Origin of the sequence: Enhygromyxa salina (assembly GCF_002994635.1) — a bacterium.
Taxonomy (GTDB): Bacteria; Myxococcota_A; Polyangia; order Nannocystales; family Nannocystaceae; genus Plesiocystis; species Plesiocystis salina_B.
On the sequence record NZ_PVNL01000057.1, the window covers coordinates 57,672 to 115,342 of the forward strand.

At 69.9% G+C, this 57,671-nt stretch carries 50 protein-coding genes and 1 tRNA gene (2 of these 51 cut by a window edge); 28 read left to right on the forward strand and 23 right to left on the reverse strand.

What is annotated here, in order from left to right; translation table 11 throughout:
* A protein-coding gene (locus ENSA7_RS14810) for a tetratricopeptide repeat protein (RefSeq protein ID WP_146157702.1) crosses the window boundary here: on the reverse strand, positions 1–1,685 show its start. 6,082 nt of this gene lie to the left of the window's left edge; only the first 1,685 of its 7,767 coding nucleotides appear in the window; the start codon lies at positions 1,683–1,685; its stop codon lies beyond the left edge, outside the window.
* A 233-nt stretch (positions 1,686–1,918) separates the two neighbouring features.
* On the opposite strand from ENSA7_RS14810, the gene ENSA7_RS14815 reads away from it, so the two are divergent.
* From ENSA7_RS14815 to ENSA7_RS43665, 7 genes are all read left to right on the forward strand, one after another.
* Complete coding sequence (locus ENSA7_RS14815) at positions 1,919–2,971, forward strand: hypothetical protein (RefSeq protein WP_146157703.1); 1,053 nt, start codon at positions 1,919–1,921, stop codon at positions 2,969–2,971.
* A gap of 27 nt (positions 2,972–2,998) precedes the next feature.
* Positions 2,999–5,611, forward strand: a complete 2,613-nt coding sequence (locus ENSA7_RS14820; RefSeq protein ID WP_106089935.1) for a [protein-PII] uridylyltransferase family protein — start codon at positions 2,999–3,001, stop codon at positions 5,609–5,611.
* Between the two features lie 68 nt (positions 5,612–5,679).
* A complete protein-coding gene (locus ENSA7_RS14825; protein ID WP_106089936.1) occupies positions 5,680–6,906 on the forward strand; it encodes a tetratricopeptide repeat protein in 1,227 nt (408 codons plus the stop codon).
* 248 nt (positions 6,907–7,154) lie between these two features.
* Entirely contained in the window at positions 7,155–8,630 is a 1,476-nt protein-coding gene (guaB, locus tag ENSA7_RS14830; protein WP_106089937.1) for an IMP dehydrogenase, read from the forward strand.
* On the forward strand, positions 8,627–10,246 hold the full coding sequence (guaA, locus tag ENSA7_RS14835; protein ID WP_106089938.1) for a glutamine-hydrolyzing GMP synthase: 1,620 nt from the start codon (positions 8,627–8,629) through the stop codon (positions 10,244–10,246). The genes guaB and guaA overlap by 4 nt, the downstream gene beginning before the upstream one ends.
* Before the next feature lie 8 nt (positions 10,247–10,254).
* Entirely contained in the window at positions 10,255–11,433 is a 1,179-nt protein-coding gene (gene ruvB, locus ENSA7_RS14840) for a Holliday junction branch migration DNA helicase RuvB (RefSeq protein WP_106089939.1), read from the forward strand.
* A 47-nt stretch (positions 11,434–11,480) separates the two neighbouring features.
* Positions 11,481–12,266, forward strand: a complete 786-nt coding sequence (locus ENSA7_RS43665) for a hypothetical protein (protein WP_181233751.1) — start codon at positions 11,481–11,483, stop codon at positions 12,264–12,266.
* Here ENSA7_RS43665 and dapF read toward each other — a convergent pair.
* The 9 genes from dapF to ENSA7_RS14895 form a co-directional block, all read right to left on the reverse strand.
* Positions 12,215–13,090, reverse strand: coding sequence for a diaminopimelate epimerase (gene dapF / locus ENSA7_RS14850; RefSeq protein ID WP_106089940.1), 876 nt, complete (start codon positions 13,088–13,090; stop codon positions 12,215–12,217). The genes ENSA7_RS43665 and dapF overlap by 52 nt on opposite strands.
* 32 nt (positions 13,091–13,122) lie before the next feature.
* Entirely contained in the window at positions 13,123–14,103 is a 981-nt protein-coding gene (locus ENSA7_RS14855; RefSeq protein WP_181233752.1) for an AAA-type ATPase lid domain-containing protein, read from the reverse strand.
* Positions 14,104–14,427: 324 nt separating this feature from the next.
* A complete protein-coding gene (secG, locus tag ENSA7_RS14860; RefSeq protein WP_106089942.1) occupies positions 14,428–15,084 on the reverse strand; it encodes a preprotein translocase subunit SecG in 657 nt (218 codons plus the stop codon).
* Positions 15,081–15,881, reverse strand: coding sequence for a triose-phosphate isomerase (gene tpiA, locus ENSA7_RS14865; protein ID WP_106089943.1), 801 nt, complete (start codon positions 15,879–15,881; stop codon positions 15,081–15,083). Before tpiA ends, secG begins: the two co-directional genes overlap by 4 nt.
* Before the next feature lie 20 nt (positions 15,882–15,901).
* Positions 15,902–17,104, reverse strand: coding sequence for a phosphoglycerate kinase (locus ENSA7_RS14870; protein WP_181233775.1), 1,203 nt, complete (start codon positions 17,102–17,104; stop codon positions 15,902–15,904).
* A gap of 142 nt (positions 17,105–17,246) precedes the next feature.
* Positions 17,247–17,429 carry a hypothetical protein gene (locus ENSA7_RS14875; protein WP_106089945.1) on the reverse strand — a complete coding sequence of 61 codons (183 nt, stop codon included), beginning with the start codon at positions 17,427–17,429 and terminating at the stop codon, positions 17,247–17,249.
* A gap of 259 nt (positions 17,430–17,688) precedes the next feature.
* Entirely contained in the window at positions 17,689–18,048 is a 360-nt protein-coding gene (locus ENSA7_RS14880; RefSeq protein WP_106089946.1) for a PilZ domain-containing protein, read from the reverse strand.
* A gap of 12 nt (positions 18,049–18,060) precedes the next feature.
* Positions 18,061–18,828 carry a hypothetical protein gene (locus ENSA7_RS14885; RefSeq protein WP_181233753.1) on the reverse strand — a complete coding sequence of 256 codons (768 nt, stop codon included), beginning with the start codon at positions 18,826–18,828 and terminating at the stop codon, positions 18,061–18,063.
* Positions 18,825–19,700 (reverse strand): hypothetical protein, encoded by an 876-nt coding sequence (locus tag ENSA7_RS14895; protein ID WP_146157704.1) that lies wholly within the window; start codon positions 19,698–19,700, stop codon positions 18,825–18,827. Before ENSA7_RS14895 ends, ENSA7_RS14885 begins: the two co-directional genes overlap by 4 nt.
* A gap of 114 nt (positions 19,701–19,814) precedes the next feature.
* Here ENSA7_RS14895 and ENSA7_RS14900 point away from each other — a divergent pair, with 114 nt between their 5' ends.
* Positions 19,815–20,735 (forward strand): ComEC/Rec2 family competence protein, encoded by a 921-nt coding sequence (locus ENSA7_RS14900; protein ID WP_106089950.1) that lies wholly within the window; start codon positions 19,815–19,817, stop codon positions 20,733–20,735.
* Here ENSA7_RS14900 and ENSA7_RS14905 read toward each other — a convergent pair.
* Entirely contained in the window at positions 20,728–21,270 is a 543-nt protein-coding gene (locus ENSA7_RS14905) for a DUF6484 domain-containing protein (RefSeq protein ID WP_280524007.1), read from the reverse strand. The genes ENSA7_RS14900 and ENSA7_RS14905 overlap by 8 nt on opposite strands.
* 111 nt (positions 21,271–21,381) lie before the next feature.
* On the opposite strand from ENSA7_RS14905, the gene ENSA7_RS14910 reads away from it, so the two are divergent.
* The 5 genes from ENSA7_RS14910 to ENSA7_RS14930 are packed head-to-tail and all read left to right on the forward strand — an operon-like array spanning position 21,382 to position 26,652.
* Complete coding sequence (locus ENSA7_RS14910; RefSeq protein ID WP_146157705.1) at positions 21,382–22,032, forward strand: hypothetical protein; 651 nt, start codon at positions 21,382–21,384, stop codon at positions 22,030–22,032.
* A 51-nt stretch (positions 22,033–22,083) separates the two neighbouring features.
* A complete protein-coding gene (locus ENSA7_RS14915) occupies positions 22,084–22,893 on the forward strand; it encodes an MlaE family ABC transporter permease (RefSeq protein ID WP_106089953.1) in 810 nt (269 codons plus the stop codon).
* Positions 22,890–23,780: an ABC transporter ATP-binding protein gene (locus tag ENSA7_RS14920; protein WP_106089954.1), complete on the forward strand. Its 891-nt coding sequence runs from the start codon at positions 22,890–22,892 to the stop codon at positions 23,778–23,780. The genes ENSA7_RS14915 and ENSA7_RS14920 overlap by 4 nt, the downstream gene beginning before the upstream one ends.
* Before the next feature lie 16 nt (positions 23,781–23,796).
* The gene (locus ENSA7_RS14925) at positions 23,797–25,227 is read left to right on the forward strand and encodes an MlaD family protein (RefSeq protein ID WP_106089955.1); all 1,431 of its coding nucleotides are present in this window, start codon (positions 23,797–23,799) and stop codon (positions 25,225–25,227) included.
* A 24-nt stretch (positions 25,228–25,251) separates the two neighbouring features.
* Complete coding sequence (locus tag ENSA7_RS14930; RefSeq protein ID WP_146157706.1) at positions 25,252–26,652, forward strand: MlaD family protein; 1,401 nt, start codon at positions 25,252–25,254, stop codon at positions 26,650–26,652.
* An 18-nt stretch (positions 26,653–26,670) separates the two neighbouring features.
* Here the strand turns inward: ENSA7_RS14930 and ENSA7_RS14935 are convergent, their stop codons facing one another.
* The 4 genes from ENSA7_RS14935 to ENSA7_RS14950 form a co-directional block, all read right to left on the reverse strand.
* The gene (locus tag ENSA7_RS14935; RefSeq protein ID WP_219907966.1) at positions 26,671–28,371 is read right to left on the reverse strand and encodes a TIGR02996 domain-containing protein; all 1,701 of its coding nucleotides are present in this window, start codon (positions 28,369–28,371) and stop codon (positions 26,671–26,673) included.
* Complete coding sequence (locus tag ENSA7_RS14940; protein ID WP_106089957.1) at positions 28,371–29,900, reverse strand: GTP-binding protein; 1,530 nt, start codon at positions 29,898–29,900, stop codon at positions 28,371–28,373. Before ENSA7_RS14940 ends, ENSA7_RS14935 begins: the two co-directional genes overlap by 1 nt.
* Positions 29,901–30,017: 117 nt before the next feature.
* Positions 30,018–31,259: a sulfotransferase family protein gene (locus ENSA7_RS14945; RefSeq protein ID WP_106089958.1), complete on the reverse strand. Its 1,242-nt coding sequence runs from the start codon at positions 31,257–31,259 to the stop codon at positions 30,018–30,020.
* A gap of 65 nt (positions 31,260–31,324) precedes the next feature.
* Entirely contained in the window at positions 31,325–31,798 is a 474-nt protein-coding gene (locus ENSA7_RS14950; protein ID WP_106089959.1) for a hypothetical protein, read from the reverse strand.
* 107 nt (positions 31,799–31,905) lie between these two features.
* Here ENSA7_RS14950 and ENSA7_RS14955 point away from each other — a divergent pair, with 107 nt between their 5' ends.
* Positions 31,906–32,466: a hypothetical protein gene (locus ENSA7_RS14955; protein WP_146157707.1), complete on the forward strand. Its 561-nt coding sequence runs from the start codon at positions 31,906–31,908 to the stop codon at positions 32,464–32,466.
* Positions 32,467–32,652: 186 nt separating this feature from the next.
* Positions 32,653–32,726 (forward strand) — tRNA-Met (locus ENSA7_RS14960).
* 41 nt (positions 32,727–32,767) lie between these two features.
* Here ENSA7_RS14960 and ENSA7_RS14965 read toward each other — a convergent pair.
* From ENSA7_RS14965 to ENSA7_RS14975, 3 genes are all read right to left on the reverse strand, one after another.
* Positions 32,768–33,790, reverse strand: coding sequence for a hypothetical protein (locus tag ENSA7_RS14965; RefSeq protein WP_106089961.1), 1,023 nt, complete (start codon positions 33,788–33,790; stop codon positions 32,768–32,770).
* A gap of 24 nt (positions 33,791–33,814) precedes the next feature.
* Positions 33,815–35,464, reverse strand: coding sequence for a cation:proton antiporter (locus tag ENSA7_RS14970; RefSeq protein ID WP_106089962.1), 1,650 nt, complete (start codon positions 35,462–35,464; stop codon positions 33,815–33,817).
* A 66-nt stretch (positions 35,465–35,530) separates the two neighbouring features.
* Positions 35,531–38,014: a glycosyltransferase family 39 protein gene (locus ENSA7_RS14975; protein ID WP_146157708.1), complete on the reverse strand. Its 2,484-nt coding sequence runs from the start codon at positions 38,012–38,014 to the stop codon at positions 35,531–35,533.
* A gap of 105 nt (positions 38,015–38,119) precedes the next feature.
* Here ENSA7_RS14975 and ENSA7_RS14980 point away from each other — a divergent pair, with 105 nt between their 5' ends.
* A complete protein-coding gene (locus ENSA7_RS14980; protein ID WP_181233754.1) occupies positions 38,120–39,211 on the forward strand; it encodes an agmatine deiminase family protein in 1,092 nt (363 codons plus the stop codon).
* Here the strand turns inward: ENSA7_RS14980 and ENSA7_RS14985 are convergent.
* From ENSA7_RS14985 to ENSA7_RS14995, 3 genes are all read right to left on the reverse strand, one after another.
* Positions 39,178–39,846 (reverse strand): esterase/lipase family protein, encoded by a 669-nt coding sequence (locus ENSA7_RS14985; RefSeq protein ID WP_146157709.1) that lies wholly within the window; start codon positions 39,844–39,846, stop codon positions 39,178–39,180. The genes ENSA7_RS14980 and ENSA7_RS14985 overlap by 34 nt on opposite strands.
* A gap of 7 nt (positions 39,847–39,853) precedes the next feature.
* Positions 39,854–40,852 (reverse strand): prolipoprotein diacylglyceryl transferase, encoded by a 999-nt coding sequence (locus tag ENSA7_RS14990; protein ID WP_106089966.1) that lies wholly within the window; start codon positions 40,850–40,852, stop codon positions 39,854–39,856.
* Between the two features lie 143 nt (positions 40,853–40,995).
* Positions 40,996–41,364 carry a TraR/DksA family transcriptional regulator gene (locus ENSA7_RS14995; protein WP_106089967.1) on the reverse strand — a complete coding sequence of 123 codons (369 nt, stop codon included), beginning with the start codon at positions 41,362–41,364 and terminating at the stop codon, positions 40,996–40,998.
* Positions 41,365–41,809: 445 nt separating this feature from the next.
* On the opposite strand from ENSA7_RS14995, the gene ENSA7_RS15000 reads away from it, so the two are divergent.
* The 8 genes from ENSA7_RS15000 to ENSA7_RS15035 all read left to right on the forward strand — a co-directional run bounded on the left by ENSA7_RS15000 (position 41,810) and on the right by ENSA7_RS15035 (position 49,007).
* Complete coding sequence (locus ENSA7_RS15000) at positions 41,810–42,019, forward strand: TIGR04563 family protein (protein WP_106089968.1); 210 nt, start codon at positions 41,810–41,812, stop codon at positions 42,017–42,019.
* Positions 42,020–42,140: 121 nt separating this feature from the next.
* Entirely contained in the window at positions 42,141–43,049 is a 909-nt protein-coding gene (locus ENSA7_RS15005) for an alpha/beta fold hydrolase (RefSeq protein WP_146157710.1), read from the forward strand.
* Positions 43,050–43,205: 156 nt separating this feature from the next.
* Entirely contained in the window at positions 43,206–44,384 is a 1,179-nt protein-coding gene (locus ENSA7_RS15010; protein ID WP_106090111.1) for a thiolase family protein, read from the forward strand.
* Between the two features lie 15 nt (positions 44,385–44,399).
* Positions 44,400–45,260, forward strand: a complete 861-nt coding sequence (locus ENSA7_RS15015) for a 3-hydroxybutyryl-CoA dehydrogenase (RefSeq protein ID WP_106089970.1) — start codon at positions 44,400–44,402, stop codon at positions 45,258–45,260.
* Between the two features lie 5 nt (positions 45,261–45,265).
* The gene (locus ENSA7_RS15020) at positions 45,266–46,063 is read left to right on the forward strand and encodes an enoyl-CoA hydratase/isomerase family protein (protein WP_106089971.1); all 798 of its coding nucleotides are present in this window, start codon (positions 45,266–45,268) and stop codon (positions 46,061–46,063) included.
* Positions 46,064–46,114: 51 nt separating this feature from the next.
* On the forward strand, positions 46,115–47,266 hold the full coding sequence (locus ENSA7_RS15025; protein ID WP_106089972.1) for an acyl-CoA dehydrogenase: 1,152 nt from the start codon (positions 46,115–46,117) through the stop codon (positions 47,264–47,266).
* A gap of 32 nt (positions 47,267–47,298) precedes the next feature.
* Entirely contained in the window at positions 47,299–47,844 is a 546-nt protein-coding gene (locus tag ENSA7_RS15030) for a hypothetical protein (protein WP_146157711.1), read from the forward strand.
* An 11-nt stretch (positions 47,845–47,855) separates the two neighbouring features.
* Entirely contained in the window at positions 47,856–49,007 is a 1,152-nt protein-coding gene (locus ENSA7_RS15035) for an acyl-CoA dehydrogenase family protein (protein ID WP_106089974.1), read from the forward strand.
* Between the two features lie 82 nt (positions 49,008–49,089).
* On the opposite strand, the gene ENSA7_RS15040 is transcribed toward ENSA7_RS15035, so the two are convergent.
* Together ENSA7_RS15040 and ENSA7_RS15045 are read right to left on the reverse strand one after the other, a co-directional pair.
* Entirely contained in the window at positions 49,090–50,586 is a 1,497-nt protein-coding gene (locus tag ENSA7_RS15040; RefSeq protein ID WP_106089975.1) for a hypothetical protein, read from the reverse strand.
* Between the two features lie 12 nt (positions 50,587–50,598).
* Positions 50,599–50,979, reverse strand: a complete 381-nt coding sequence (locus ENSA7_RS15045; RefSeq protein ID WP_106089976.1) for a hypothetical protein — start codon at positions 50,977–50,979, stop codon at positions 50,599–50,601.
* Positions 50,980–51,278: 299 nt separating this feature from the next.
* Between ENSA7_RS15045 and ENSA7_RS15050 the strand changes: the two genes are divergently transcribed.
* The 4 genes in view from ENSA7_RS15050 to ENSA7_RS15065 are tightly spaced (at most 42 nt apart) and all read left to right on the forward strand, a layout consistent with a single transcriptional unit that may run on beyond the window.
* The gene (locus tag ENSA7_RS15050) at positions 51,279–51,788 is read left to right on the forward strand and encodes an RNA polymerase sigma factor (protein WP_106089977.1); all 510 of its coding nucleotides are present in this window, start codon (positions 51,279–51,281) and stop codon (positions 51,786–51,788) included.
* Positions 51,785–52,666: a hypothetical protein gene (locus ENSA7_RS15055; protein ID WP_106089978.1), complete on the forward strand. Its 882-nt coding sequence runs from the start codon at positions 51,785–51,787 to the stop codon at positions 52,664–52,666. The genes ENSA7_RS15050 and ENSA7_RS15055 overlap by 4 nt, the downstream gene beginning before the upstream one ends.
* On the forward strand, positions 52,663–54,798 hold the full coding sequence (locus tag ENSA7_RS15060) for a caspase family protein (protein ID WP_181233755.1): 2,136 nt from the start codon (positions 52,663–52,665) through the stop codon (positions 54,796–54,798). Before ENSA7_RS15055 ends, ENSA7_RS15060 begins: the two co-directional genes overlap by 4 nt.
* Positions 54,799–54,840: 42 nt before the next feature.
* On the forward strand, positions 54,841–57,671 hold the 5' portion of the coding sequence (locus tag ENSA7_RS15065; RefSeq protein WP_146157712.1) for an AAA family ATPase. 1,183 nt of this gene lie beyond the right edge of the window; 2,831 of the gene's 4,014 nt are visible here — the first part of the coding sequence; it begins with the start codon at positions 54,841–54,843; its stop codon lies off the right edge, out of view.

The window sequence follows — 57,671 nt, forward strand, 5'->3', positions numbered from 1 at the left end:
GGCTCGTCGCCAAAGCTCTCGCGGACGGCCAGCCAGGTGTTGGTGGCGTCGGCGTCACGGGCGAGCCGATCCTCGAGGATCCGCGCGGCCCGGATCAGATCGGCGCGGCGCTGCTGGTCGAGCACGGGCGCGGCGGCCCGCTTCTCGAGCGCCTCGACCAGCTGCTCCCACCGCTCGTTGGTCTCGAGCAGCTCGACGAGCGCGTCGCGGGCCTCGAGATCATCGGGGTCGACCTCGAGCCGACGGTTCCAGTTGGCGAGGGCCCGATCAGCCTGATCGAGTCGCTCGGCCAGACGCGCGGCCTCACCCAAGATGGTCTTGCGCACGGCCGAGACCCGCTCGAGCCGGGCGAGGGTCTCGAGCACGTCGAGCCGACGGATGTCCTCACCAGAGCCGGCGAGCAGCTCCGCCAACCCGTGGGCAGCGGCCAGCGCCGCGCCCTGCTCGGGCTCTTCGGACTCGAGCACGCGCGAGTACAGGTCCGCCGCGGTGTCCTTGTCGTCGAGCAGATCGCGGTAGGCGTGGGCGGCCTCGATCAGCAGCGTGGTTCGCTGGCTGCCCTCGCTGGCCTCGGCGGCGGCGACGAGCGAGGCCGCGTGGAGATCGTGCTGACCCGAGCGCTCGGCCAGCTGGCGCAGCTGCTTGCGGGCGTCGGCGTCACCGGGATCGATCGTGAGCAGCGCGCCGTAGTGCTGCATCGCGCGGGCGTCGTCACCCGCGATGCCCAGGCGGCTGCCGAGCTCGCGGTACAGCGCCGCTCGCTCCTCGTCATTGACGAAGTTGAGCGCCCGCTCGAGCACCCGGATCACGTCCTCGGGCCGCTCGGCGGCGTCGTAGTTCTTGCGCAGCAGCGACAGCGCCCGGCGGCGCAGCGGCAGCCCGGCGCTGGCGTGCTCGAGCAGGCGCTCGAGCTGCGAGCAGGCCTCCGTGTGGCCGGCGCTCTCCTCGAGCAGGGCCTCGAGCTCGTCGAGGGCCTGCTGCGGATCGTTGAGCTTGTCGAGATAGCAGGCGGCGATCTCGACCCGCAGCTCCCGGGCCTCGAGCGACGACAGCTGCGGCAGCCGCCCACGCCACAGCTCGATCAGATCACTCCATCGCTCTTGCCGCTCGAGCAGGCGGGCCAGCGAGGCCTCGAGCTTGGTGTTGCCGCGGTCGAGCTCGAGCTGCTTGACCATGTAGTCGGCCGCCCGCTCTTGTTGATCCGCGAAGTCCTTGGCGACGTGGGCCGCGTCGTCGAGCAGCCGCTTGCGCGTGGCCTTGTCGGTGGTGACCCCGAGCGTGCGGTCGTAGACGCTCAACAATTGATCCCACTGCTCGGCCGCCGTCAGCGTGACCGTGAGCCGGTCGAACGCCCAGGTCGCCTCGGGGTCACGCGTGATGATGCTGGTCAGCAGCTCGGTGATGACCTCGGGCTCCTCGCCAAACCACTCTTCGTGGAAGTTGACGGCTCGCTCGGCGAGCGGACCCGTGATGTCGCGGTCGAGCCCACGGCCGAGCAGATCTCGGTACAAGCTGGCGACGTCTTCGGGTCGCTGCAGGCTCTCGGCTAGCTCTTCGAGGTGGTCCCACGCATCGTCGCTGTCGGGGGCGTTTTCAGCGGCGCGCATTGCTGCTGCAAAGGACTGCTCGGTCTTCGACGTCATGCTGGCAAACTCCGTTCCACCCGGCCCGGCAGGGGCCGTCATGGAGCGAAAGTGTATCAGGGGCGGGCTCGGCACCGATCGTGAATTCGCGGTGAAACTCCGCTTGGCTGCGGTTTTCCCACTGCTAGCGCGGGCAGGTAGTCATGAGTCCCACATCTGCGAGGTGATCCAATGGACGGTGTGTCGCCGATCGCGGCTGGGTCGCATCCGGCCGGACGAGGTGGTCGGGTCGCTCGCGATTTAGGCCGTCGCCCTCGGCTGGTACTCTACGCCCGGTGCGAACGCCCGGACTCTCGGCCCTGCTGGGGTGTGCCCTCGCGTGCTCAGGGCCCCCCAGCGCCCGCGAGCCCGAGCCCGAGCCTACCCAGCGAGTGGTGGACCCGGCAAAGGTCGTGCCCAGCCCCGCGCCCGAGCCGGCGACGGCTGGCGACCAGGCCGTGGACCCGCTCCTGGCCCTTGCGCGCGGCCAGATCCGTGGCGGGCGGGCGCCTGCGGAGCTTCGCCGCGAGCTGCTCGAGTCTGGCGATCCCGATCACCGTCACGCCGGTCGGCTGCTGCAGGCGATCGCCGACGAGAAGCCCGAACCGGTGCTGACGCGTGCGCGCGGACTCGCCCAGGTCGAGCTGGCCGAGCCGATCGAGCCGGGCGAGCCGATTGAGCGACCCGCAACGGTCGAGCCCCCGATCGAGCCGACTCCGGCGAGCCCACCCGCTCGTGAACCCACGGCCGTGGCGGAGCCACCCAGCCCGGCCCCCAGCGAGATCACCGCCGCGCCCGGGCCCGACGACGAGTCTTGGGATCCCCCGCCCAAGCTGTCGAGCCTGCCCGCCGACGGGCCCGTCCGGGCGTGGTTCGACGCGGGCGTGACCGAGCTCGAGCCCGAGCCGGCCGCGGTGATCGGCGAGCCCGAGCTCTCGCAGGCCCGGCTGTTCGGTCCCGAGCTGTTGCTGCTGCGCGAGCGCCCGCCCGTGGTCGCAGCCCCGATGACCGACGCCGACGAAGGCCCGCGCCTGGTGATCCTCACCAGCATGGCGATCCGGGTCGACCCGTCCGGCGACGCGATCACGCTCGAGCTGAGCGGCGCCGGGCCGGCCGCGCTGGCGTTCACGCCCTGCAGCTCGACGCACGTACGCGTGAGGATCTTGAACGCTGGCGCCGTGCCCGGGTTCCTCGCGGCTCGCCCGACGCGGCCCGAGCTCGAGGTCGTGGAGGTCGCCCGGCGCGACACGATCATCGAGGTGGAGATCGAGTTTGCGCGCGGCTGGACCTTGATCGGCGCCGCGCGCCTGGCCAACGGCGCGAGCGTCCGGTTCGAGCGTGAGCGCTGATCCGAATGTCGCTATAGACTCCGGGCGATGAGCGTCGCCAGTGAGCATGAGCCCGTCGCGCCGTTGCGCGAGGCGTTGGCCTCGGCCCGCCAGTCGCTGCGCGTCGCGGTCACCGACGGCGAGCCGGGTGGGGCGCTGCTGCATCGCTACAGCGAGCGGATGCTCGAGCTGCTCACGCCCGGGGCCGCGCAGGCGGTCGGGCGGGCCGGCACGGAGTTCGGCAAGCTGGCGATCGTCGTGATTGGTGGGCTCGCCCGCGGCGAGCACTGCCCCCACAGCGACCTCGATCTCACGGTGGTGTGCACCGAGCCTGGTCACGAGGGCGATGAGGCGTTCGGCGGGTGGATCCGCGATCTCACCCATCCGCTGTGGGACGCGGGCCTGCGGCCATGTATGACCGTGCAGAGCCCCGACGCCTGGCTGGCCGCCGCCGCCGAGGATCTGAGCTTGTGCACGGCGCTGCTCGACATGCGCTTCGTCGCCGGCGATCGCGAGCTGGTCGACGAGCTGGCCAGCGAGGCCCACCGTCGGTTCTTTGGGGCCCAGCGCGCGGCGTTCTTGCAGCGCTTGCTCGACGAGATGGAGGTCCGCAAGCGTCGCTACGGCGCGACCGTCTACCAGGTCGAGCCGGACCTCAAGTTTGGTCCCGGCGGCACCCGTGACCTCTCGATCTTCGAGTGGGCGCTTATGGCTCGGCGCAACCACCCCGAGCCTTGGGACCCGACCACGGTCATCAAGGCGATCCGGGCGAGCGGGGTCCCGCGGCGGGTCGCGCGGCTGCTCGGGGAGGCCCGCGACACCATGCTGCGGCTGCGCGCGGCCCTGCACCTGGTCGCGGGGCGGACCCAGGATCGCCTGAACTTCCAGTACCAGGAGGGGATCCCAGCCATGCTGGGCTTTCCCGACCTCGCCGAGCGCCCGGCCGACGCCGAGCTGGTCGCCGCGATCGAGACCTGCATGCAGGACTACTACCGCAGCGCCCGCGACGTGCTGCGCTACGGCAGTCGGGTGTTCTCTCGCTGTCAGCCCCCGCGCGCCGTCGCCCAGCTCGACGCGCGGATCGACGAGCGCTTCCACATCGTCGATCGCCGGTTGCTGCACTACGGCAAGGACCCGTTCGCCGACACACCCGTGCTCGGGCTCGAGGCCCTCGCGATCGCCCGTGATCACAACATTGGCCTGTCTGGACCCACGCTCGACGCGATCGTCGAGGCCGCGATCGCGATCTCCGAGGGCGACACCCGCCTGGCCGACGATCCCGAGGCCCAGCAGCGGTTCTTGGATCTGCTCGTCGATCCCAGCGATGTCGGCAGCCCGACGCCGGTCGAGCTGTGTCACGAGGTCGGCCTGCTCGAGCGCGTGATCCCAGAGTTCGCGCCCTCGCGCGGGCGGATGCAGCACGAGGGCTTCCACGTCTACACGGTCGATCAGCACAGCATCTACGCCGTCGAATTCCTCAAGGCGATCGCCCGCGGCGATCACCGCAAGGACTTCACGATGGCGACGGCCGTGCACCTCGGGATCACCGATCCGCGTCCGCTGTATCTGTCGACCTTGCTGCACGACGTCGGCAAGGCGCTCGGCGATCAGTTCGGGGAGGGCGCCCGGATCGCCGGGCTCGCGGCGGTTCGGGCCGGGCTCGGGCCCGAGGTCGCGGGCCGCTGCGAATTCCTGGTCGCCGAGCACCAGACCATGCCGATGCTCAGCCAAAAGCGCGACCTGACCGACGAGCTGCTGGTCCGCGACTTCGCCGAGACCGTCGGTGATCGCCGGACCCTCGACGAGCTATACCTGGTCAGCCTGGCCGACATGGCCAACGTCTCGCCCGAGTACCTGACCAGCTGGAAGCTGACCCTGCTCGACGAGCTGTACCTGCGCACCGCGGCCGAGTTCGCCAAGCAGGGCCGGCGCGAGACCTCGGCCCGGCGGCCGCGACCGGATGAGCCCGAGGGCCTGCCGCCGCGCTACTACAGCCTGTTCGATCAGCACCTGCGTCGCCACCATCGGCGCCTGCTCGACGAGCTGCGCAGCAGCGACCTGACCACGCTGGTCGACGTCGCCGAGGGCTCGGGGGCGATGCGCGTGACGGTGGTGACCCACGATCACCGCGGCCTGCTCGCGACCTTGACGGCTGGGTTCGCGGATCTCGGGCTCGAGGTCGTGGCCGCCGACGTGTTCTCGGTCCCGTTCGAGCCCCGGATCGCGCTCGACGTGTTTCGCGTGGTCTCGCGGGATCCCGGCCACCAGCGCCCGCTCGAGGCCGAGCTGGCGGCGACGATCCAGACCCACCTGAGCGAGCGGCTGGCCCGAGCGCCGACCGGCGACTCGCTGCGCGAGGCCCTGCCGCCGCTGCCCAACCGGGCCCGCGGTCGCCAGCGCGGCGCCTCGACCAAGGTTCGGTTCTCCGAAGACCCGGCCGCCACGCGGACGATCGTCGACGTCGAGACGATCGAGAACCCAGGCGTCGCCGCTCGCATCTCTCGGGCCTTCGCGGCGCTCGGGCTCGACATCGAGATCGCCCGGATCAACACGGAGATGCGCCGGGTCGACGCCGTGTTCTACGTCAGCAAGCTCGACGAGCAGCAGCGCACCGAGCTGGCCAAGGCGATCCGGGCCAACTTACGCACGCGTCGGCGCTGACGGCCAACCCCCAGCGGCGTCGAGGGTCCGCGACGGGCGCGGGGGTCCGTGGTAGATCCGAGCTCGCCATGTCGATCGAGTCCTCTCGTGTCCCGTCGTGCGCTCGCTGGGTCTCCAACAAGCTGATGCTGGTGCTCGCGCTCGGCCTGTCCGCGCCGCTCGGCTGCGACGGCCCCACCAACAATCCCGACGAGATCGACGACGGGCTCGGCCAGGGCGAGCTCACCGCGGCGGGCCCCGGTGGGATCGGCGGCATCACGGCGGGCATGGCCGAGGCTGATCCCGAGGTCGTCGAGGCCGAGGCGCTGCTGGCCAAGGGCGAGGCCACGCAGGCGCTCGCGCGGATCGACGCGGCGATCGCCAGCAACCCCAGCAACGCGCGCTTTTACTTCGTTCGCGGCAACGCGCTGACCTACCTCGATCGCGAGGCCGAGGCCGAGGCCGCCTACGCCAAGGCGATCGAGCTCGACGCGGATGACCCGCTGCCCCACGCCGCGCTCGGTCAGCTGATCGCGTTTCGTGACGGAGCCAGCCGCGAGGACAAGCAGCGCGCCGTCGAGCAGTTTCAGGTCGCGCTGAAGCTCGATCCCAAGCTGGCGACGGCTCACCAGTCGCTGGGGGTCGTGCTGATCGCCCTCGACCAGCATCAGCTGGCGGTCGAGGCGCTGGAGAACGCCGATCGCCTGGCGGGCAGCGCCGAGACGGCGTACTTGCTCGCGCAGGTCCACGGCGAGCTCGGCAACCTGCAGCAGGCGATCGGCTACGCCAAGAGCGCGGTCGAGTACGAGCCGGAGGTCAGCGGTGTCGATCTGCGCCTGCTCTACGCCCGGCTGCTGCTCTCGAACGGCCAGGGCGACGACGCCGCCCGCGAGTTCGAGCGGGTCGCCACGCTGGTCCCCGACGCGCCGCCGCTGCGCCTGGAGGTCGCGCGAGGGTTGCTCGAGCTCGGTCGGCCGGACGCCGCCATGGTCCACATGCAGTGGCTGATCGAGACCATCCCCGAGGAGATCCCGGTGATCGTGAATCACGGCCGGATCCTCGTCGCGCAGGGCAAGCCCAAGGACGCGATCGCACGGTTCGACGCGGCCCTGGCGATCCAGTCGGACTCGCGCGCGGCGCTGACTTACAAGATCGAGGCCCAGGTGGCCGCCAAGCGGTGCAAGGACGCCCGCGCGACCTTCGACGCGCTGACCAAGGCGCTGGACTGGACGCCGGCCGACGTGAAGGCCGCCAAGCCAGACACCCTGCCGCGCGCCCTGCTCAAGGCCCAGGGCTATCTAGCTGGCTGCAAATAACCGCGAAGTGCGAGACCGGCTGTGTGGGTCACTGCTGTGGGTAACCGCTGAGCCCCCTTCCAGGGGGCCAATCATGCCCCCGCGCACAGACAGCCCGTTGGGAGCGAGCGAAGCGAGTGACCGCGAAGTGCGACACCGGTTGTGGGGGTCACTACGGGGGGTCACTGCCAGCCTATTGCATCCGCGGGGCGGGCCCGATACACCCCCCGGAATCAGTCGCTGCGCACCCGCGCAGCCGAGGCCCCCCCATGCCGAGCAGCCCCGAGATCCGCGATGCCCTGACCTTCGATGACGTGCTGCTCGAGCCGGGCTACAGCGAGGTGCTGCCGCGGGACGTCGACGTGAGCACCCAGCTGACCCGGGGCATCTCGCTCAAGTCCCCGCTGTTGTCGGCGGCGATGGACACGGTGACCGAGGCCGACACCGCGATCGTGATGGCGCGGATGGGCGGGATCGGGATCGTCCACAAGAACCTGACGATCGAGCAGCAAGCCCGCGAGGTCCGCAAGGTCAAGAAGTCCGAGTCGGGGATGGTCGCCGACCCGCTCACGATCAAGCCCGACGCGACCCTGCGCGAGGCCCTGCGGCTGATGGAGCAGCACGGGTTCTCGGGCCTCCCGGTGGTCGAGAACCCCGGCACGGCCAGCAAGCCGCTGGGGATCCTGACCAGCCGCGACGTCCGGTTCGAGACCAACCTCGATCGGGCCGTGGCCGACGTCATGACCAAGGCCGTGATCACGGTCCCGCAGGGGATCTCGCCGAGCAAGGCCCGCCTGATCCTGCACCAGCACCGGATCGAAAAGCTCCTGGTGGTCGATCCGAGCGGCAACTTGCTGGGGCTGATCACCGTCAAGGACATCCTCAAGTCCGACAGCTACCCGTCGGCCAACAAGGACTCGGACGGCCGCCTGCGGGTCGGCGCGGCGGTCGGGACCTCGGCCGACACGATGGAGCGGGTCGCGGCGCTCGAGGCCCAGGGCGTCGACGTGATCGTGATCGACACCGCCCACGGCCACAGCCGCGGGGTCCTCGACGTGGTCAAGGCGGTCCGGGCGGAGTACCCGGACTTGCAGCTGATCGCGGGTAACATCGCGACCGCGGCGGCCTTCACCGCGCTGGTCGAGGCCGGCGTCGACGGGGTCAAGGTCGGGATCGGGCCCGGCTCGATCTGCACCACGCGGGTGGTCGCGGGCGTCGGCGTCCCACAGGTCAGCGCGATCATGGACGTCGCCCACGTCTCCAAGCTGACCGACGTGCCGATCATCGCCGACGGCGGCGTCAAGTACTCGGGCGACGTGGTCAAGGCGCTCGCCGCTGGCGCGGACTCGGTCATGATCGGCAGCTTGCTGGCCGGCACCGACGAGGCCCCCGGCGAGCTGGTGCTCTACCAGGGCCGCTCCTACAAGGTCTATCGGGGCATGGGCTCGATCGGCGCGATGAAGGCCGGCTCCAAAGATCGCTACTTTCAATCCGCCGTCGACGAGGATCGCAAGCTGGTCCCCGAGGGCATCGAGGGCCGGGTCCCGTACCGCGGGCGCCTGACCGACAGCCTTTATCAGCTGCTGGGTGGCCTGCGCTCGGGCATGGGCTACGTCGGCGCCGCGACGATCGCCGAGCTGGCCAGCAAGGCCGTGTTTCGTCGGATCACCAGCCAGGGCCTGCGCGAGAGCCATGTCCACGACGTGATCATCACCAAAGAAGCCCCCAACTACCGGATGGAATGATGATCAAACACGAGACCCTGCTGGTCCTGGACTTCGGTTCGCAGGTCACCCAACTGATCGCTCGCCGGGTCCGCGAGCTCGGCGTGTTCGCCGAGATCCTGCCCTACGACGCGCCGCTCGAGCTGCTGCGCAGCCACGCGCCCAAGGGCATCATCTTGTCCGGTGGGCCGTCGTCGATCTACGACGAGGGCGCGCCGCGGCTGGCGCCCGAGGTGCTCGACTGGTGCCTCGGCGGCGAGCGCCCGGTCCTGGGCATCTGCTACGGGATGTTCGTCATGGTCGACGGGCTCGGCGGCAAGGTCCGGCCCGCGACCGAGCGCGAGTTCGGCCACGCGATGATCACCGTCGATCAGGCCAAGGGCCCGATGGCCGAGATCGCCAGCGACGGCCCCACGCAGGTCGGCCACCAGGAGCCAGTGTGGATGTCCCACGGCGACGAGGTCGAGTCGCTGCCGCCGGGCTTCGAGACGGTGGCCCACTCGCGCAGCTGCGCCCACGCGGCGATCTACTCGGGATCCAAGGCGGGCTCCGAGACCCGCGCGACGGGGGCCGCGTCCGGGGGCATGTGGGGCGTGCAGTTCCACCCGGAGGTCACCCACACCCGCCGCGGAACCGCGCTGCTCGGGCAGTTCCTGGATCTGTGCGGGTTCTCCCGCGACTGGAGCATGGGGGTCTTCGTCGAGGAGGCCGTCGCCCGGATCCGCGAGCAGGTCGGCGACACTGGCACGGTGCTCTGCGGGCTCTCGGGCGGCGTCGACTCCTCGGTCGCGGCGGCGCTGGTCGAGCGGGCGATCGGCGAGCGCCTGCACTGCATCTTCGTCGACAACGGGCTGCTGCGAAAAGCCGAGCGCCAGCAGGTCGAGGCGATGTTCGCGGGCCGGCTCCACAACCCCTTGGTCGTCGCCGACGCCGGGGCCCAGTTCCTCGCCCAGCTCGCGGGCGTCACCGATCCCGAGGTCAAGCGCAAGCGGATCGGCGCGACCTTCATCGAGGTGTTCGACGAGCACGCCCACGCGCTCGGCGGCGCCGACTTCCTGGTCCAGGGCACCTTGTACCCCGACGTGATCGAGTCGGTCAGCGCGCGCGGGCCTTCGGCGACGATCAAGACCCACCACAACGTCGGCGGGCTGCCCGAGCGCATGAAGATGGGCGTGGTCGAGCCGCTGCGCGAGCTGTTCAAGGACGAGGTCCGCAAGCTCGGCGTGCACCTGGGGCTGCCCGAGGCCATGGTCTGGCGGCATCCGTTTCCGGGTCCCGGGCTGGCCGTGCGGGTCCTGGGCGAGGTCACCGAGGCCCGCTGCGCGGTCCTTCGCGAGGCCGACGCGATCATCATCGACGAGGTCGTCAAGGCCGGGCTGTACCGCGACCTGTGGCAGGTGTTCGGCGTGCTGCTGCCGGTTCAGAGCGTCGGGGTCATGGGCGACGCCCGCACCTACGAGAACGCGCTGGCGGTGCGCGCGGTCCAGAGCGTCGACGCGATGACCGCCGACTGGGCGCACCTCCCGTACGAGCTGCTCGGCACGATCAGCAACCGGATCATCAATGAGGTCCGCGGGATCAATCGGGTCTGCTACGACATCTCGAGCAAGCCACCCGCGACGATCGAGTGGGAGTAGGGTAGGGCATGGCGCGGGTCCGGCACCACGACGACGGCGAGGATCGCGACGACGGTGGTGACGGTGGTGACGGCCCCGACGCGACCGTCGCGGCGGCGCGCAGCCCCTCGATCGGCCTGGTCGACAGCCAGCGCCGCGCTCGCGACCTCGATCAGGATCAAAATTGGGCCCTGCGCCCACGCAGCTTCGCCGAGTACATCGGCCAGGTCGCGCTGATCGACAAGCTGCGGATCTACGTCAAGGCCGCCCAGCTGCGCGGGGAGCCCCTCGACCACGTGCTGTTGCACGGCCCGCCGGGGCTCGGCAAGACCACGCTCGCGCAGATCATCGCCCACGAGATGGGCGTCGCCCTGCACACGACCTCGGGCCCGGCGGTCGAGCACAAGGGCGTGCTCGCGGGGCTCCTGACCGGGCTCGGCGAGGGCGAAATTCTGTTCATCGACGAGGTCCACCGGCTCAGCCCGACCGTCGAGGAGAGCCTGTACTCGGCCATGGAAGACCGCCGGATCGACATCGCCGTGGGCGAGGGCTCGTCGGCGATCACCCACTCGATCAGCCTCGCCGGGTTCACCCTGGTCGGCGCCACCACCCGCACCGCGCTGCTCAGCGCGCCGCTGCGCGACCGCTTCCACATCGTCGAGGGTCTGCGGTTCTACGCCGACGAGGAGCTCGCAACCATCGTCGGGCGCAGCGCCGCGATGCTGGGCCTGCCGGCGACCGAGGACGGCGCGTTCGAGATCGGCCGCCGCAGCCGCGGGACCCCGCGGATCGCCAACCGCTTGACCCGCCGAGTCCGGGACTTCTCGCAGGTCGCCGGCCACCAGCAGATCACCCGTGACGACGCGGCCAGGTTCCTCGACAACCTCGAGGTCGACGGCGTCGGCCTCAACGCGATGGATCGTCAGATCCTGGCGACCATGTTCGAGCTGTTCGCCGGCGGCCCGGTCGGGGTCGACGCGCTCGCGGCCAGCATTGGGATGCCCCGCGACACGATCGAGGACGTCCACGAGCCGTTCTTGCTGCAGCGCGGGTTCCTGGTTCGGACCCCGCGCGGGCGCATGACCACCGCCAAGGCTGCGGCCCACCTCGGGATCGCGGATCCGCATCGGCGCGGGGCACATCGGCGCGACGGGGGCCGCAAGCGCGGCGGCGACGATGACGGCGGCGATCAGTCCTCGCTGTTTTGACCGGCCCGCCGCTTTCAACGGGTGAGTGGTCGGGGTACACGACCTGAGTGAGCGACTCCGACGAGCGGTCCCACGCGCCGGACGCAGGCCCAACCGCGCTCGCGCCTGCACCTGGCGCCGCCCGCCTCGCCCCGCGTCACTACCACGTCGCGCTGACCCCCAAAGAAGTGCTCGAGCGCCTGTCCGAGCAGCCGGGGGTCAAGGCCTACGAGACCGCCATGATGCCCGACTTTGGCGGACTGATCGAAGACGCCGAGTACACCCTCGAGCTCGGGAACCCAGAGTTCACGATGCACTGCGGTCCCCCAGCTGCGCGCGGCCAGTCGGCGACCGGGATGCTGCGGCTGCTGTACCTGCGCGGGCGCATGATCGCGACCGACACGGGCACCCGCGTCGAGCTGCGCTTTGCCTACCGAAGGCCCCGCTGGGCGCTGCAGCGCTGGGTTGGCTTCCTGGCGCTCGGCGGCCTAGGCTTGCTGTGGGTGCTGATCGGTCCCGGGATCATCGCCAAGAAGGCGATGCTGTATGGCGCGCTGTTGTTGGTGCTCGGGCCCGTGGTGGTCCACGATCTGCGCCGCGCAGATCGGATCGAAGAGCAGCGGCTGGCGCTGCTCAACTTGATCGAGCACACCTTCGGCGCGATCCAGCTCGACGACGCCACGCCCGACGCACCCTACCGCCGCCGCGCGCTGGATCGCGCCCGGGGTGATAGCGACGACGACGATGCCGACGACGACGATGAGGACAGCGACGAAGACGACGACGAGGACGACGACGACGACTACGACGATGATGATGGCGACGGGTCGGCGAAGACCCCGGCAAACACCTGACGGCAGGGCCCGCGCATCACGACCTCCGCCGCGGGGTCACTGGGGACCGTGATCAGCAGCGTGCCGCCCGGCAGCGCGACGGCGACGGGCAGATCGCAGGCGACCCGGCCCGCGCGCGCAGCCGCGACCGCGGTCGCGCAGGCCCCGGTCCCGCACGCCTCGGTGATGCCGACGCCGCGCTCCCAGACCCACAGCTCGATCGCCTGTGGGGCGCTGACGCGGGCGAACTCGACGTTGGTCTTGTCCGGCTGATACGCGGGGTCGCGCTCGACCGCGGGGCCGAGCGCGCGGGCGAGGGTCTCGGGGTCCTCGTCGTCGCCGACGAAGCAGACAGCGTGGGGGTTGCCGAGCGAGACCCCGACAAACTCCCGGCCGACGCCCGCCCGCGGCGCCTGGGTGCCCAGCAGCTTCGCCGCGCCCATCTCGACGCTGACCGTGATCGCCCCGTCGTCAGCTTCGCTGACCTGGCACCGACGGGGCCCCGCGTCGGTGTCGATGACCACGGTCGCCTCGCGCGTCGGGCCGGACGTTGGCAGCTGCGCAGCCACGAACGCGGCCACGCAGCGCAGCCCGTTGCCGCACATCTCGGGCCGCGATCCATCGAAATTGACCACGATCATCGAGGCGACCCCGCCCGCGAGTCCGGGGCCGACGAGCAAGATACCGTCGGCGCCGATCCCAGTTCGCCGATCACACAGGCGCGCGGCGTGGGCCTGCGCCCAGCTGACTTCCTCGTCGAGCTCGGCGCGGCTACGCGCGCGCCGATCGAGCAAGATGAAGTCGTTGCCGAGCCCCTCGACCTTCACGAACGAGACCGGGACCATCGCGCGAGCATGCGAGGGGAGGGGCGCGTCGGTCAAGCGCTGGTCGTTGGCGCGGAGTCGTTGGTCACGCGCAGATCGTTGAGCCCAAACTTCTCGAGCTTGCGCCGCAGCGCGTGGCGGGTGATGCCAAGCAGCTCCGACGCGCGCACGACCCGACCGCCGGCCAGCTTGAGCGCGAGCCGCAACGCCTGAATCTCGATCTCGCGCAGCGAGGATCCGGGCAGGCGGATCACCAGCTCAGACGCCTCGGTCGTCGGCATCGGGGACTCGTCGCCGAGGCCCCAGAACGACTCACCCGTGACCCAGTCGCCCGAGCTGCGCAGGACCGCGTGCTCGACCATGACCTGAAGTTCGCGAACGTTGCCGGGAAAGTCGTGCGATTCGAGCTTGGACAGCGCCTGGGGGGAGATGCCGCGGATCGACTTATCGTAGCGCTGCGCCGCCTCGTTCGCGAACTGGCGGGCGAGCTCCTGGATGTCGACGCCGCGATGTCGCAGCGCCGGGACGCTGACCACCGATCCACCCGCGCGCGCGAGCAGCTGGGCGTGCAGCACCGAGCTGGTCCGCAGCTGATCGGCGCTGCGCTTGGAGATCAGCACCAACGCGCAGATCAGCTCGACGCCCTGGCAGCCCAGGATCTCGAACAGCCGGGCCAGGGAGGCCTCCTCGGCGCGCTCCCAGTTGCGCAGCACCAAGGTGCCCGGGGTCTTGGGCGGGCTCGTCGAGAGCCCGCGCGAGCGGGCGCCGATCATCCGGATGACCCGATCGAGCTGGTTGTTGAGGGTGAGATCGTCGCAGTCGAGCACCAGCAGCGGGCTGTCCGATCGGTTGCTGCAGCGGTGGATCCACTGAGCGACCCGCAGCTTGCCGACGCCCGCGTCACCATGAATCGCGACGACCGCCGAACCTTCGCTACCCACCAGGGTCGCGCGCGTGCGCAGCCGCTCGATCGCCACGGATTGCCCGGCCAGCCAGGTCTCGGCGGCCTCGGCCAGGCCGCTGCGGCTTGGCACCACGTGCGTGTGAAATTCGATCTGTGACAATCCACTTCGGGGTGCAGTCCACACTTCCAGCGACGTATCCGGCATATCGTTCTCCTCGCCTCGATCGCGCGGGCAATCTAGCGCCGCGCGAGGGGGTCACCCTATTCGTACCAGTAAACCCGGGTGAGACTGCAAGCAAAATATGAGTGCACTATGGATCAGTTGAGGCATTCGGAAGCGCGACTTCGAGCGCCGAAACACGCCTGAAACAGGCGCCAGAAGCAGTTAGGGGCAGCCACACGGCTGCCCCCGAACTATGAACGACGTTTAGCGAATGACTGTACTTTAGGCCGCTTACTGGTCTTCCGACCCATTGGCCGAACTGTCATCACTCGGTTTTTTATCGTTGAGTGGTGCATTCTGTAGGCTTTCCTTGCCACCCTGTAGCGAATCGCCCCGATCCTCCTCGGGCGAATCGCCCCGATCTTGTGGCGTTGGGTTGGCGTCCGCGTCAGCTGCGGAATCGTCGACCGCGGGCGTGTCAGCGGGGGCCGGCGCAGGCGCTGCGGGCTCCGGTGTGGCGGCGTCGACGTCGCCGGCTGCGGCTGGCGCGTCGGTCTGCGCGGGGACCAGCGCGGCCGCTTTGGCCTGCATCGCCTTGCCCTCTTCGGGGCTCGGCAGCGGCTGCGCGCGCGGGCCAAGCCGCTCGTAGTCGATCTCTTCGTCGGCCTCGAGCAGGCCCTCGCTGCCGTCGTCCTCCGACTCGAGGAACTCGGAGCCAGCGTGGGCGCTGGCGTAGGCCAGGTACATCGCGCAGATCATGAACGTGGCCGCGAAGCCCTGGGTCAGCTTCGACATGAAGTCGGCCCCGCCACCACCACCAAACACGCCCTGGCTCGCGCCGCCGCCGAGCGCCGAGCCGAGCCCGCCGCCCTTGCCGGCCTGCAGCAAGATCGACAAGATCATGATGAGGGCGACGATGATGTAGATGATTGTGATGAAGGTAGTCATCGGGCTTGGCTCGAGCGCGCGTGGTTCGAGGCGCTGGTGACGATATCGAGGAACGAGCGCGCGTCAAGCGAGGCGCCGCCGACCAGGAAACCGTCGATCTCGCCCGCGGCGAGCAGTTCGGCGGCGTTGTCGGGCTTGACGCTACCACCGTAGAGCAGCGATCTGTCAGCACCTTGCAGCCCGGCCGTGTCGAGCCAGCGCCGGATCGCGGCGTGCATCTCGCTGGCCTGCGCGGGGCTGGCGGTGCGGCCGGTGCCGATCGCCCACACCGGCTCGTAGGCGACGGTGACCCGGCCGGGGTCGAGCTCGGGCGCCAGCCCCGACAGCGCCGCCGAGAGCTGGGAGATCACCACGGCCTCGTGCTCGCCAGCGTCGCGCTGCTCGAGCCGCTCGCCCACGCACAGGACCACGTCGAGGCCGCCCGCGAGCGCGGCCTGCAGCTTGGCGGCCACCAGCTGGTCGTGATCGCCAAAGTGAGCGCGGCGCTCCGAGTGACCGACAATCGCAGCTTGCACGCGGGCTTCTCGCAGCATCGCGGGCCCGACCTCCCCGGTGAACGCGCCGGCTTCCTGGGCGCCGACGTCTTGCGCGAGCAGGCGGGGGGCGGCGCGGCCATCACCCGTGTGGGGCGCGACGCTGTCGAGCGCGAGGTAGGTCGGCGCGATCCCGACGCGGACCCCCGAGCTGCCCCCGAGCGCGTCGGGCAGCCCGTCGGCGATCGCCTTCGCCAGGCTCGCCGACGGCTCGCGCAGCAAGTTCTGCTTCCAGTTTCCCAGCACCCAGATGGTTCGTGACATGTCGATTCTCGCCTTTTCAATCAGTCTGCGGGGGCCAGCGCGAGCACGCCGGGGAGCTCGCGGCCCTCGATGAACTCGAGCGAGGCGCCGCCGCCCGTGGAGACGTGGTCGATGTCGCCGGCCCGGCCCGAGGCGTTGAGGGCCGCGACCGAGTCGCCGCCGCCGACGAGCGTGTAGCCTGGACACTCGGCCACGGCCTTGGCCATGGCCAGCGTCCCCGCGGCGAACGCGGGGTTCTCGAACACACCCATCGGGCCGTTCCAGAACACGGTCTTGGCTGTCGCGATCACCCCCGCGAACGATGCCTCGCTGCGCGGGCCGATGTCGAGGGCCAAGCTGTCGCCCGGGACCCCGTCGGCGACCGCGACGATCTTGGCCTCGCTCGCGTCGAGCGAGGGACCGCAGCGCAGATCGGCCGGCAAGATCACGCGGACGTCGCGGGCCCCGGCCTTGTCGAACACCCGCTTGCACTCGCCGATGAGGTCGCGCTCGACCAGCGAGCCGCCGAGCTCGCGGCCGCGCGCGAGCAAGAAGGTGTTGGCCATCGCGCCGCCGATCACGATCGCGTCGCCCGCCGAGAGCCGCTCGGTCAGCGCGACCAACACCCCGAGCTTGTCGGAGACCTTGGCCCCGCCGACGACCGCCACGAAGGGGTGCTCGATCCCACCGACCAGCCGCCCGAGCGCCTGCAGCTCGGCGGTCATCAGCAGCCCTGGGGCGTGATCGCGGACCAGCTGCGGCACCCCCACGACCGACGCGTGGGCCCGGTGCGAGGCCCCGAACGCGTCGTTGACGTAGGCGTCGCACAGCTTGGCGAGGGCCCGCGCGAACTCGAGATCGTTGGCCTCTTCGCCGGGCTCGAACCGGAGGTTCTCGAGCAGCACGATCTCGCCCGCGCGGGTGTCGTTGACCAGCTTGGTGACGCCGTCGCCGACGACCTCGTCGGGCAGGCGAACCGGTCGCTCGAGCAGCTCGGCGAGCCGGCCCGCGACTGGACCCATCGACAGCGCCTCGTCGAACCCGCCCTTGGGCCTGCCAAGGTGCGAGCACACGATCAACCGTGCGTCTCGCTCGAGCAGCGCTTGCAAGGTCGGCAGGGCCGCGCGGATCCGGGTGTCGTCGCTGACCTCTCGCGCGTCGCCGTGTCCACGCAGCGGCACGTTGAAGTCGACACGCACGAGCACGCGACGGTTGTCGACGTCGAGCTCATCGAACGCAGGCATCGGGGGCATCGCCCTCGCCATAACGCATTTCACCCGTCTTGGTCACCCCAGGCGAGCAGGGCGACCCAGACGGGCGAGTAGGGGAGAAACCGGGCGAGTAGGGCGGGTCGCAGTGGAGAGGCGGGAGCGGCGGAACTGCGCGCTACTCGGCTGGCAGCAGGTCTTGCTTGGACTTGAGATCCGTGGACAGCAGTGAGAGCAGCTCGGTCGAGACGCCGATGATCTGCTCGCGGGTGTAGCCCTGGTCCTGCAGGTGCCGGAACAAAGTGCGGGTGAACACGGGCACGCGGCGGGCATCTTGTAGCGAGTTGGTGCGGTCGAGCATGGTCTTTCGCCTTGTCTGCCGCCGCCACACTGCAACTTGGAGACCCGAACCGGGGCGATCGGGACGGGCGGATGGGAACTTAGTGAAATCGAGTAGTTATCGGATGGACTGGCGAGCAGAAACGGCGTGCAATTCGCGGATTTCTCGCGTGGAGTGAACAAACATGCACGGTTTTGGGCCTCGCCGTGTGTAGCGCGGTGCGCGTGCGCCCGACGCCCACATCCGACCAGAACTCAACTCAAACGTCGTTCTTGGTCAGTTAGAGGCGTTGGGAGTCAGCGAGCGTGCCGCTCAGGAACTGCAGCAGCACGTCGAGCCGAGCCCAGGCGCGGTTGTCCATGTCCCGATCGAAGGCCGCGCCGAGCTGCACGTGGCCCTCGACGGGCGTCGCCCACACGATGCGCCCCGGCATCACGATCTCGCTGGTCTCCCGATCGGCGAGCACGGCCCACACTCGGAACTCGACGGGGGTGCGCGGCTCGACGGTCTCGTGGGTGTCGACGCAGATGCCGGAGATCGACAGGTCGATCGTCTGGCCGTCGATCTCCCGGCCGTCAGGTAGCAACAGGCGCGCCCGCAGGTCACACACGAATCGCTGGTGAGCGCGGCGCTCGTCCATGCACGCACGCTATCACTGGGTCAGCGTGGGCCCAAAATCTAGTCCGGTCAGGCCGGCGAGCAGGCCTTCGATCTCGCGTAGGCGCACGCTCGTGCCGATCGCCGTCTCGAGCTCGACCGGGGGGGCGATCTCGCGCTCCACGAGCAGCCGCTGCCGCTCGTAGAACAGCTGCGTGACCTGCACGAGCACCCGCTCGCGAAAGTCGGCGAGGTCCAGCGCAGCCCGGGCCGCGCGCAGCTCGTCGGGGGAGAAGATCAGGCGGTCGAGCTCCCAGGTGGCCTTGGTGCGGATGACGGATTGGTTGCCGGCGTCGTTGCGCAGCGCGTCGGCCTCACCGACTTCGCGATCCAGCGCCCAGCCCTGATCGAGGCGGAGGTCGTACTGAACCGAGATCGTGGGCAGCGCGGCCGCGCCTCGAGCCCGACGCAGCCAGCTCGCCCCCGCCTGGGGCCCGACGCCGGCCCGCTCGAGCGCGGCGTCCTGGACCGCGCGGAGGCTGGGTCCGGGTCGCAAGCGGGCGAACGCGGCGTCGATCTGGGCCAGGTCGATCGGTGGCGGAGGCTCGGCGGTTGGCGGTGGCTGAGCCGGTTGCGCCAGCTGAGCCGGTTGCGCCAGCTGAGCCGGTTGCGCCAGCTCAGCCGGTCGCGCCAGCTCAGCCGGTCGCGCCAGCTCGGCCGGTCGCGCCAGCTCGGCCGGTCGCGCCAGCTCGGGCATGCTTGGCGGCGGAGGCTCGGCCATGCTGATCGCCAGCGCCAGCGGGAGGCAGCCCAGCGTCGTCATTGTCCGGCTCCTTCACACAGCGCGACTCGCAGCGCTCGGGCCTCGGCGGCGGCGATCGGCGCGAGCGCGGCCGCGAGCTGCGGGTCTCGGGGCGCGGGTGTGGTCGGCAAGTTCCGCACCGGGTCGCGGCGCCGCATGATCGCGCGGGCCCGCTGCTGTGTGCGTGCGCGGCCGATGTCGAAGCCAAGCTCGAGCGCCAGCGTGAACTCGACGCCAGCGTTGGCCCGCACGCCCGCGACCTGCAGCGCCGCGATGTGATCGTCACGCGTGGTCCAGGCCTTCGAGCTCGACAGCTGCACGCTCGCGCGCAGGCCGACCGCCCGGGGCCGACGCACCCGGGGTGGCGGCGGCGCGAGGCAGCTGCTCTGACCGTGACCGAGCCCACAGCGGGGCGCGGGCTGCCAGCCGAGCCGGCCACCCACGATCGCCGGCGCTCGCCCGGCGGGGCCGCAGGTGTACATGCCTGGACGCACGAGCCGCAGCGGCGCCGGATCAGCCGTCGCGCGGGCGCGTTGGTGGCCGAGGTCGACACGCCAGCGTTGCTCACCGAGCTCGACCCACAGCGTGCGCGGGCCCCAGAAGCCCAGGCGCCATCGCTCGGGGCTGGCGTCGAGTCGCTCGGCCTTGCCGTCCTCGATGAAGTCCTCGCCGAGGTCGTCGGTGAGGTCGTGCACGCGGGCAAGGTCGGTGGGGGGAGCCAGCTCGACGCGGCGCCAGCAGTTGTCTGCCTGCTCCCAGCACACCCACAGCTGACCGGCGTGGACGACCGCCCACGCGCCGCTGTCGAGGTTCACGATCCCGGGCGGTCCGGCGGCCGTCCCGAGCGGGGGACCAAGCAGCAGCATCAGAGACACAATGGTTGAGGCACTCACGTCCCCCTTGTCGGACCGGCGAAGCTCGACTTGCAGCTTCGTCGACAAAAAGTCTCGAGAAAAAATTATTGGCGAGCGAGCGCAAACCCGGCGGCCGCCGGCCGACAGCACAGCATGTTCACGACCACGACCATCTGCTCGTTGCTGCTCGGCCTGTCGCTGCCCGACGCGGGACCCGGCCTGCACTTCATCGACGTCGGCCAGGGCGCGGCGCTGCTCCTACAGGGTGAGGCCGGCGAGCTCGTGCTCGTCGACTCGGGCCCGGCGAGCGGATCCGAGGCGCTGGTCCACGCGCTCGCCGAGCACGGCACGAACGACGTGGGTCTGTGGATCCACACCCACTTCGACGCCGATCACATCGGTGGCTTCTCGCTCGCGATGACCGGCCTCGATCGTCGCCGGCCCTCGCCCGACGACCTCGCCGTCGCGCAGCTGTGGGATCGCGGCCTGGCCGGTCCGCTGCCCGACAGCGAGGCGTTCGCGCTGTATCTGGCCCTGGCGGGGAGCGCTCGACAGGCGCCGCCGCCCGGCTCGGTCTACGCGGTCCCCGGCCTGCGCGTGGAGGTGCTCGAGCTCGATCCACCCCCGGCCGCGGCCCCCGAGAACGATCGCGGGCTGGCGCTGTGTGTCGAGGTTGGCGGGCTGCGAGCGCTGCTGCCTGGGGATCTCTCGGCGGAGCGGGTCGAGCTCGCCGCCGCGGCCTGCGGGCCCGTGGATCTGCTGTGGCTCAGCCATCATGGAGCCGCCGACGCGAGCTCGGAGCTGGCGATCACCCTGGCCAACCCCGAGATCACCGTCATCTCGGCCGGGCACGACAACGGCCACTGTCACCCGTCCGCGCTCTCGCTCGCGCTGCTGCACGGGCGCGAAGCGTGGATCCTCGACGCCGCGGGTGTCGATCCGCGGGGGGCCTGCCCGGCCCTCGTGGACGCCCTCGGTCCCCAGCATCAGCTCGTCGGCGGCAGTCTATGGGTCGACGCCAACCTCGACACCTGGCGAGGCGGCTGCGGCGGCTGGGCCGCTGCGGCTAATTGATCGCCACCGACCCGCCGCGGATCCGCTGGCGCCGACGCGCCCAGCTGGTGATGTCGCGGCCGACGATGCGCACGGTGCCGTCGGCGCGCAGGGTGATCGCCGCGTCTCCACACCGCAGCACGAGCTGCTCGCGCGCCTCGATGACCCGCTCGCTGGCCTCGCCGTCGACTTCAATCTTGATCTCTGGTTCGGGCTCGGGCTCGGGCTCGGGCGTGGCCGGCAGCTCGGAGGCGACCGGCGGCTCACACCGGGGGAGATCGGCCATCGAGGCCAAACTCATGATGACCGGCGCATCCGCACGGCCGTCGAGAAACCCCAGCAGGATCGTTCGCCCATCGAGCAGCGCGTCCTCGATCGAGGCCGGCGGTACCACCCCGATCAGCCGTGCGACCGGCGGCGGCCCGCTCAGCCCCGCGAACCAAACCCGCGGCCGCCCATCGGCGTCCACGCTCACAACCCGGCCAAGGCAAGCCTGGGCCGTGGTCACACCCGCCGCGGCAGCAGCATCCGGACGAGGCACAGATCCGTCAGGCATCAGCCATCGTACCCCAACTCCCCCGGGACCGACCAGACGCGATGCGGCTGCAGGCGGCGAACTGTCGAGGTCTCTGTGGGGGCCACGGATATCTTGCTAGAGTTCCGCGCAGTGACGGCCCTGAACCCATCGCTGGCCGCGCGCGTCGCTCGGGCGCCCGCATCGATGTTCAAGGCCCAGCTGGCGGGGCGGTTGGGGCTCATCGTCCTGCTGCTCGCGCCCTGCTTCGCGTGCAGCCGTGGCGTTCGCGGTGAGATCTACGTGCCGCCCTACCAGCCAGTATGGAAGGGCCGCCACAAGCTCCCCAGCTATCGGGTGGGGCTGCCGGGGGCCGGCTGGGAGCCGCTCGCGGGCGAGGGCTTGCAGGCGGTGTGGCAGCACAGCACCGACCCCGCGATCATTCAGGTCCACGGCGAGTGCGAGGACCACGGCGACAGCGACCTCGAGGACTTCACCGATCATCAGCGCATCGACTACTCGGAGTGGAAGATCCTCGAGGAGCCGACGGGCGAGATCGACGCCGAGGGCCGCCCGCGCATGCGCAAGCAGCAGTACTACACGACGATCGCCGAGCGCGAGGCGCTGCGAACGACGGTCCGCGCCAACCTCGACGGGGCCGCGGTGATGGTCGAGTATGTGGTCCTCAAGAAGGACGGGTGCCTGTTCGATCTGACCTTCATCGCGGTGCCCCGGGCGTTCGAGCAGCACACCGGTGAGTTTCAAACAGTCATCGACGGGTTCGAGTTCCCGATCCGTCGCTAGGAGCCCGTCCATGCCCACGCGCGCGCACGAACACGCACCCACGGAGGCCCGGTGAGCGATCCAGGTGGCGCTCGATCGGGGCTCCGGGAGTGGGTCGTCAACGTCGGCACGACGATCAACGCCGGCATCAAGTGGTCCGGGGGTCTGGCGGTGATGTTCGGCCAGGCGGTCGTCCGCGGGCCGCGGCGCCCGTTCGGGCTGTTCGACATCTCGTATCAGATCGTCCAGCTGGGGATCCGCTCGATCCCGGTCACGACCATGATGTCGCTGTTCGTGGGGATGATCCTCGCGTGGCAGTTTGGCGAGGCCCTCGCCGACTTCGGGGCCAAGAATTCGCTGGGCTATGTGACGTCGCTGGCGCTGGTCCGCGAGCTGGTGCCCACGCTGCTCGCGGTCACGGTCGGGACCAAGATGGCGACCGGCATGACCGCGGAGCTCGGGTCCATGAAGGTCACCGAGCAGATCGACGCGATCTCGGCGCTGGGCGCCGATCCCATCAAGAAGCTGGTCTGGCCGCGGCTGGTCGCGGCGAGCATTGCGATGCCGCTGCTGGTCGCGTGGGGCAACGTGATCGCCATGCTCGGCGGCATGCTGATCGCCGACACCGTGTTCGACGTGCCCGCCGGATACTTCTACCACACCTACATCGACGAGCTCGAGCCGCTCCACTACATCATGAGCGAGACCAAGGCCGTGGTGTTCGGGGGCCTGGCCGGCATCGTCGGCTGCTACCAGGGGTTCACGACCAAGTTCGGGACCGAGGCGGTCGGCCTCGCAACCACCGAGACGGTGATCGCGGTCTCGGTCATGGTCCTGCTCGCCGACTTCGCGCTCACGACTTTCTTCATGCCGATCGGATGAACGACGCCAACCACAGCGCGGTCGCAGGTCCGGTCAGCGCGCGCTCCGGCGCGCTGGCGATCGCCAACACCTCGGGCGTGCGCCGGGCGATCGGGACCACGATCGGCGAGTACCACGGCCGGACCTGCGCCCGCGGCGAGCCGATCATCGAGTTCGAGCAGGTCGACAAGGCGTTCGGACCCAACGTCATCTACCGATCCATGGACCTGCAGGTGCGGCTCGGGGAGACCCTGACGATCATCGGCGGCAGCGGCCAGGGCAAGAGCGTGTGCCTCAAGCTGATGATCGGCCTGCTCCACGCCGAGGGCGGGCAGGTCTGCTACTACGGCGAAGACGTCGGCGGGATGAATGCCGAGCAGCTGCGAGAGCTCCGCATGCGGGTCTCCATGGTGTTTCAGGGCGGGGCGCTGTTCGACTCCATGACGATCGCCAAGAACGTCGGCTACGCCCTGCGCGAGCACACGGACATGGGCGACGACGAGATCGAGCGGCGCGCGGCCGAGAGCTTGACCCTGGTCGGGCTCGGACCCGAAGACTACCCCGAGCTCATGGACCAAATGCCGGCCGCGCTGTCCGTGGGCCAGCGCAAGCGGGTCGCGCTGGCCCGCTCGATTGCGGTCCGGCCCGAGGTTATCCTCTACGACGAGCCGACCACCGGACTCGACCCCAGCAACTGCAATCGCATCGCTCGCATGATCCGCAAGCTCCAGCGCGAACTCGGCGTGACAAGCATCGTCGTGACGCACGACATGACCACGGCCTGGTACGTCTCGGATCGCGTGGCCCTGCTTCACGACAAGCAGTTTCCATTCGTCGAGGACGTGCAGACCTTCCGCGCGATCGATGATCCGATCGTGCGGGACTTCATCGAAGGGCGGACCTCGTGACCGGAGCGAGCCACTAGTGGCGGGCAAGCGACGCGACGAGCAGCGGACCAATTTCTTGGTTGGTCTGTTCGTGGTTGGGTTTGGCGCGCTGCTGATCACCTCGCTGTTCCTGGTGGCGATCAGCGAGGGCGTGCTCAGCGAGAAGACCCGGCTGCGCGCCCACTTCCGCACGGTCTCGGGGCTGACCAAGGCGTCGAAGGTCCAGCTCGCGGGCAAGGAGATCGGTGTCGTCGAAGAGGTCAGCTTCATCTCGCCGACCTACGCCTGCAACCCCGTCAGCGAGGACCTCGGCCGGTTCCACGAGACCCGCAGCGACGACTGCGAGCCCACGCTGTTCTGCGCGGTGATGCCTTCGGGTTCGGGCTCGGGATCCGAAGCAGGGTCGGGGGGCGAAGGTCTGTGCGCCGAGCTGCAAGACTTCAACGGCGACCCGCGGGCCTACGCTGGCTGCGCCGACGACAGCTCCTGCGCCGAGGGTGAGGTGTGCCTGACCCGGCAGTTTCGCCAGCGCTACAAGCGGGTCCGCTGGACCGGCCCCGAGGGCGTGTGCGCGCCGTTCACGACCGAGCACCGCCGGGTCGAGGTCAGCATGCGGATCGACGCCGACAAGCTGCAGTACATCCGGGCCGACAGCCGGGCCACGATCGCCTCCAACGGTGTGCTCGGGGACCAGCTGATCAACATCTCCGTCGGTGGCAGCGAGCTGCACATCGAGCCCGACGGGCGGATCCAGTCGAGCCCCTCGCTCATGGAGGAGCTCAACATCTTCAAAGATCAGATCGGCGGGATCATCGACAAGGTCGACACCAGCTTGTCGGGCATCTCGGGCTTGTTCACCTCGCTCAACAACGAGAACACCAAGCGGGATCTGCAGGGGATCCTCGCCAACGCCAACGAGATCACTCGCCAGATCAAAGACGGCGACGGCCTGATCGGCGCGCTGTTCAACGAGCCCGAGTACAAGGACGAGTTCGGCCGCACGCTCAAGTCGGTCCGGCACTCGGCCGGCCAGCTCGACGAGACCTTGTCGACCGTCAACAACCAAGCCGGGCCCGCGCTGCGCAACGTCTCGCGGGCGGCTGGCAACGTCAGCGACATCCTCGAAGACCTCGAGAACCCCGCCAACCAGTCGGTGATCGGCCGGGCCCTGCATGATCCGCAGCTCGGTCAGGACGCCGCCGACGCGGTCAAGAGCGCGGCGGGGGCCGTCGACTCCGCCCACCAGGCGATCCGGGATCTGCAGGTCGTCGTCGCCGAGGTTCGCCACTCGGTCACCGCTGGCGAGGGCACGATCGGCAAGCTGCTCAAGGACCCCAAGGCCTACGACGATCTCGTCAAGCTGCTCGGCAACATCGAGCGGGTCAACGTGGTCAAGAAGCTGGTTCGGTTCGTGATCGAGCAAGACGAGGCCAAGGACTCGGCGCGGCCGACCGCCGCGCATGACTGAGCGCCGGAGCCCGGTGGGTGAATCATGCCGACCCGGGAAGAACAACGACGCGTCCACTCGGCGGTGACGATCTTCAGCCTGGCGCTCGGCAGCCTGGCGGTCGTGTCCTACGTGGTCGTCGCGCTGAGCGAGGGGATGCTGGTGCCCAAGGCCCAGCTCGTCGCCGACTTTCGCGAGGCCGGCAACATCAGCGCGGGCTCGGAGGTCCAACTGGCCGGCAAGCAGATCGGCAAGGTCGTCGATATCGAGTTCATCGCCCAGCGCTACCCCTGCGATCCGCAGACCGAGGACTTTGGCCACGCCTACCAGGGCCGGACCAACCGCTGCGAGCCATGGATGTTCTGCGCGCCAGACGGGGCCAACCCCAGCCAGGGCGTGTGCGCGGCGCTCGAGGAGTACAGCGGGCACACCAGCGACTACCAGGGCTGCGACGGCAGCCCGGCCAGCTGCGATCCCGACCACGTCTGCGTGACTCAGGCCTTTCGCCACCGCTACCGTGACGTGCGCTGGTGGGGCCAGGCCGGCTGGTGCGTCAAGTTCGACGCCCAGAGCCAGCGGATCCGCGTGAACATGGAGATCGAGCGGTCCGCGATGCAGTACATCAGGACCGACAGCCGGGCGAGCCTGGCGCTCAATGGGATCCTCGCCGATCCGCGCGTGAACATCACCGTTGGGCTCAACGACGAGAAGGTCAGCGACGGGGATCGGCTGCAGACGACCCCCTCGCTGGTCGACGAGGTGCTCGGCCTCAAAGATCAGATCGACAAGATCGCCGATGACATCGATCGCGGCTTGCTCGGCGTGTCGGCGCTGACGGACTCGCTCAGCGACGAAGCGACCAAGGCCAACATCAAGTCGCTGCGCGAGCACGTCACCGAGATCCAGCGTCAGGTGAGCGCGGCCGAGGGGCTGATCGGCGCGGTGTTGTACGACCCCGCGACCCGCACCGAGGTCAGCCGCACGCTCCGCGACACCCGCAGCGCCGCGCTCGCGGCCCAGGCCGACTTCGACGAGCTGCAGCGCAAGACCAAGGGCACGATCGCCCAGGTCGAGCGGGCGACGGGCAAGGTCGAGGCGCTGATGACCGGGCTCGACGACCCCACCAACACCAGCCTGCTCGCGGTCTTGCTCAACGAGGAGCACGGCGTGCAGGCCCAGGCGGCCGGGCTGGGCGACGGCACTCAGGAGGTGATCGGCGCGGGTCTCGAGCTACTGGCGGATCTCGACGGGGCGCTCGTCGAGGTCATGAAGGCGGTCGATCAGCGCGAGGGGTCGCTCGGGCGATTGCTCGCCGATCCCAAGCCGGTGTATCACCTCAAGGATCCGGCGACGCTGCGCCGGGTCAACGTGGTCAAGAGCCTGGTTCGCTGGGTGATCGCCGACGAGGCCGCCGAGCTGGCCGAGGCCCGGGCGGCCGACGACTGACGCTGGTTCTCGAGCGCGTCAGTCGAGCGCGAGCACGCAGCCCGGGTGGGCGTGGGCCAGCGCGCGCAGCTCGGTCTCGAGCTGGCCGCGATCGTACTCGGCGACGACCTCACCGAGGGTGACGCGGGTCAGCTGTGTCGCCAGCGGCTCGAGCGAGCCGGCGACCTCGCCCGTGCGCGCGTGGGGGGGCAGGTGCGCCTGACTCGGCTTGTCGTGCAGGTCGAGGCGCACGCGGCTGAGCTGGCCGTGCTCGTCTCGCGTGAAGTTCAGCTCGCATCCGCGGGGACGCGACGCGCGGCTGGTCTCGGCGTCGAGCATGCGCAGGCCCAGCACGTGGGCCGGGAGCTCGGCGGACAGCAGCTGGTAGCGGTCGCGCAGCGACGGCCGCTCGCGGTGATCGCCCGTCCATCGCCGGGCCGAGCCGCCGAGCCGCTCCGGCTCGTAGTAGACGCCCAGCTGCTCGAGCCTGGCGCAGGCGGGGGAGCTGAGCAGCGCGCGTAGCTGCTCGTCGAGGGCCCGCCGGACCAGCAGCGAGCGCAGACCCAGGGGGGTGTCGAAGCGAAGGTTGGGATCGGCGAGCGAGCACTCGTAGTGCTCGACGGCCTCGAGCCGGCCAGCCGCGCGCAGCTCCACGAAGCGCTCGAGCGACAGGAAGCCATGCAGCGTGCGCAGGCGATGAAGGCGGCCCCAGGACAACAGCTGGATGGGTACGTGCCCGTCGAGGCTGCGCAGCGTGGACCAGCTCCCGGCTTGGATCAGGTCACGGTCGAGCTTGGCGGCTTCGATCGACCCGGCGGCGATGAAGCCACGCTCGAACACCCGACCTTCCGCGCTCAGCACACTGTGCAAGACGCCCGTCCACTCAGCCTCGTGACGACGCAGCAGCTCCCGCTCGCGGGCAGACGGGGCCCGCTCGCGGGCAGACGGGGCCGTCGTCGGCCGGGCGCTGCGCTCGAGCTGCAGGGTGATGAACTCGCCGCGCGGATCACCACGGGAGGTCAGCCAGTCGGCGTAGACGAGGCGTGGCTCGTCGGCGTCGGGATCAGCGTGGACAGCGTCGAGCAGCGCGGCCCTGGCTGCTTGCTCGCGCCGCTGCGCCCGCGCGCGCTGCTCGAGCGGGGCCAGAGCCGCCCGCGCGCTGGCGTCGAGCGGGGTCAGCGAGACCGCCCGGAGCCCGGCGATCGCGGCCTGCAGCTGCCGCCTCAGCTCGGAGCTCAGGCCAGCGTCGCGGGCGAGCAGCTCGAGGGTGTCGAGCTGTCGAGGGTCGCGCTGGGCCGCCAACAGCCGGATCGTGTCGGCGATGATCTGCGTCCCACCCAGGCGCTCGCGCGGCGCGAGGGCCAGGCGCAGGCGCTCGACCATGGCCCCAGCCAGCAGCGGATCGGGGGTCCAGCGGCTCAGCAGCTGCAGACGCTCGAGCTCGGGCACGTTCGGGTGCCAGGGCTCGGCGAGCAGGACCTGGAGCTCGAGCGGCTCACCGCGGGCCCGCATCGCTCGCTGTCGCCACGCGTGCGCGCGCTCGCCAGGATCGTCGCCAGCCAGCGCCTCGCTCGGCGTCGCGGTCAGCAGCAGCTCGTAGATGCCCGCCAAGCTGGGGTCTTTGCTGGCTCGCCACGCACGCCGCAGCTGCTCGGCCATCTCGCGGGGATCGGCGCGGGTCATCGCCGTGGACGCAGCCGCCAGGCTGCGCACCAGCGCGCGTCGGTCTTCGCTCGGCATCAGCGAGGCCCGGCGGCGTAGCTGATCGCGGGGCGCCCCAACAGCGTGATCGCGGCGTCGCGGACCCGACGTGGACCGCCGTCGGTCGCCTGATCGAGGGTGAGCTCGGCGAACGACTGGCGCAGCGCCGCGCGGCGATCGGGATCCGCGGGCAGGTGATACAGGCCGAGGCACAGGATCTCGGTGTAGTCCGCGAGCGCGATCTCGTCGGCGACGAAGCGGCGGGCCAGGTCCACCACCGGCCCTGCGATGTCGATCGCATCGCCGGGCGCGAGCGAGTGGCCGACATAGCGAGTCCAGCGTCGGCTCGCGCGCGTGGCCCCCGGGGTCGGCCCGGACTCCGCGACGCAGGTCTGGATAGCGAAGCTCCCGGGGTCGAGATCCACCAGCAAGCCATGCCGCTCGGCCAGCGCCACGGCACCCAGCACGATCTCGGCGTAGCGGTCGAGCGCGTCGCGGCGCAGCTCGGGATCGTCGTGGTCGAGCTGGTCAGCGAGGGTCGGCAACACCTGATCGAGCGTCCACAGCCACGCGCCGCGACCCTCGGGATCGGCGACCACCGCGACCGCGCAGGGCTCGGGCAGCCACGAGCCCAGCGCGAGCTTGCGGCTGCGCAGCTGATCCAGGGCCCGGGTCGCCGCCGCCAGATCCGGAAACAAGCGCTCGCGCGAGGTCGTGAACCGCCAGTCGTCGACCTCGAGGGTGACCCGCTCGGGGTGCGCCGCCGAGCTCAGCGGCCGCAGCGGACGTCCATGCAAGCGCGCGAGCAACGACCGACCGCTGATCGGCGGCCACACCTGCGCCGCAGGAAGATCGGGGGAGGGCAGGGTTGCGTGCGGGGTCTCTCCGCCGCGCTCGCGCTGGGCCTCGCTGTACTCGAGCGCCGCCAGGGTCGTGTCGGCATCGGCGAGCTCGCCGATCTTGGACGTGGGATCTTCTCGACCCCAGCGGGCCCGCACGGCCTCGGAGGCCAGGCGCAGCGCCACCGTGAGCGTTTGCTTGACCCCGCGATCGCTGCTGGCCACGCTGCCTTTGACCTGATCGGGGGCGCGCAGTCCCTCGCTGATCAGCGCCGCGAGCTTGGCCGGCCGCAGGGCCCCCGCGACGTCCTGCTTGTTGGCTTGCAGCACGATCGGCACCGGATGAGGAAACGCGGCGAGCTGCTCACACAGCTGCGCGTAGAAGCTGCGCCCCTCGGCGACCGCCTGTGGCTGCGAGTCCGCTACGAACACGACGGCGTCCGCGCCCTCGATCACGAACTGGCGACGCGGCGTCAGCTCGATCTGGCCTGGCACCGTGAGCAGCTGGGCGCGGATCGGGTAGCTGCGCAGCAGTCCACCGTCGACCTCGAGCCAGTCGAAGTACTGGGTGCGCTCACCGAGCGTGTTCGGTGAGACCAGGTCGCTGCGCCGCCACGACGCGAAGCTCTTGCTCAGGCGCCGCAAGTTGGTGGTCTTGCCCGCGTGGCCGGGGCCGTCATAGACCACGCGAATGACGATTCGCTTTCGCTCAGGGTCGAACTGGGCCATCTCCGGCCGCCAGCCTAGCCGAGTTGGCGTTCGCTGCCCACGCTGAACCAGGCGACGAATGGCGTCTGCAAGCGGGTCAGACGCCTGACCCGAGCTGAAACCAATCACCCGAGCTGACTAGGTTAGATCGAAGCGCTCGCGGTAGCGGCCGTACCGCGAGGCGATGCCCTCGGCGCTGAGCCCGAAGTCCTCGGCGGCGTAGCGGTGCAGGCCGTGCTTGTGCTGGCGGTTGTCGGCCAGCCACCGCTCGAGCTTGGCGCGGACCGAGTCATCCCAGGGCAGGCCGACGCTGCCGCACACCCGCGCCATCACGCCGAGCGGATCGTCGACGAGCTCGCGATAGTGGACGTCGACGAACCCGGCGCCGTCGCGGGCGTCGCGGGTATCGAGCGCGCGCGTCAGCATGCGATCGATCTTGCGATCCCAGTGGGAGCCGACCACGTGGGGATCGATCGCGTCGCTCATGACCCCCCACCCGTGCGCGACCAGGCTGCAGAACGAGGGCACGGTCTCGACCGGATCACGGTGGGTCTGGATCACCGTGACATCCGGGAACACCCCGAACACCACGTCGAGCCACTCGAGGTGATGCGGCGACTTGAGCACCCAAAATTCGCCGGGGCGCTGCCACTGGAGCACGCGCATGCAGTCGGCCAGCCACGCGTAGGCCACGGTGGGATCTCGTCGCTCGAGCCAGTCCGCGAAGTCGGGCACGTTGTAGGTCGACTCGGGCACGCCGCTGCGAAACAGGTTCTCGAGGATCAGCACGTCCTCCTCGGGGGCCAGCGCGTCCATTGGGTGGACCGCGAACAGATCGGGGCTCAGCCAGCGCAGGAATTTTTCGGCGGCGCGGGTGCGCTTGACTCGGGGATCTGCGAGCGGGTCCCCACCCGGCTGCTGGCCCGACTCGGGGATCGGCTCGTACGCCTCCCACGCGGCGATCGCCCGAGCGCCCGGCAGCTGGGCCAGGAGCCGCTGCAGCAGGGTCGTCCCGCTGCGGGCCAGCCCACAGACCATGACGGGACGCGCGAGCTCGATCTCTCGCAGCCCGGGTTCGCGGGCGAACAGGTCTCCCGCGCGCAGGTTGTTGGCCAGGGCCCCGGCGAGATGCTGGGCGGTCATGAACCGGCCGACCGGCGACAGCTTCGCGCTCGCGTGCAGCGACTCGATCAACCGCGCCAGCGGCTCTCGAAACGCGTCGCTGGCGAAGCGATCATGGCCGGCGCTGCGGATCGCCGCCGCGACGATCTGGTCTGGATCGAACGGCTTGACCCGCCCCAGCGCGTTGAACAGACGCAGCGCCAGGGGGCGGTAGGGGTTCGCGTAGTCGCGCGAGGTCTCGTGGGGCGCTCGAGCCATGATCGAGTCTGGTTATACGCCGCGACCACCGACCACAGGAGAGATGCTGAGGGGAGCTGCTGGAATCAGGGCTGCTGGCCCGATTGCTCGCCGCTGCCCGGCTGCTTGGCGGCTGGCGTGGGCAGCGGGGTCGAGACGGGGCGCGTGATGTCCCAGACCCCCGAGCCGGAGTTCGAGTGCTCACGAGTGCGTCGCACGGGCGCGTCGAGCTCGACGATTCTCTCGGCGGGGATGACCGACAGCGGCACGCCGAGGTGACGGGCGATGACGCGCCCGGTCATGTGGATCGCAGCGTCAGCGCCGATCATGACGATGCGACGAATCAGGCCACGATGGTCCCACAGCAGCCCCTGCCACGCGAGGCGCGCCCCGCGGTGATAGCCGGTCATATTCGCGACATTGAGCACCAAGTCTCGGGCCTGGCCCTCGAGTAATCGCAACACTTCGTTGGCCGAATTCACCCCGCCCTTGGCGTCCAGGTACCCGCCGAATCGCACGTGGATGTTGCCGTTCACGTCGGTGCTGGTCGTCCACCCCATTGAAAACGTGTACCATGGATTGCGCCAAATTCTGCCGCAATAATTTAGGGTACGAAATGGCGCCATTAGAGGATTCATCCTGTCCTGGCGACCAATTAGTGATCTCATTGCCCACGCTCGAATCTGGGCTGTCTGCCCCGCAATGCCGGCACTTTGCTTGCATCCATTGCGAGCCGATGGCTGCCGCGACGTCCATTGGCCGCACTGCTCTCAGCAACCAGATCGACGAGCTCACGCAGCGCTGGCTGCCGATGATGCTGTGGCGAGTGGGGGTGTCGACCGCTCAGGCCGCGCGCATGCGGGTGGCCGTCGAGGGCGACGGAGGGCTCCGCGATCGGCTGGACTTCGCCCAGGGGGCGGTGATGTTCGCGCCTGCCCAGCCGAGCCAGGGTGACCTGCCGAGCGCCGATGTGGCCCAGTCACTCATCGAGATCATCTCCGAGCTGCGCGCGGCGCTGGCGGAGGCCGACGCCGATCTCGATGGCGCCCAGCGCCGGGTGGATAGCGTGAATCGCCGCTTGATCCGGCTGGTAGTGGGGGCGCCACGCTCGCCCAGGCCGGCCCGCGTCAGTCAACGCTACGAGTTTGGGGCGGGCGAGATCCCGCGGCTCACGCAGGCTAACTGGTGGATGCGGCTGTTCGCGCGCACCTCGGCGCTCGTCAGGTAGGCGTGTGTGGCCGACGCGACTCGCCCCACCGCCGACAAATGACTCGCCCCTTCCCGCCCAGGCGGTCGTTTGCTGTGGGCGGGGGTCGCCCGATGTGCGGAGATCGGCAGCGACTCGCTCGGGTTTCGTCCGCGTCGGGTGGTGGCTTGACGGCATCAGCTAACTCGTTTAACTACTCCGCCCCGCGCCGAGGTAGCTCAGCTGGTTAGAGCGGAGGATTCATAACCCTCAGGTCGGCGGTTCAAGTCCGCCCCCCGGCACTCTCAGCGGCCGCCAGCTCGACCTGGCGGCCGCTCTGTTTTCAGCTACTGGGGGGAAAATTCAGGTAAGTGTCGAGCAGCGTGACGATCAGGGCGCGCTCGTCGAGGCTCGCGTCGGGGGAGGCGAGCTGACCGCGCTGGTGGAGGTCTTGGCGCAGTCGGCTCAGCACGGTGTCGAGGCTCAGGCCCTCGCCGCGCTGCTTGGCGTGGGTGACGTGATCGCGCTCGGCCTCGCTCTGGAAACAGCGTGCTTTCCACGAGAGCGACACGCGGACCTCGTCGCGATGGAGCCGCAGCAGCTCGTTGCCCTGGAACGTGACGAGCCAGCGCTCGTGCTCGGCAGACCAGGCCACGCGGACACCGATCTCGAGCAGGGGTCGCTCGCTTGGATCGCGCCTGGTGATCGGCGCGACGGCGTGAAACACGGTGTCGGTGTCGAGCAGCACGGCGTGGTTGTCGTGGGTTGCGATCTGCCGCCGCGGGCCCGCTGGGCCGTCGGGCCAGTAGCAGAACGCGCCGCCCGCTGCGTGACCGAACCAGCTGACGGCGGTCGCAATCGGCACGCGCTCGTCGGCGAACAGCCCCGAGTGATGCATGACCACCAGCAGCCACTCGGGCACATCATCGCGGCTCAGGCCACGAAACTCGGGCACGTCCGCGTGCGGCCCCAGCTCCTGGCCAGGCAGCATCAGGTTCACGAACACGATCGCCGGCTCGACCACGGGGGCGTCGTAGAGATCGGCCGCGGCCTGGGCCAGCCGCTCGCTGTGCAGGTAGGGCTCGACGCCCGGGACGTCGACCCGCTGGCCATACGCAAAGGTCGCGCGGAAAAAATTTGTCCGATCGGAGATGTCGCGCAGATCGACCGAGCGACCCGAGACGCCTCCGGTGCGCAGGAAATTGCGGAACACATCGTGACGCTGGAGGAACCCGGCGCCGAAGCCCGCGGAGACCTGCCGGCTGATGATCATCTCGTAGCCCGGGTGGGCCTCGAGCGCCGCGCGGACCGTGGCCAGGTCGTGCTCGTCGAGCACGCTGTCGAATTCGAAGCTGCGGGCGGTCACGCCCCATCCTAGCGCGAGTTACTGCTACTCGGGGTCCAGCGTGTTCCCGGGATCTGGGCCCAGGACCTCGGCCAGCTCGGCCTCGGTGCCGCCGGGCCGCTCGTCGAGCAGCGCGAGCCGCTTGGAGAGCTCGATCGAGAGCGCCTCGGCGGTCTCGTCGTCGAGCAGCTCGGCGTGCTGGGCCGCCCGCAAGCCGACCCGCTCGGCGGCGATCAGGCGCTCGAGCGCCTCGGCTGTCTGCGCGCTGAGATCGATGTTGGCGACCAGGTCGCGGGCCTTCTGCTCGGCCTCGCGGGTCAGCGACTCGTAGTAGCCACGCAGGCGGATGGCGACGCCGGCCTCGATCAGCCCGTGGGACTCGAGCTCGGCCAGCTCGTCGAGCGCGTAGCGGCTCATGATCATGGTCGCGCGGGCCCGGTCGTACTCGTGGTGGCGATCCTCGCTCACGAGCAGGCCGAGCTTGCGCAGCAGCGGCGCCATGCTCAGGCCCTGGACGAACAGCGACAGCCCGACCACGCCGAACACCAAGGTCACGAGCATCCCGCGACCGGGGAAGCTGGGCGGCAGCGTCAAGATCAGGACCATCGACAAGCTGCCGCGCAGCCCGCCCCAGACCAGCACGTGGCGCCACGATCGTGGGAGCGGCGTGGTCAGCCGGCTGACCAGGGGGATCGCCGTGTAGACGTAGGTGCCGCGGGCCAAGACCGTGGCGATGAACGCGACGATGATCGCCACCGCGCCGCGCAACAGCTCGACGGGCTCGAGCTCGAGCCCGACGAGCAAGAAGATGAACGAGTTGGCGATGAACGCGGCGAACTCCCAGAAGTCGACGACGGCGATGCGCGTGGCGTGGCTCATGCCGACCCGCGCCCCGTACGAGCCAGCGACGATCCCGGCGAACACGGTCGACAGCACGCCGGAGCAGTGCAGCTGCTCGGCGATCAGGAACGAGCCATAGGCCAGGACCGCAGACAGGGTGGTCTCGATCAGGTGATCGTCGACCTGCCGGGTCAGGACCGAGAACCCGCCACCGAGCGCGACGCCGATCAGGATCCCGCCGCCGCCCATGCGCAGGAAGGTCTGCAAGCTGTAGGCGGTGAGCGACTCGGGCATCTCCGCGCCGTGGGCACCGCCGAGTCCGTAGACCGTCGTGACGATCACGAAGATCACCACCGCCACGCCATCGTTGAGCAGCGACTCGCCCTCGACGATCAAGTACAGGCGCTTGGGCACGCCGAGCTGACGAAACAGCGCGAGCACGGACACCGGATCCGTCGCGGCCAAGACCGACGCGAACAGCAGCGCCTCGCGCCAGCCAAAGTCGGCGACCAAGCCCGTGCGCCCGAGCCCGAAGTAGAGCAGCACGGCCGTCAAGCCGCCGGCCACCAGCACGCCGGGGACCGCGAGCGTGAAGATCGTCCCCAGGTTGCGACGGAACTCGGCGAAGTCGATGTGGAACGCCGCCTCGAACAATAGGGCAGGCAGCAACAACAACAGCAGTAAGTCGGCGTTGAGCTCGACGTCGCTCAAGACCCCGAGATCCAAGAACCCGAGCCCGAGCCCAGCCACGACCAGAGCCAGCGTGTACGGCAGCCGAAACCGGCGCGCGCCCATGCCGACGAACGCGGCCACGAGCAGCAGCACCAACACTTGAACTTCGACGTGATGGATCATGGCGTGCGGGGGCGAGGGTAGCCCCGGTTGGGTGGGCGCTGCACCTCGGTCTGGGCGTGCGGCTGCTCAGTCGGTCGCTGAGCTCGGCGCCAGGAAGACCGCCTGCAGCTGGGGGTCGGCCGGGACCTCGATGAGCGCGGGCCACCACGAGTCCGGGCTGGGCGGCCCGTCGCCAGGCAGCGCGTCAGCGCCCACGAGGGTGACGACCGCCCGCGCCCCCGGTGCCAGCGTGACCTCGAGGGTGGTCGTCGGGAAGCTCTGCCCGGCGAGGCCGACCTCGCCCTGAACATTGACAAACCGCCACGCCGACGAGCTCGAGCGGGCATCGAGCTGAAGTGTCGCGCGGCGCTCGGCGGAGGCGTCGGCCGGCCAGCGCAGCGGCAGCTCGTAGTAGTAGGCGACCGGCGCGGCGCGGCCGGACTCGGGCTGAGTCGCGTGGCGGTGCCGAGGGAGCAGCTGTCGGGCCGCCGGGTTGGCAGGCAGCGGCGTCGCGGGCACGCAGCGATCCTCGCCGCGCTCGAACCGGGTGCAGTAGCGGATCCCCGCGAGGTCCAAGATCGGCTGGTACGGGACCAGGACGATCGTGTGGGATCCGCCCGAGGGCAGGGTGCTCGCGCCGTCGGGCAGCTGGGGGAGATCGTCGTTGCGGAGCTTGGCGATCAGCCACGCTGGCGGCACGGCCGAGTCAGCTGGGGCGGGCGGCGAAACCGCGAGGCCAGCGCGTGCTCGCAGACCGCCGATCACCAGCTCGGCCAGCCGCTGGCCGCGGTCACCGTGGCTCTGGGAGCCGCACCGCGCCCCCCGGACCGCGTGGTGCAGATCCTCGGCGGCGACGCCTCGCTCGCGCAAGAACGTCGCCAGCATGTCGAGATCGGCGTAGGTCCAGCGGTCTCGATCGACAGCCATCCGCTCGAGATATCCGGGCAGCGTGACCGCGAGTACCAGGCCAACGGTCAGCCCGGCCGCGACCACGCGGACCCGCGCCGCGCTGATCCGCGCGAGCGCGGCCGCTCCCAGCCACCCTGCACCCAGCGCGACCGCCGGAAACGCGGGCGCGAGGTAGCGAAGCGGCAGCGCCTCCACGAACCCGGCCGCTGCCGCCAAGGTCCCCGCCAAGATCACGATCGGCAGCCCCAAGGCCAGCGCGATCGGGTCTTGCCCCTGCCGCCAGCGCAGCAGCGAACCGACCGCGACGCTGGCCGCGAGCGCGCCCGCGCACGCGATCCAACCGACGTGCTCCGCGACCGCGAGCGCGTTGGCCTTGGCCGAGGCAGGGGACACCACCATCGTGACCCCGGCCGCGCCCGCGAGCGCGGGCAGCCACACCAGTCGGGCCGCGAGCTCGCGCAGACGGGAGTCGGCGGCGGCAGGCTGCGCGGGTTTGGTGGCCGCCGCCACGATCACCAGCCCCGGCCACAGCGCGAGGCCCGAGAGGTGCACCTCGTACGCGACCCCAGCGAACAGCCCGGCGAGCAGGAGCCACCCCGATCGTCCCGTCACGGCCCCACGAAGCAGGGCGACCTGGGTCAGCGCGGCTGGGAGCGCCATCGCGGCCGGGTTCCACAGGATGTCCCCGGTGCTGGCCAGCTCGGTCAGCTGCAGGCCCAGCAATCCGACGGCCGCCAGCGCGCCCGCCAGCGCACCATCGCGCGCCCCGAGCAGCCGACGACCTGCCTCGAAGGTCACGGCGACCGCGACCGCGGACAGCACGATCAGCACCGTCTGCACGCTGGTGATCGTGAGCCCGAGGCTCAGCAGCAGGCCCAAGAGGCGAGGGAACAAAGTCCCGTGCTCGAAGCCGCCGAACGAGGCGGTCGCCCCGTGCAGACAGGGATCGCCAGCCGCACACGCCAGCCCCATCCCGATGTCGTTCAGCGCGTCGTCATCGAGGGGCGAGGGCGCGGCGAAGGTCAGGCGCAGCCCGACCACGGCGACCGTCACCAGCAGCAGGACGCCGACGGTGGCGGGCCACCGGTTCGTCCCCGGGCTCGCGACCTGGTGAGCCGCGCCCCGAACGCCCGGAACCAGGGAGCCGAGCGCGGCCACCAGCCACGCCGCGATCAGACCCCAGCCGAGCGATCGAACCCGAGCGGGCGCTTCGAGGGCCGGGCTCGCGGCGGCCGGCTGGGCCTGCGCGGGCGCTGCAAACAACTGTTCGGGGCCAGGCCCGTCGGCGCGCAGCCAGGCCGTGACCGCCTGCAACAACTCCGGCGTCACCTGGCCACCGGGGGCCGCCTGCACGGCGAGCGCCTCGGTACCGAACTCGGTGCCGTGCTCGGGCCGCCTCCGGGTCAGCTCGACGACCATGCCTGGCTGGGCTGGCTGGCCCGGCTCGGCGAAGCTGTAGCGCACGAACTGAGCGTGGTGCTCGACGATCTGCCCTCGCCAGCGCCCCACGGTCACCTCGTCCGGGTCGGCCGACGCCGCGGTCTCGGGCGCCCGCTCAGCGCTGCGATTTGGCGTCCCGCAGCCAACGCTGGCCCCCAACAGCGAGACCAGACCGACGCGACGGACCAGGCGAGCCATGCGGACGGCGGGGCGCAACGTCACGACCGTAGCGCCTGGCGATCGACCGTCCAAGTCGCTCGATCTCGATTTGTGGTGGTACGCTCGCAGCCGCCGCGATCGACCATGGGCCTGGGCTTGCTCCTCACGATGTTGCTGGGTGGCGCGCTCGATCCCGACCTGCTTCGCCCGGCAGACGCGATCCCAGGTCAGGTGCCCGCGGCCGCGGTGATCCTCAGCGAGCCGCCCGACGCTCGTCGGTTGCGGGCCGACTTCGAGACCCCTCCGCGCGTGCTCTTGGTGTTCACGCAGGACTGGCCAGGTCCGATCGGGCGGATCGCCGAGCAGGTGCTCGCCAGCGGCAGCGGGCTGAGCTTGCTCGCCGACGTCGCCAGCTCGCCGGCCGCGTACGCGGGCTTCGTTAACGAGCTCACCTCGCGCTCAGGCGGCCGGTTGGAGGTTCACACGGATCGAGTCGACACGCCCTGGGTCCGCGACTGGGGACCGCTGCAGCTGCGCCGTGACGAGCAGAGCTTAGCCTCGCTCTGGCTCGACCCCGACCACCCCAGCGACGGACGCGAGCACGACGACGCCGCGCCCCGGTGGCTGGCGACGCACCACCGCGTCGAGCTCACGGCGCTGCCGTGGGCGCTCGATGGCGGCGCGTTCATCAGCGACGGCGGAGGTCTGTGCGTGCTCAGCCTCGAGTACCTCGAGCTGCGCGGGATCACGCCGGGCGGCGACCCTGTCGGTGGGGCGGCGCTCGGCCAGCTGCTCGGCCAGCTGGGCTGCCGGGCGACCGCGCTGGTGCCCACCTTGCTCGCCGAGCACACCAAGCACGTCGACATGATCGCCCAGTTCGTCGGGCCGAGCCGCCTGATGATCGCCAGCATCGAGGACGAGCTCGGGGGCCGCAGCGAGGACGCGCTGCGGCTGGCGGCGGCGGAGCTGGGGATCCGTCGAGCCGCGAGCGCGCTCGGGCGCTCGCTCGAGATCATCGAGGTCCCGACACCGCCGAGCGAGGCCGGCCGCAACCCTCGCACCCACGTCAACGGCCTGCGCCTGGCCGATCGCTACTTGATGCCGAGCTACCCCGAGCTCAGCCAGGCGCTGCAGCGTCGCGCCCGAGCGGCCGTGCAGCGGGCCGTGGGCGAGATCCCGGTCGTGACGATCGACGTCAGCGAGATGATCACCGCGGGTGGGGCGATTCACTGCGCCGCGCTGGGGCTGTTCTCGCCGTGAGTGAGAAACTCGACCGCCCGGGCCAGCACGTCGCGGCGCCACTGCAAGGTCGAGTGCACCCCGCCGACGAACTCGGGCTCGAGGCCGGGGAGCGGCGTCTCGTGGAGCGCCACCACGCCGTCGTCGTCGCCGCTCAGCGCGGGGTTGTAGCCGTGGCCGTCGCCGGTCCCCCCGACCAAGATCAGGGTCTCGCAGCTGGGCGGCGGCGGCGGTAGCTGGGCGACCCGCGGCGGCTGCAGCTCGTCGGCGGCGAGCCCGTAGAGCCAGTGGAACGGGGCGAAGCCGTGGTTGCGGACCGCGAGCTCGGCGCCCTGATTGGGCGGCGCGAGCATCACCAGGCGCTGGCGCGGAGCCAGCTCGAGCAGGCTAGGTCGGGCCAGCAGCGCCCGCGCGACCAACCCACCCATGCTGTGCGTGAGCAGCCCGAGCAGCTCGCACGGCTCGCGGTCGGCGAGCCACGCACGGATCTCCAGCTCGAGCTGCTCGGCGTGGCCCTCGAGCGACTGGCGGCGGGTCGCGTAGCCAAAGCTGCGGGCGTCGAACCCGTGGCGCGCGAGGAACCGCGCGGTCGGTCGCATGCCCAGCGGCGAACGCAGCGCGCCGTGGAGCAGCACGACCGGGACTCGCCTGGGCATCGCGAGGTCAGTCGGGCTTGGCGTCCTCGCCCTTGGGCTTGGCGTCCTCGCCCGACTTGGAGCTGGTGGCGCCCGACTTCTTGGCGGACTTTTTCTTGCCCGACTTTTTCTTGCCTGACTTTTTCTTGCCCGACTTCGCTGCGTCTTCGGCTCCGGGGGTCCACGGACCGCCGGTCCACTGGATCACGGACGCGGGCGCCTCGGCGAGCTTGGTGCGCCGCATGATGTGCACGCCGATCACGACCGCGATCACGACGACCCCGGTCAGGTGCCCGAGCGTCACCGGGCCCGCGAGCTCGGGGGTGACGTCGTAGCGGAACGGATCCTCGATCAGGTAGCGGATGGCCGCGTAGTAGCCCATCGCAAACAGGGCGACCTGACCCGAGTACTGGCGGCGGGCCCGAATCAACAGGCTCAGGCCAACGCCGAGCGCGGCAGCGCCCGCCGCGTAGAGCTGCGAGGGGTGGACCGTCAGCGATCGGTCGAGGCCGATGCGGAGCCCGGTGAGCTCGCGTCGCTGGACGTCGTAGACTGGCGAGTCGGCCGGGAATTGCACGGCCAAGAAGAAGTCCGGATCGACGTAGGCGCCGAAGTCTGCCCCGGCCAAGAACGCGCCCAGCCGCTCGAGCACGACCCCGAGCAAGAACGCTGGCGCGGCGCAGTCGAGCCAGGCCCACGGCGGGATCTTCTTGTTCTGGCAGTACACCCCGGCGACGATCAGCCCGGTCAGCACGCCACCAAACCCCGACAGCCCGCCGGCCTGCAGCTGGATCAGCGAGACCAGCCCGTCGAACTGCTCGCGGTTGGAGAACAGCCACATCGCGCGCCCGGCCAGCAGCCCGGCCCCGACCGCGATCACGTAGCCGGTGCCAAGTTGATCCGCGGGGAGCTTGTCAGCGCGGGCGAACGCGAGGCTCATGATCCAACCAAGGATCAAGGCAACAGCGATGAGAAATCCGTACGCGTGGATCGGCGTCTCGCCGAGAGAGAACAGAACAGGATGCATGGTCAGCAGTAGGGGAGAGCGACCGCGCCTACCGCGGCCGAACGTCCGCGGACACTATCTGGTTTGGGGGCTCACAGCCATGGCTGTGAGACCCAAAAAGCTGTCGACCGGCGGCCTCGCGCCGGGGGCCTCAGTCGTCCGTCTCAGCCGTCTGCGTAGACAGCTTCCTCTTTTTCCTGGGCTTCCTTGCACTGGATGCACAAGGGCGCCTCCGGGCGGGCTTCGAGGCGCTTGGTGGAGATCGGCTCCTCGCACTCCTCGCAGATCCCGTAGGAGCTGTCTTCGATCTTGCGCATCGCGATCTCGATCTTGTTCATGAGGTGCCGCTCGCGGCCCCGCAGACGAAACGAGAACGCTTGCATGTACTCGCTGGACGCCTGATCGACCTCGTCGAAGCGGTCGTCGGGCGACAGGATCATCTCGTTCGACAAGGTCTCGTGGGCCTGCTCGAGAAGCCGTCGGCGCTTGTCGTTGAGCAGCGATTTGAAGTTGTCTAGCTGCTTTTGACTCAAGTGTGAGGACGTCACTGACTCACCGTCCTTTCGGCTGGCTCCATCGAATCCACACGATCCGTGGGGGCGGGAGCGTATCGACAAGCGCCGGCAGGGACAAGCAAAAATACGCCGGCGCCGCTGTGGTCGGGGTTTGGATGGCCTGTCGTTCGTTCGTGCATGGGCAGTGTTTCAGCCAAGGAAACGGAAAGTCGGGAGGGCGTGCGTACCGCGGTCTGAACCGACCCAGGCCGGAGATCGCACAGATCTCGCCCGACTGGACCAAGAGGGGATGGTCTGAGCTGCTCACTCACTTCGGATTGTTCGAGCAACCCGCGGGCCTGGCAAGCTCGGACGCTCGCTCACCCCACATGGATCGCCGTGAGGACACATGACGCGAGGCGGTTGACTGTGATCCCACCTTATCCTACCGTTTCGCCGCTTCCTCCAGAGAGAATTCAAACGGATGGCCACCTCCGACAAGCGCAAGCAGAGCCTCTACTTCCCCGAAGATATGCTGAAAGAGATTCAGCACGAGGCGACCCGTCAGGACCGCTCCCTATCTTGGATCGTCCAGAAGGCGTGGAAGCTGGCCCGTCGCGAAATCACCAAGTTCCCGAGTGTCAACGACATCGAGGACGACATGGAGGATGATCACCGCGGCAAGTCCGAGTGATCTCGCGCGGGTGGTGGCTCAGGCCAGGGGCGCTCGCAGGTGGCGCCCCTTCCCGCTGTAGTGATGTTTCGACCAGCTCCGTGCCCACGCGGGTGAGCTGGTCGTCGTGTTCCTGGTGAGCATGTCGGACCGTCAGCACTGGGTCAGGCACTGGGTCCGTCGTGACGACGGCGCGCGACTTCACGTCCGCAGCCTCGGGAGCCCGAGTCAGCGTCCGGCGCTGTTGATCCTCGACGGCATTGGTTGCGCGGGGTGGGCATTTCGCAAGCTCGGCCCGCACCTCGCTGGTAGCCCCGAGTCGGGCGGGCGCCAGGTCGTGCTGATGCACTACCGCGGCCACGGAAAATCGCCGAGCCCGCCGCGACCGTGGCAGCTCGGCATGCACACCCTGGCCGACGACGCGGCCGCGGTCTGCGACGCCCTGGGGCTCGAGCGCGTGGTCGCGCTGGGCTTCTCCATGGGGTTTCAGGTCGCGCTCGAGTTCTATCGGCGCCACCGCGCCCGCACGGCGGCGTTGATCTCGCTCGCGGGTCCGCCGGGGCAGCCGCTCGCGTCGTTCCGAGGCACCGACGCGTTCTCGTTCGTGCTGCCGCTGGTCGTCGGGGTCACGCGTCTGGCTCGACAGATGACCCGGCGCGTGTGGGCGTCGGTCCTGCCCAGCCAGCGTGCGATCGATTTTGCGCTGCGCTACGAGGTCAACCGCGAGCGGATCGACAGCCGCGACTTCGAGCTGTACCTGCGCCAGATGGCCGACATGAACCCCGAGCTGTTCGCGGCCATGCTCGAGCAGGCCCAGCGCCACACCGCCGAAGACATCCTCGGCAAGATCCGCGTGCCGACCATGGTCGTCGCTGGCGCCCGCGATGAATTCGTCCCGGTCCAACGCCTGCGCGCGATGGCCTTCGCGATCCCCGGCGCGCGCTGGGAGCTCATCGACGAGGCCACCCACGCGCTGCCCGCCGAGTACCCCGACGAGCTCGCGCTGCGAATCACCAGGTTTCTCGAAGAGCTCCCGGACGCCGCCGCGTAGGGCCCTGGCATACCTACGAATTCTGGCGCTAACACACGTCTAGGGGCCCTTGGACCGCGCGCGGCACCGTGGTAAGGCGCACGAGAGGACATCGCTGGGGTCGCTCGCCGCGGAGCTGACCGGAGCTGACCCATGGCGATGTGTGAACAGGTGAACATGTCACGAGAAGTCGTCATCGTTAGCGCCGCTCGGACCCCGATCGGTAGTTTCCAAGGTGCCCTCGCTGCGGTCCCTGCGACCGGGCTCGGCGCGATTGCAATCAAGGCCGCGCTCGAGCGCGCCGGGGTCTCGGGCGCCGACGTCGACGAGGTCCTGATGGGCATGGTGTTGCCCGCCGGAACCGGGCAGGCGCCCGCGCGCCAGGCCAGCAAGGGCGCGGGGATCCCCGACTCGGTCGGCGCGCTGACGATCAACAAAGTGTGTGGTTCCGGGCTCAAGGCCGTGATGCTGGCCGCGCAAGCGATCCGCTCGGGAGACGGCGAGATCTTCGTCGCGGGCGGGATGGAGTCGATGTCGAACGCGCCCTACCTGCTGCCCGGGGCCCGCGACGGCTACCGCCTGTTCAACAAGTCGGTCGTCGACGGCATGGTCCACGACGGCCTGTGGGATCCCTACAACGACTATCACATGGGCAACGCGGGCGATCTATGCGCGCGCGAGTGTGGGATCAGCCGCGAGCGCCAGGACGAGTTCGCCGCCCACAGCTACCGCCTGGCTCAGAACGCGGTGACCGAGGGCCTGTTCGCCAACGAGGTCGTGCCGGTCCCGGTCCCGCAGCGCAAGGGCGACCCGATCCTCGTCGACAAGGACGAAGAGCCGTTCCGCGGCAACATCGAGAAGCTGCCCTCGCTGCGGGCCGCGTTCTCCAAGGACGGCACCGTCACCGCTGGCAACGCGCCCTCGATCAACGACGGCGCCGCCGCGCTGGTCGTGATGTCGCGCGAGCAAGCCGACGCCCGGGGCCTTAAACCACTGGCCACGATCAAGGGCTACGCCGGCTACGCGCAGGCGCCCGAGCACTTCACCACCGCCCCCGCGGGCGCGATGCAGGCGCTGCTCGACAAGACCGGCACCAGCGTCGGCGACGTCGATCTGTGGGAGATCAACGAGGCGTTCGCGGTCGTGGCCCTGGCCAACCAGGACAAGCTCGGGATCGCCAGCGATCGCATCAACGTGCGCGGCGGGGCCGTGGCGCTCGGGCACCCGATCGGCTGCTCGGGCGCGCGCGTGCTCGTGACCTTGCTGTACGCGCTCGAGTCCCTCGACAAGCGGCGCGGCGTCGCGTCGCTGTGCCTTGGCGGCGGTGAAGCCGTCGCGCTCATGGTCGAGCGCTAACAGGAAATCATCAGCATGATCGACATCAACACCATCGGAGTCCTCGGCGCTGGTCAGATGGGCGGCGGCATCGCCCAGATCGCCGCGCAGGCCGGCTATGACGTGCTGCTCGCCGACGTCGACCTCGCCCACGCGCAGGCCGGCAAGGGCCGCATCGACAAATTCATGAGCCGCGCCGTCGACAAGGGCAAGCTCAGCGCGCAAGACCGGCAGGCCGCGCTCGATCGCATCACCTGCGTGGGCGCGATCGAAGATCTCGGCCCGGTCCAGTTTGCGATCGAGGCCGCGACCGAGAACATCGAGCTCAAGAAGCGGCTGTTTCGCAGCCTCGATCGCGCGCTCAACAAGCAGGCGATCCTCGCGACCAACACCTCGTCGATCTCGATCACCTTGCTCGGCGCCGAGACCCATCGGCCCGCCAGCGTGGTCGGCATGCACTTCATGAACCCGGTGCCGGTCATGAAGCTCGTCGAGCTGATCCGCGGACTGCCCACCGACGACGCCACCTACGAGGCGACCAAGGCGCTGGCCGAGCGGCTGGGCAAGACGGTGATCACCTCCAAGGACTCGCCGGGCTTCATCGTCAACCGGATCCTGATCCCGCTGATCAACGAGGCCTGCTTCGCCCTGCAAGAGGGGCTGGGCACCGCCGAAGACATCGACACGGGCGCCAAGCTCGGGCTCAACCACCCGATGGGGCCGCTCGAGCTCGCCGATCTGATCGGCCTCGACACCTGCCTGGCGATCGCCGACGTGCTGCTGCACGAGCTGGGCGACACCAAGTATCGGGCCGCCAACGTGCTGCGCATGCACGTGGCGGCCGGCTGGCTCGGGCGCAAGACCGGGCGCGGCTTCTACGACTACAAGCAACGCTGATCGTCATGAGCTACGAAACCCTCGAGATCGAAGACCGCGACGCCGCACGGATCGTCCGGATCAACCGGCCCAAGGCCCTCAACGCGCTCAATCAGGCGGTCGTCGCCGAGCTCAGCCGCGTGCTCGAGGCCCTGACCGAGCAGGTCCAGGCCGGCGACTTCAGCGTGCGTGGCCTGATCCTGACCGGCGCGGGCGACAAGGCGTTCGTGGCCGGGGCCGACATCGCGGCCATGCGCGAGATGGATCCCGACCAGGCCATGCGCTTCGCCAGCCAGGGCCACGCCGTGGGCGAGATGCTCGCCAACCTGCCGATCCCCGCGATCGCGGCGGTCAACGGGTTCGCGCTTGGTGGCGGCTGCGAGCTGGCGATGGCCTGTGACTTCATCATCGCCAGCGAGAAGGCCAAGTTCGGCCAGCCCGAGGTCAAGCTCGCGGTGATCCCCGGGTTTGGCGGGACCCAGCGGCTGACCCGTCGGGTCGGCCTGGCCCGGGCGATCGAGCTGTGCGTCACCGGTGAGATGATCCGCGCCGACGAAGCGCTGCGGATCGGCCTCGCCAATCGCGTGGTCGCGCCCGAGCAGCTGCTCGACACCTGCCTGGGCATCGTCGCCGCGGTCGCCAAGATGGGTCCGCTGGCGATCGCCGCGGCCAAGCGGGTGCTGCACCAGGGCGCCGAGCTGCCGCTCGAGGCCGCCAACCAGCTCGAGATCGAGGCGTTCGCGGGCCTGTTCGCCAGCGCGGATCAACGCGAGGGCATGCAGGCGTTCCTCGACAAGCGCGAGCCCACGTTCACGGGCAAGTAACACCAGATCACCGGACCACTGGATCACTGGATCAGAGAAGGGGAGCACAGCTTGAATTTCGAACTGACCGAAGATCACGAGGCAATTCGCCGGACCGCCCACGAGTTCGCGGCCCGCAGCGTGGCCCCGATCGCCGCCGAGATCGACAAGCACGCCCGCTACCCCAAAGAGCTCGTCGACGAGATGGGGGAGCTGGGTCTGCTCGGGATCGAGGTCGAGCCCGAGTGGGATGGCGCTGGCCTCGATCCGATCTCCTACGTGATCGCCATGGAAGAGATCAGCGCCGCGTGTGCCTCGACCGGCGTGATCATGTCGGTCAACAACTCGCTGGTCTGCGACCCGCTGCGCAAGTGGGCCAACGACGCCCAAAAAGACAAGTGGCTGCGCCCGCTCGCGACCGGCGAGAAGCTGGGTTGCTTCATGCTCAGCGAGCCCGAGGCCGGGTCCGACGCCGCCGCCCAGACCACGGTCGCCGAGCCCAAGGGCGACGGCTTCGTGATCAACGGGGTCAAGAACTGGATCACCAACGGCCCCCAAGCCGACGTCGGGATCCTGATGTGCATGACCGACCGCGAGCAGGGCCACCGCGGGATCTCGAGCTTCGTCATCGACATGAACGCCGAGGGGGTCACGCGCGGGCCCAAGGACGACAAGCTGGGGATCCGCGCCAGCCACTCGTGTCAGATCTTCTTCACCGATCACCACGTCAGCGGCGATCAGCTGCTCGGCAAGGTCGGCGACGGGTTCAAGGTCGCAATGAGCACGCTCGACTGCGGCCGGATCGGCATCGCTGCGCAGGCACTCGGGATCGCCCGCGGGGCGTTCGAGGCGGCGACCCGCTACGCGACCGAGCGCAAGACCTTCGGCAAGGCGATCGCCAACCATCAGGCGATCAGCTTCATGATCGCCGACATGGCCACCGAGATCGACGCGGCCCGGCTGCTCACCTATCGGGCCGCGGCGCTCAAGGCCGCCGGCAAGCGCCACACCACCGAGTCCGCCATGGCCAAGCTCATGGCCTCGGAGGTCGCCAACAAGGTCGCCAAGAACGCCGTGCAGATCTTCGGTGGCAACGGCTACGTGACCGAGTATCCAGCGGAGCGCCACTACCGCGACGCCAAGATTACCGAGATCTACGAGGGTACGAGCGAGATTCAGCGTGTGGTGATAGCCTCCAACATCATCAGGGCGATGTCTCAATAGCAACGGCTAGCCATGAGGAGCGACAAATGACGATGAGCTACAGCAAACTGATCACCCTGCTCGGCCTACTCGTTGGCGTCACCGCCACGGTCGGGTGCAAGCCGAAGGTCGCCAGCAACCAGGATCTGCTCAACGCCTACGGCGGCGAGAAGTACACCGAGGACATGGTTGCGACGGACTACGAGGTCACCGAGAACCAGGGTGACTCGATCGACCCGCGCACCCAGGCCGCGATCCAAGACACGATCAGCACGGTCTACGTGTCGGACTTCGAGAAGTGCGTCGAGAAGGAGATGGACCGGCTCGAGAACCGCTGGGTCGCCGGGACCTTCGCCATCGAGTTCACGATCGAGACCTCCGGCATGGTCAGCGCGGCCACCTTGCTGCAAGAGGACATCGAAGAGCGCCGCACGCTCAACGCCAAGGGCGAGTTCGTGACCTCCGGTGGGGCCGCCCCGCGCAAGGCCGAGAACTTCGGCTCCTGCATCACGGCGCTGGTCTACAAGTGGGAGTTCGACCCGCCGCCCGAGGTGACCTACACGCACACCTACAACGGGCAAGTCGGCGAAGCCTGGTAGCTCGAGCTCGCATGGACTTCACGCCCAGCGAAACCCAAGACATGATCCGCAGCACCGCTCGGCAGTTCGCCGCGCGGTCGCTCGAGCCCAGCGCGGCCGCCCTCGATCGGGACCATCGGTTCCCGCGCGAGACCCTGGCCGAGGCTGCAGAGCTGGGGCTGCTCGGCATCAACGTCCCGGCCGAGTACGGCGGCGTAGAAGCTGGCGCGGTCGCCTACTCGCTCGCCGTCACCGAGCTCGCGCGCGCGTGCGCGGCCACGACCGTGGCGATCTGCGTGTCCAACATGGTCGCCGAGGTCATCTGCGCGTTCGGCAACGAAGCGCAGCGCGACGAGCACGTGACCAAGCTGTGCAGCGGCGAGTACGTCGTCGGTGGGTTCGCGCTGTCCGAGTCGGGAGCCGGCAGCGATCCCGGCGGCATGACCACCCGGGCCCGCAAGACCGACAAGGGCTGGGTGATTGACGGCTCCAAGCTGTGGATCACCAGCGGCACCGACGCGGGCTTGTTCGTGGTCTGGGCCCGAACCAGCGACGCACCCGGGGCCCGCGGGGTGTCGTGCTTTTTGGTCCGCGGCGACGCGCCCGGGCTCACCGCGGGGAAGCCCGAGGAGAAGCTGGGTCAGCGCGGCAGCCCGACCACGGCGCTCGAGTTCGAGGGCGTCGAGGTCGGCGACGACGCGCTGCTCGGCGAGCTCGAGCGAGGGTTCCCGGTCGCCATGATGGCGCTCGACGGCGGCCGCGTCGGCATCGCCAGCCTCGCGCTCGGCGTCGGCCTGGCCGCCAGCGAGTTCGCCAACCGCTACGCGCTCGAGCGCCAGCAGTTTGGCCAGTCGATCACCAACTTCCAGGCGATCCAGTGGATGATCGCCGACAGCGCGACCGAGCTCGAGGCCGCCCGCCTGCTCACCCTGCGGGCGGCGTGGCTCAAGCAGTCGGGCAAGCCGTTCACGCGCGAGGCATCCATGGCCAAGCTGTGGGCCTCGGAGCGGGCGTTCACCGCCTGCAACCGGGCCCTGCAGATGCTGGGCGGGTATGGGTACACGCAAGACTTCCCGGTCGAGCGCTACCTGAGGGACGTGCGTGTCACGATGATCTACGAGGGCACCAGCGAGATCCAGCGCGTGGTCATCGGCCGCGACGTGGTCCGGCAGTTCTCGAGCTAGTTGAGCGCTTCGAGGTCCGGGCGCGGAGGGGGTGTGCCGATGGTCCACCGCACACAACCTCGAGCTGGCCCAATCGTCGGGCTTAGCGTCCGCAGGCGACGTTGCGGCGCTGCAGCTCGGCCGCCTGCTCGTCGCCGGCCATGACGGCCTCGTGGCCGAGCCAGCGAAACATCGCCGTAGCGATGCCGGTCTCGCCGCGCTCGTCCCACAGCCACACGGCCAGGTTGCACAGCGGATCGTGGATCTGCGAGAAGGCGATGCGCACCAGCTCGGGCCCGCCGAGCTCACAGACCCGCTCGTAGTGCTCGCGCAGCGCCAAGAACTCGCGTAGCTCGTCGAGCGGCGCGAGCTGGCGGCGCGCCCGAACCCGGGCCTCGAGGCCCTCGGACATGATCGCCAGCTCGTCGAGCAGCGCGTGGCGGAGCTCGCGGGCGACCCGTCGCAGGGTCTTGGAGTGGACCTCGAGTTCGGCGAGGGGCACGGCGCCCGCGCGGGCGAGCGCCGAGAGATCGGCTTCGACCTGGCGACCGAGCCGCTCGAGCACCAGATCTGGATCGCCCGCGCGCAGGGCCAGCGCTCGACGAGCGGTCTGACTGCGCACGCCGGGATCGGACAGCATGTGATCCCAGCCGCGACCGAGCTGCTGAAGCTCGGTGGTTGGGATCCGGCCGCAGGCGATCGCCCCGCTGTGGGCGGCGAGCAGCGCTGGGCCCTCGAGGGTGATCGCTGGCGCGGTGCTGGGCCGGCGAACCTCGGGGACAGCCTGGACCGGCGGCTCGAGCAGGGCGCGCCAGACCAGCGCGAAGGTGCGCACCCGCGAGGGGGCGAGGAGCCACCGCACCACCAAGACGAAGTTGCCGGGCACCGGGGGGTAGCCGATCAGCCGGGCCGCGACATCGCCGAGCAGCTTGGACGCGCGCGAGCGACGGTGGGGCGATCGCCCGCGCAGCTCGACGTCGGCCCAGGCCCCGCGCGAGGCCGCGTCGGCGACCAGCCACTCGTTGGCGAGGTAGCGGGTCAGCGGTGGCCGATGATCATCATCGAAGTCGGCGACGATCTGCATGAGTCGGCGCGCGGCCGCGTGGTCACCGACCGCGTCGGCCAGCAGCGCGCTGCCGAGCACCCCGGGGGCCCCGAGCGGCTCGATCTCGTCGCGCCGGGCCGAGAGCCACACGATCGCCGAGGGGCTTGGGTGCCGCTGTCGCAGCACCGCCCACGCGCCCGCGACCAGCTGACCCCCGCTGACGTCGCCGCGCCAGACCCAGCCCGACAGCTGCGCCATGTTGTACGCAGCCCGCCACCAGCCCAGCGGGATCAACACCAGGCGGGTCAGCGGCCACGGGAACAACAGCACGAGCACGGCCGCGAACGGGATCACGTTGATCAGGTGGCCGCGCCCGATCGAGAGCGCGAACAGGGCCGCGACGAAGCTCAGGATCAGCGAGAGCACCACCGACCACAGCCCCCGCGCCCACTGCTTGGGCGGCAGGTGAGGGGACACGCCCACGTGCTCCCAGCGGTGCAAGAGCGTGGGCAGCAAGATCGCAATGGTCGTGAACGCGAGCGGAAACATCGGCATGGAGTCGTGACCTCAGCTGCGCCAACCGAGCGCGGAGTGGGCCGCGCTGAACCCAAGGACGTCGTCAGACAGGTGGGCCGCCCCGCCGGGGCCAGCTGTCCAGGGGCGCGCCAGCACCCACAGCTCGTGGAACAGGCGGCGCTGGGGATCTCGCAGCTCGGCCATCGCCTCGCGGATCTTCGCGGCGTCGCGGCGCCCAGATCCGAACGGGGTGGGGTAGGTCGGACCGCCGGCGAGATCCAGCTCGATCATGGCCAACAGCTTCTGGCCGGCTCGCTCGACCTCGGCCCGGGTGCAATCGGGAGCGAGCTCGAGCACATAAAAGGGGTTGTCGACCAGTCGCGCCTGCAGCTCGGGTTGTCGCTCGGCCCGAAACTCTGGTTCGTTGCTCACCGCGACCTCCCGCGGCAGGGGCCGGTTCGACGAGGGGGAGCGGACGAGCCAGATCGGGGTCGCGGTCGGGTGATCATTGGGGCGAGAACTCCCTGACGTGTTGGCCCCAGAAAAGTTCCCGTAAATCTGGGAACCTGCGAACTTCGGGAATTCGGACCAGAACGTTGTTCGGCGGTGTTCCGTGACGTGCGCAAACGACATACATCGAGCTCGGGTCCAGACCGATCTCGGCCTGGGCACAAAAACGGGTGACACTCTCGCCGCGCCGCGGTGTTTCGAGCCGTGGACGCCTGAGGCTCATGGCCATCGACGTCGAAGACGCCTACCGCCGCTACGGGCCCATGGTCCTCCGCCGCTGCCGAACGATGCTCCGCGACGAGCAACAGGCTACCGATGCCATGCAGGACGTGTTCGTACAGATCCTTCGCAACAACGACCGGCTCGAAGACCGGGGCATGTCGAGCTTGTTGTATCGGGTCGCCACCAACGTGTGCCTCAACCGGATCCGCAGCACCCGACGCCGACCCGAGGACGCGCAGTCGGATCTGCTCGAGCGGATCGCCGAGGCTGGCGGCGACGAGGCCAGGACCCACGCCCGCGCGATGCTCGATCGCGTGCTCGGCCGCGAGCCGATCTCGACCACGACGATCGCGGTGCTGCACCTGCACGACGGCATGACGCTGCAAGAGGTGGCCGACGCGGTCGGCCTGTCGGTCTCGGGCGTGCGCAAGCGGCTGCGCAAGCTCAAGGCCAGCCTCCACGAGCTCGAGGGCCTCGACACCAGCGCGGACACGGAGGGGAGCGCGTGACCGAACCAAACGACACGCCCCGCAAGGTCCCGCCGCTGCTGCTCGAGCAGCTCGCGCTTGGTGAGCTCGATCCCGATCAGGCCAGGCGGGTCGAGGCCGAGCTCGCGCGGACCGGCGTCGACGCTGGCGAGGCGCTGGCCCGGATCGAGGCTTCGAACGCCGAGATCTTGGCGGACTACCCCGCGCCGAAGCTGGCGGCCGACATTCAGCGACGGCTCGAGCGAGGGCGCGAGCCCAAGCGGGCCTGGATCCCCTGGGTGCTCGCGCCGACGCTGGTCGCGGCCGCGGCCGTGGCTTGGATCGTGGTCCGCCCGCCGCCCACCACGATCGCCGTGCACGACACCCACGGCGCGCTCACGGGCGACGGCGATCCAGAGGTCACCCGGATCAAGGGGGCCGTCGACGCGCACCTGGTCATCGACCGGCGCACCGGGTCCGGCCACGAGCGCCTCGCCGAGGGCGAGACCGCGCGCGAGGGTGACCTGCTGCAGCTCAGCTACGTGGCCGCCGGGCAGCGCGAAGGGGTGATCCTCTCGATCGATGGGGCGGGGGCGGTGACCTTGCATCATCCGAGCGAGGCCAGCGATCCGCCCACGCTCACCGACGGTGAAGAAGTCCCGCTCACCCACGCCTACGAGCTCGACGACGCGCCCAGCTTCGAGCGCTTCGTGTTCGTGACCCGCGACGGCGCGTCGCCGTCGGTCGCCGAGGTGCTCGCGGCGGCCGAGCAGCTGGCCAGCGATCCAAGCACGGCGCGCACCGAGCCGCTCGCGCTGGCGGGCGAGGGCTGGCAGCAGCACTCGTTGGTCCTGCGCAAGCCGCCCGCCGCGGTCGAGGGGGCACCGCCGAGCCCAACGCCAGCGGGGGAGGGCCTGTGAAGCGCGCCTTCGAGCGACTGTTGCTGGCCCTGATCACCGTGGTCGGGAGCTGGGTGCTAGGCCTCGACCCAGCGCAGGCCGCCGATCCCACCTCCAGCACGGTGCGTCGGTTCGCGCTGCTCGTCGGCGCCAACGATGGCGGCGGGGATCGGGATCTGCTGCGCTACGCGAGCACCGACGCCGCGATGCTCAGCAAGGCGTTGATCGAGCTGGGCGGGCTCGACAAGGCTGATCGCGTGGTCCTGGACAACCCCGATCCGGCCGCGCTCGAGCAGGGCTTCAAGGACATCAGCGCGAAGATCCGCGCCGCCCAGAAGTCCGGCGAGCGGGTCCAGTTCGTGTTCTACTACTCGGGCCACAGCGACGAGGCCGGGCTGCTGCTCACGGGCGTCCACGTCGACTACAAGCGCCTGCGCGCCCTGATCGACAAGGTCCCCGCCGACGTCCGGATCGGGATCCTCGACTCATGCTCGAGCGGCGCGTTCACGCGGTTCAAGGGCGGCAAGAAGCAGGCGCCGTTCCTGGTCGGGGCGTCGGCCGAGGTCGAGGGCCACGCCTACCTGACGTCGAGCTCGGCCGACGAGGCCGCGCAGGAGAGCGACCGGATCGGAGGCTCGTTCTTCACCCACTTCCTGGTCACCGGTCTGCGCGGGGCGGCCGACTTCGACGGTGATCGGCGGGTGACCCTGAACGAGGCCTACCGGTTCGCGTTCGACGAGACCCTGGCCCGGACCGAGACCACGACCGGCGGCCCGCAGCACGCGGCCTACGACATCAAGCTGGCGGGGACCGGCGATCTGGTCATGACGGATCTGCGCAAGACCTCGGCCAAGCTCGAGATCGCGGGCGGGGTGGCGGGGCGCATCTACGTGCGCGATCGCAGGGGCAACCTGGTCGCCGAGCTGTTCAAGCCCAAGGGCGCGGGCGCGGTGACGCTGGCGCTCGAGCCAGGCAACTACGCGATCACGATCGACGACGGTCACAATCTGCATCGCGCCGAGGTCCAAGTCCGCAGCGGCAAGACCGAGACGCTCGAGATCGCGGGGCTCGTGGGCATCCCGCTCGAGGGCACGCGGCTGCGCGGGGACCCGGTCCCAGACGCGAGTGAGCGGCCCCCGGCGCCGGTCGGCGGCTACGCGCAGGTGCCCTTCAACATTGGGGTGAGCCCGGGCGCCGAGCGAAACACCGCCTACCGGCCCAGCAAGATCCACAATCGCTTCTCGGTCTCGCTGGGGGCCACGAGCGCGGCCGCGATCGACGGCATGCAGCTCGGACTGGGCGCGGTGTGGGCGACCGACTACGTGAGCGGGATTCAGGCCGCGGTGGGAGCCACCATCTCACACGGGCCGCTGAACGGGGTCCAGAGCGCGTTGGGGGTAGCCGTCGCCACCAGTGACATGCGCGGGGTCCAGACCGCCACGGTCGCGCTCGGGCGCGAGCGGGTCGATGGGCTTCAGGTCGGATTCGCGCTCAGCTACGCCAAGTACCTGCGCGGGGTCCAGCTCGGCGCGATCAACTACGCGGACGAGGCGAGCGGGGTCCAGGTCGGTCTCGTCAACGTGTCTCGCGGGCAGGTGAAGGGCCTCCAGATCGGGCTGGTGAACTACGCCGACGAGGCCGACGGGTCGATCGGGCTGATCCCGGTGACCAAGAAGGGCGGCGTGTGGTTTGACCTGTGGACCAGTGACACCCAGCTGATCCACGCAGCGGTAAAATTCCGCGCCCGCAAGACCTACAGCTTCCTGACCGTGGCCGCGCACCCGATCGGCGATGACAACTCGCGCTCGTTCAGCGGTGGCGTTGGGTTTGGCGGTCCGCTGGTCTGGCGCGAGCACTTCAGCCTCGAGCTCGACAACGCGGTCTCGGTGCTCAACGAAGGATTCACGGTCAGCCGCGCGCCCTATCTGCTCGACACGCTGCGCCTGATTGTCGCCTGGCGGCCAGCTCGGCACTTTGCGATCTGGGGGGCCGTGACGGTCAACGCGTTGTTCGACCTGCAGCCGACGACGACCACGACCACCACCAGCGAGTTCCGACCCGGCTACCACTGGGGGACCCCGATCGGTGACTCGAACCTGGCGGATGTCGGGATCCAGATCTGGCCCGGGTTCGCGGCCGGCTTCGAGTTCTGATCCCCTGTGCAAATATTCGGCCGCGCTCTACACTGCGGCCTGATGATCGACTCTGCCGTTGTCGGCTCGCAACCACGTCCTCGCATGGGGCTGACGCGGGGGCTCGCGCTGCTGCTGTTGTGCGCGTCGGTCTGGCTGTCGAGCGCGGGGGTTCGCGCGGCACCCCCAACCGAGGACGGGACGTCTGGACCCTCGGGCCCCGCGCCCGCGGCCCCGCCGGATCAAGCCGATCCGGGCGCTGAACCGAGCGCTGAACCGAGCGCTGAGGCCAAACAGGCGGCCGAGCACGCCGCCGAGCAACGGGCGGCCAAGGTCGCTCGCGTACGCCTGCGCGCCGCTGGGATCACCAATTTGGTCGCCGGTCGGCTCGACCCCGCGGTCGACGTCTCGGAGCTGCTGACGATCAACCTGGTCGACCCTGATCTCGGCGACGAGCTGCGCGCGGTCTTGGCCTCGATCTACGCGACGCGGATCGCGTCCGAGGCGCAGGCGCGGCAGGCAGCCGAGCAGCAGGGCAAGCACAATAAAAGGGGTCCGCCCCCGATCGAGCTTCCGCCCGAGCCCGCGCTGGCCGGACCCGACGCCGACCCGCTGACGCGCGCGCGCTCGGAGCTCGCGCGGGCGTACTGGCAGTTTCTGACCTTGCCGGCCGAGCGCCGCGCGGAGCTGGTGGCCGAGCATGCCGAGCACCAGGCCCTGATCGCGCACAACCTCGAGGCCGAGGCGAACGCCAAGGCTCGGCTCGCGCGGCTGACCCAGCAGGCCCGGTGGTTCAAGGGCTTGATCGAGGGTGACCTCGACCTCGCCGTCGATCCGGTCCCGCTGCTGCGCCTGGATCTGAGCAAGCCCAATGAGCTGGCCACCAACGATCGGCTGGCCCGGGCGCTCGGGCACGGTGAGCCCGAGCCGGCGCCCGCGACCGACGAGCCGACTGACCCCAACTCGGAGCAGGCACCAGACCCGGGGCAGACCGATCCGGGGCCGGCTCGAGCGCAGCCGGATCAACCGCCGAATTCCCCCGAGACCGAGGCGAGCGAGCCGCCCGATCCCACCAAGCCGTGGGAGCCCGACGCCAAGCTCGCCGCCGCGACGGCGGCCGCCGAGGCCGAGCTCGACGCCCAGCGGCTCCGGTTCTTGGCGCTGAGCACCGATGAGCGGCGGGCCCTGCTCGACCGTCACGCCGCGCGTCAGCGCGAGGCGCTCGAGGCCAAGGCCGTCGCCGAGGAGCTGGCGGCCGCCGAGGAGCTGGTCCCCGAGGTCGAGGAGGAGCTCAACCTCGCCGAAGACAAGGCCGAGAAGGCCAAGCGCGAGCGGATGGCGGCGCAGGCTGCAGCCTCGCAGGCGCGGTCCGAGGCGCTGCGGCGGATCGCGGAAGAGCGCGCCCGCCTGCTCGGCGTCAAAGAGGCCCACGCGATCTACGAGGTCGAGCTGGCCAAGCGGGCCAAGGACACGCTGGCCGCCCACGAGGTCGCGCTCGAGTGGGATCGGCGGGTCGCCGAATTGGCCACCGAGATCGCGAGCGACACGCGAGCGACCACGTCGGACGGCATGTACGCCGATCTGCGTGAGGCGCTCGCCGACGCGCGCGACCGCCTGCGCGAGACCTTGAAGCTGATCGCGGATCGTGACAGCGGCGTCGCCCCGGTCGGCGAACCGCTCGCCGGGCTGCCGCAAGACGTCGATCGCAGCGATCTGAGCGAGCTGCGGGCCGAGCTCGAGGCTTCCGAGGCGGCCCTGCGCGAGCTCGAGCGCGAGGCGCTGTGGGAGTCGGCCGACAGCGGGCGCGATGACATCGTGATGCTCAACCACGCTCGGCTGACGCTGCTCGACCTCGGCAGCGGCGACCTCCGCAGCCGCATGACCGGCTTCGGCCAAGATGGCGTGGAGCAGGTCAAGCGCGAGATCGATCAGATCGGGCTCGAGCTGCGCTACCGCATTCAGGCGCTGCCCCGACTCGCGCGCGGGCTGATCGCCCAGCTCGAGAGCTCGCCGCTGCCGCTGATCTTCTCGGGGATCAAGCTGGGGTTCCTGCTGTTGTTGTTCCGCTACTGGCGCCGCCGGGCCGAGCCCACGCTCGAGCGCATGCGCGACGGACTCCTGGCCCGCGAAGACGGCAACCCCAGGGTCAACGCGAGCGCCGCGCTCGGCGTCTGGTACTTCAGCCGGATCCGCAAGCCGCTGGAGCTGTTGCTGCTGTTCAGCGTGATCTATCGGATCGTGCCCACGGGCACCGAGGTGCTCGAGCTCGAGGTCGTGTGGCTGGTGGTCCTGTGGCTGCTGGTCGGCTCGGCGGTGATCTTGCTCGTCGACGCGGTCGCGGCCCACGAGAACCTGGTCCATGGCCGGGCCAGCAACGTGACGGCCCGCCTGCGGATTCGGTCGCTGCGCCTGGTCGGGCTCACGGTCGTGTGGACCGGCCTGGTGCTGTCGCTGACCGAGCAGGTCGTGGGTCTGGGCGCCATCCACAACTGGGTGGGGACGCTGTGCTGGATCGCCGCGATCCCGATCTTGTTGGTGTTGATCCGCTGGTGGCGCGAGCACGCATTTCGGCGCTTCAAAGATGATCCAGAGATGCCCAACAACGCGTTGGTCCGCTGGATTCGGGCCAACACCACCGGCTGGACCAGCTTCCCCACGGCCGCGATCGCGGGCGGGTATCTGTTCTCCCGCGGGCTCGCGCGGTGGCTGCTGCGTCGGGCCACCGCGCTCGAGACCACCCGGCGACTGCTCGCGTGGATGTTCCGCCGCGAGGTCGCGCGCCAGGCCACCGCCCGGCGCGAGGACGAGCAGGCCGTGCGTCCGCTCGACGTCGCGGACTACACCAACTTGGATCCTGGCAAGATCGTCGAGGTCGAGCAGCTCAGCGAGGACAT

Coding starts and splice junctions, on each gene's coding strand:
- ENSA7_RS14820 (WP_106089935.1), top strand. CDS start 2,999: ATGAGCGTCGCCAGTGAGCATGAGCCCGTCGCGCCGTTGCGCGAGGCG.
- ENSA7_RS14825 (WP_106089936.1), top strand. CDS start 5,680: ATGTCGATCGAGTCCTCTCGTGTCCCGTCGTGCGCTCGCTGGGTCTCC.
- guaB (WP_106089937.1), top strand. CDS start 7,155: ATGCCGAGCAGCCCCGAGATCCGCGATGCCCTGACCTTCGATGACGTG.
- guaA (WP_106089938.1), top strand. CDS start 8,627: ATGATGATCAAACACGAGACCCTGCTGGTCCTGGACTTCGGTTCGCAG.
- ruvB (WP_106089939.1), top strand. CDS start 10,255: ATGGCGCGGGTCCGGCACCACGACGACGGCGAGGATCGCGACGACGGT.
- dapF (WP_106089940.1), bottom strand. CDS start 13,090: ATGGTCCCGGTCTCGTTCGTGAAGGTCGAGGGGCTCGGCAACGACTTC.
- secG (WP_106089942.1), bottom strand. CDS start 15,084: ATGACTACCTTCATCACAATCATCTACATCATCGTCGCCCTCATCATG.
- tpiA (WP_106089943.1), bottom strand. CDS start 15,881: ATGTCACGAACCATCTGGGTGCTGGGAAACTGGAAGCAGAACTTGCTG.
- ENSA7_RS14870 (WP_181233775.1), bottom strand. CDS start 17,104: ATGCCTGCGTTCGATGAGCTCGACGTCGACAACCGTCGCGTGCTCGTG.
- ENSA7_RS14875 (WP_106089945.1), bottom strand. CDS start 17,429: ATGCTCGACCGCACCAACTCGCTACAAGATGCCCGCCGCGTGCCCGTG.
- ENSA7_RS14880 (WP_106089946.1), bottom strand. CDS start 18,048: ATGGACGAGCGCCGCGCTCACCAGCGATTCGTGTGTGACCTGCGGGCG.
- ENSA7_RS14885 (WP_181233753.1), bottom strand. CDS start 18,828: ATGACGACGCTGGGCTGCCTCCCGCTGGCGCTGGCGATCAGCATGGCC.
- ENSA7_RS14900 (WP_106089950.1), top strand. CDS start 19,815: ATGTTCACGACCACGACCATCTGCTCGTTGCTGCTCGGCCTGTCGCTG.
- ENSA7_RS14905 (WP_280524007.1), bottom strand. CDS start 21,270: ATGCCTGACGGATCTGTGCCTCGTCCGGATGCTGCTGCCGCGGCGGGT.
- ENSA7_RS14920 (WP_106089954.1), top strand. CDS start 22,890: ATGAACGACGCCAACCACAGCGCGGTCGCAGGTCCGGTCAGCGCGCGC.
- ENSA7_RS14930 (WP_146157706.1), top strand. CDS start 25,252: ATGCCGACCCGGGAAGAACAACGACGCGTCCACTCGGCGGTGACGATC.
- ENSA7_RS14935 (WP_219907966.1), bottom strand. CDS start 28,371: ATGCCGAGCGAAGACCGACGCGCGCTGGTGCGCAGCCTGGCGGCTGCG.
- ENSA7_RS14940 (WP_106089957.1), bottom strand. CDS start 29,900: ATGGCCCAGTTCGACCCTGAGCGAAAGCGAATCGTCATTCGCGTGGTC.
- ENSA7_RS14945 (WP_106089958.1), bottom strand. CDS start 31,259: ATGGCTCGAGCGCCCCACGAGACCTCGCGCGACTACGCGAACCCCTAC.
- ENSA7_RS14950 (WP_106089959.1), bottom strand. CDS start 31,798: ATGGGGTGGACGACCAGCACCGACGTGAACGGCAACATCCACGTGCGA.
- ENSA7_RS14970 (WP_106089962.1), bottom strand. CDS start 35,464: ATGATCCATCACGTCGAAGTTCAAGTGTTGGTGCTGCTGCTCGTGGCC.
- ENSA7_RS14980 (WP_181233754.1), top strand. CDS start 38,120: ATGTTGCTGGGTGGCGCGCTCGATCCCGACCTGCTTCGCCCGGCAGAC.
- ENSA7_RS14985 (WP_146157709.1), bottom strand. CDS start 39,846: ATGCCCAGGCGAGTCCCGGTCGTGCTGCTCCACGGCGCGCTGCGTTCG.
- ENSA7_RS14990 (WP_106089966.1), bottom strand. CDS start 40,852: ATGCATCCTGTTCTGTTCTCTCTCGGCGAGACGCCGATCCACGCGTAC.
- ENSA7_RS15000 (WP_106089968.1), top strand. CDS start 41,810: ATGGCCACCTCCGACAAGCGCAAGCAGAGCCTCTACTTCCCCGAAGAT.
- ENSA7_RS15005 (WP_146157710.1), top strand. CDS start 42,141: ATGTCGGACCGTCAGCACTGGGTCAGGCACTGGGTCCGTCGTGACGAC.
- ENSA7_RS15010 (WP_106090111.1), top strand. CDS start 43,206: ATGTCACGAGAAGTCGTCATCGTTAGCGCCGCTCGGACCCCGATCGGT.
- ENSA7_RS15015 (WP_106089970.1), top strand. CDS start 44,400: ATGATCGACATCAACACCATCGGAGTCCTCGGCGCTGGTCAGATGGGC.
- ENSA7_RS15020 (WP_106089971.1), top strand. CDS start 45,266: ATGAGCTACGAAACCCTCGAGATCGAAGACCGCGACGCCGCACGGATC.
- ENSA7_RS15030 (WP_146157711.1), top strand. CDS start 47,299: ATGAGCTACAGCAAACTGATCACCCTGCTCGGCCTACTCGTTGGCGTC.
- ENSA7_RS15035 (WP_106089974.1), top strand. CDS start 47,856: ATGGACTTCACGCCCAGCGAAACCCAAGACATGATCCGCAGCACCGCT.
- ENSA7_RS15040 (WP_106089975.1), bottom strand. CDS start 50,586: ATGCCGATGTTTCCGCTCGCGTTCACGACCATTGCGATCTTGCTGCCC.
- ENSA7_RS15050 (WP_106089977.1), top strand. CDS start 51,279: ATGGCCATCGACGTCGAAGACGCCTACCGCCGCTACGGGCCCATGGTC.